The following is a 57,671-nucleotide window of genomic DNA, read 5'->3' as shown; positions in this document are numbered from 1 at the left end:
CCGATGACTTTTTTGCGGTTTGTCGGCGCATGCGCCGTGAAGGTGTAAAGCCTTTGCGAATTGAGAAGGTTGATGATTAGTACGAAGTCCTCACAACTCGATGAGAGCCAGCTCGCATTTCTGGATCGCTTTGAGCTGGGCATGATCCAGAAAGAGCGGGTCCTGAGTGGAGGAATGTTTTCGCGACCGGTGTTGCTGACTTGCGATACAGGTGAGTTTTTATTGCGAACGCATAGATTTCGCGCTAGTGAGGAGGCATTTCGGTTTCAGGCGGAATCGATTGCTGCTGCTACCACTCGTGGAGTACCGTGCTCATCAGTAGTTCAAACTTTGGATGGAAGCTGGAGCACTCCCTTACCTGGTGGAATTGGGGTTTTCGCGCTGCATAAATACGTTCCAGGAGAAGTTGTTGATTGGATTACTTGGCATCAGAGGTGTGAGAAAGATCCTGGGTTCCTTGTAAGTCTTGGAAAGCAAGTAGCTAGGCTACACAATTCTCTTGCACAGGCACGGCCCGGAGGGGACCCTGACTTACTGGACGATCTTCCCCCCATTCGATTGAATCGGGTCAATCTTCTTTACAAGAATTGGCAAAAATCGATGGACGAGATTCGAAAGTCACGAACCTCTTTAGAGAGTGAGTCGGCCTCCAGGTTCTTGTTGAATGAGAGTGCAGTTGATGAGCAGTGGAAGCGATTGGTGGCCTCACTGAAGAAACATGATATCCAATCTGTTTCAACGCAGATTGTTCATGGAGACATTTCGCCAGTGAATCTGGTTTTGGATGAGTCAAGTGTTTGTAACTTTATAGATTGGGATTGTGTTCACTTTGGACATAGGATCTATGATGCACTTGGAGATGTACTAAATCGCTGTCCCTCAGGTCACCCAGATTTTAATCGCTTCCGTGTTGACCATGTGGCCAGCTACCTTTCTGGATATTCTGAAGTGATAGAGATACCACTCACTCAGCAAGAGAAAGACTTAGTGCCGACATGCTGCCTAGCGCGCCAACTTGAAGATCTGCGGCAACGCATGCAGTTAGTCAGGAGCCTGGATTCTGCACAGGACCAGGAATACAGTGAATTAATTGGCCTGCGGATCGAGATGATGGAGCAAATCGAACTTAACTGAGAGAGTGTTTTTCTACGTAGCACTCCGGGTCCTAGATAACTCAAAGCAAGAACGTATGAAAGGAAACTAATTATGGAAATCATTAACATACGTAGCGACACTCAGACTCTTCCTTCCGCGGGCATGCTCGACGCGATTCTTCATGCACAGCTAGGAGATGATACTTATGGTGAAGATCCCACCGTGAAGGAGTTTGAAAAGCTTGCCGCTGAGATGGTAGGCATGGAAGCAGCTTTATTAGTTCTTAGTGGCAATATGGGAAACCTGACAGCGCTAATGGCTCATGGCAACCCAGGCGACGAAGTTATATTGGACCCAGATTCCCATATTTTCTACTACGAAGTGGGAGGGTTAGCTAATATTGCTGGACTAATGCCGATGCCCGTTCCCAGCCACCAAGGCATGATCGATCCTGAGGAACTTGCGGGAAAGATTCGCAAACCAAATCTGCATTATCCCGAGTGCCGTCTACTTTGTCTTGAGAATACTCACAATCGGAGTGGTGGCCGCGTTGTCCCATTGCAATTACACAATGAACTCTGCCAAGTAGCGAGGGAACATGGATTGGCAGTCCATCTTGATGGTGCTCGCATTTTCAATGCAGCAGCCGCTGCAGGAGTGCGCGCTTCAGACTTCACCGAGAACGTCGATTCAATTCAAGTCTGCTTGACTAAGGGCCTTGGATGTCCACTGGGTTCTTTCGTCGCAGGCAGCAAGGAATTCATTGGCAAAGTAGATCGAGCGCGCAAACGCTTAGGCGGAGGAATGCGACAAGCAGGAGTAATTGCCGCTGCAGGCATCTATGCTCTTCAAAACAACGTCGAGCGTCTCCGAGAAGATCATCAACGTGCTAGGCGTTTGGCTGAAATGATCAATGGGTTACCTGGTCTATCCGTCGACATGGAAACAGTCGAATCCAACATGGTTTATATCGACCACAGCGAATCAGGAATGTCGACAAGCGAATTGACTAGTCGTCTCAAAGAATCGGGAGTAATTGTCAGTACACGCCCACCTCATCATATTCGAATGTGCACCAATCTTCACCATGACGATGGCACAATCGAAGAGGTCGTCGATCGTGTTAAGAAGGTACTGTGTAAAGAGGAGGTATTGGCATGAGAAGTGACTCTCAACGCTTAACTCGTGTGACGGAGTTACTCTCCAGTCTCGTAAGTCTTGATTCGATCAATCCAATGGGTCGCCCCTATTCGCGATCCCAACCAGTAGAGCGTGAATCGATCGAGTTTATCGAGAAGCTATTTGCACCGTACAGGAACAAGGTGTCGTTACAAAGGCAAACCTGCAGTGCGTTTCATGAGAATCTGATCATTTGCTTTGGAGACACCCAAGGATGTCCAGTAGGATTGTTTGAGTCCCATATCGATACTGTACCTGCTGACGACTGGCGTGATCGGGCCCTTGTTCCGGTGGTCGAAGATGGCTGTCTCATTGGTCGAGGAGCCTGTGATGATAAAGGAAGCCTCGCCGCCATGATTCTGGCTTTACTTGAGATTCTCGAAGCAGGAGCTGAGCCTCCCATACCCATAGTCCTGCTTTGTGCAGGGGACGAGGAAAATGCCCAGACAGGAATCCGCCATTTCGTTGAGAATTCTCATCCCGACCTTGCTTATGCCATTTTTGGTGAGCCAACAAGACTATCCCCCGTGGTTCAGCATAAGGGAACCATTCGTTGGGATATTGTCGTTCATGGCACGAGTGCCCATACCTGCCGACCTGAACTTGGAACCAACGCAATTCTAGGAATGACAGAAGTGGTGTCGGCTCTCCAAACTTACCAAAATCGCTTGCAGGCGACGTACCGCAGTCGGTATATGACAGGGCCTACGATCACGGTAACTATGATAGAGGGAGGTCGAACCAGAAATGCGACGGCAGATGAATGTAAGGCAGCAATTGATTTCCGGATTTTGCCAAATATGGATCCTGCTCGTGAGTTTGAGACATTGGTGGAATACTTGGAAACTCTCGAATGGCAGATTTCACACAGTCCACTGCAACTGATGACGCCTGCCTTGAGTACGGATCCAAAACTTCCTTTTTGTCAGGACTTGCTTGAGATTTGCCATGAAAATGTCTCTAGTCGAGTGGCACTTCGCGGAGAACCTTACGGAACGGATGCAGCTTGGGTAAGTAACTTGTGTCCCGCAGTCGTGTTGGGACCAGGGGATATTAGTTTTGCTCATGCGATTGATGAAAGAGTAGCACTATCTGAAGTTGCTCAGGCTGTAGAGGTTTACAAGCAAATCATGCTGCATTCGTTTAAGTCTGGTTTTGAGGAATCTCAGGTAGTTATTCCGAACAACCTATCGGATTCGGTATCAGATACTATGAATAGTGCCAATCTGTAACTCTTTTGCATAAATGCGGTTATACTTTCTAGTGTTCACGTCCTTTGCACGAATTATTGAATACTCAAGCAGATTTTGACATGAAAAGAGCTTGCCTCGGGCCCTCGATTCTCCTGTTTCTACTCCTATTGGTTGCATCTTCAGTTGCGCCAATAAGGCAAGTTTACGCAAATTCCGCAAGTATGAGCGTAGTTGCCCCAGGACCTGTAACCGATCTTACGCGAGTAGAAACCAGAGTCTCGATTCGAAATTCAGCCAGCACTTCACAGAGCTATAGCCTGGAACTCTTTCGCGACTCTCCTTTAGGGATTGAGGCAATCACCACTACCAATGTCATTGTTCCCGCCAATGGGCAATCACTCTATTCAGAATGGGTCCCGACGGGAGGCCATGCTGGCAAAAACACCATCAAGTACCGTGTAACGCCCACGACTGGTCCTCAATTGATGGGAGAGTCTTCCTTTCAAGTTGTCGCTAGTAACACACGGGCAGTTCCGACACTTTCTTCAGTATGGATTGATCCCGGTGCAATCTTGCCTGGCATCTATTTCCAGACTCGACCAGTCACTGCGCAGGATGTTCGTGACAGTATTGATGCGGCTCACGACGTGGGAGTTGACACGCTGATTATCAGTTACTCGGAGTACATTCTCAATAACTGGGGAACTTTCTATCCAAGTCAGCACTATGGAAGCATTGCCAGTTTTGACGTCGTGGGAACAATTCTCAATCAAGCCTCGCTTAATGGGCAAAAAGTATTTGTCGGCCTGGGCCGAGGAGATGACCTCTATTTGACTTGGAACGGGTTTGACGATCCCACCCGTATCGCAGCGGCATTGGACCATGGAACACAGCTTGCCACGGAATTGTGGGACCTCTACAGCCATGAACCATCGTTCTACGGTTGGTACTTGGCCCATGAAGCCAATGACATCCAACAAGCAAGTGATGCGTATTACAACCCCATGACGGATATTTTAAGAGAGTTTGAAGCAGACAAGCCGGTGATGGTCTCTCCGTCAGGGACTCCTATTATTTCTCCCTCGATCTTGGCTGATTCGCATGTTGATATTTTCGCGTATCAGGATGCGGTAGGGGCTGGATACATACCGGGAGAGTACACTTATGACCCACAACAGCGGATTGACATGCTTGAAGCTGTGTACGATTCCTATCAAGCCGCGCACACAGGTGTCGACAAACATCTTTGGACAAATCTTGAATCTTGGCAGATGAATGGCCCCACCTATTCAAATGCCTACGCGACAGATTTTAGTCGATTGCTGCAACAAATCGAAATAGAAAAGAACTATGTTGATAGTATTTCTTCGTACGAATGGCTCGGATTTTTCGAGCATCCGGATACCACTGTTTTCCTTGGGGGACAGAAGGCGTTGAATCTCTATGAGGACTATCAGGACTACTACGAGCAGATCGTACAGGGCCTCAAGACAGTGAACTACGCCGACAATCCTGGCTTCGAGCAAGGACTTGCTGCTGGCGGCAGCCAGCCTTTGGATTGGCAGTTTGCAGGCAATGGCGTCAATCAAGTCGTTTCACTTTCGAATGATGGTGCTTCTGGCAGTGACACTTCTGTGAGTTTGGATATTGGTTCCAACAGTGGTTTACCCTGGCTCACTCAGGACTTCTCTGTTCTGGCCGGTGCAGAATATAAGTTTTCTGCTTTTGTTAAAGAACTTGTAAGTGATCCTTCCGACGGTTGGCTGGCAGCTCAGGTCTGGATGCTTTCTGATTCAGGTTCAGCCACGATCCTCGATTCCACATCTCTCTTGTTTAGTGATACTGAATGGGACCTGCAGAGTGCGTTCATAACCGCCCCGGCTGGTGCCACCATTGCGAGACTCGTGTTTGCCATCCAAGACAATTCATTTGGGGTGGGAACGGGACACTATTTGATTGACGGAGTCTCACTGGTCGGACCTGATTTTCCAGAACTCCCAGGCGACTTTAACGGTGATTTCGTCGTCGACGACGCCGACTTACTGAAATGGCAATCGGACTATGGAAATGGCAACGGATCGGATGCTGACGACGACGGCGATACCGATGCTGCGGACTTCCTGGTGTGGCAGAGAAACTTGGGAAGTTCATTGCTTCCTTTGACTAACTTGACCGTGGTCCCAGAGCCAGCGAGTTTCATGCTGCTGTTCGGACTGGCTATTGCTTTTCTAGCACCAAGTCGTTCGGGGCGGGAGAACTTGGTTTGATCTTTTGCAGCATCTGAAAAATCGATAATGGTTTTTTCGCATATGAATGGTTTGGAAAAGTTTGTTTGTCGATCACCTTGGTCGGTTCTGAGGCTCTCTTTCCTCGCTATTTCGTTCTATGTCATCCAGAACTGCTTAGCCGAACAACCTAATAAAGAGTCCAAGGAAAAGCCAACGTTCAGTTCAAGCATGACAGTTATCCCTCCTGCGCTGGTCTCGGACAAGGTGGAGATCGAGATTCGGGTCGCTGTTCGGAATCACTCCACGACTTCCACGATTGTCAATCTCGTGTTATCGCTTGAAATGGCCGACGGAGAGATACGTCCTCTAGTCGGAACTCCGTTAGAAGTAAATGCCCATGGCCAAGAACTCTTTTCCTATCGACTTTCAACCGCCGATTACGTTGGCGATAACAAAATCACTTGCCGTGTCACTGGTCCTGAGGGTCTCGTTCAATCGGACGAGTGGCCTTTGTCTGTGGTGGCTTGCGATTCTATTGCCGTGCCATTGCTTCAGGTAGGTTGGATCGATCCGGGCGTGATGACCCCCGATGCATTGTCACAACGGCGACCACCTACTGAACAGGATCTACGAGATGCTATTGATAGCTGTTACAAGATTGGGATGACCAGTCTGATAATCTCCTATCCTGAGGCAGTCTATCTCAATAATGGGATGTATTACCCCAGCCAGGTTTTTGAGGAAGATGACAGTACCGTCTCATTCGACGTAGTGGGGACGATTCTCAACCAAGCTTCGAAAAATGGACAACATGTGATCGTCGGTTTAGGCCGAGGTCCGGACTTACTGCTGACGTGGACTGGATTCGATGATCGTGAACGAAATGAGGCCGCTCTAGCCCATAGCATGAAAATCGCCACCGAATTGTGGGCTCTTTATAAGCACGAGCCATCGTTTTACGGTTGGTATCTTTCGCACGAGGCCAACGATATCGCTCAAGCGAGTAAATCATACTACAACCCGATTACTAAGTTTCTGCGAACTTTTGAGGCGGACAAGCCAGTACTCATTTCACCTTCAGGAACCCCCCTCCTGCCTCCTGGGGCTCTCGAAGACTCGGATGTTGATATTATTGCCTACCAGGATGCCGTGGGATCTGGCTACGTGCCTTACGAAAATACTTTTGATCCCCAACGTCGAATCGAGACACTTGAAGAGGTGTACTCTACCTACGCCAATGCCCACCGCGGAACTGATAAACACCTTTGGACCAACCTTGAAATCTGGCAAATGGATGGCCCAGCATACGGCAATTCGTATCCACCTAGTTTCGACCGTGTTTTTCAACAACTTGAAATAGAGAAGAAGTACGTCGATGTCATCTCGACCTACACAGTTCTCGGCTACATGGAAAGTCCCTCAGCAGAGGTCGAACTTGGTGGCCCAAAAGCAGTCAAGCTCTATGATTCGTATCGAGAGTACTATCTAAAAATGAAGAAGAAACTCGAACTGAAGTAGAAGTAGTAGCAAAGGTTGGGCAAATAGCGAGTCAATGATGGTCTATTGTGCACTTCGAGCCCTCCTACTTCTCTGTGTGTTAGTTCTGCCTTGCACTTCCCCAGCCGATTGTGCAGAGATCAAGTTCAAGTCTATCGAAATATGCCCTAGCTCAAGAATCGATGCAATTGCCTACTTCGGCAATGGTGTAGTACTGGCCGGTACCCGCGCCCCGGATCCAGGCGTTATCTATCGAAGCTCAGATTATGGGATTACTTGGGCTAGAGTTGGCAATATCACCGGTACCGACTTGATAACATGTTTAGCCAGCGGGCATGATGGCGTTGGCTTTCTTCTGACTGGCAACCAAGCACATGTCTGGCGTACAGAAGACTATGGAGAAACTTGGGAAGACTTGGGGAAGGTGTCGGGAGCTCAGAATCCTGTTTTCGCCAATGCCTACGGTCTACTTGTTACGTCAAAGGGAACTCTGATAGTAACGGATACAGCACCTCGGGGCGGACATATTTACCGATCGCTTGATAATGGCAACTCGTGGACAGATCTCGGTCCCATTTCTTCAAAGCCACTTTATCGTCTCTTGGAAGTCGGAGATGGAGTAGTTGCTAACGGGTGGGCTGGACACGTATACAAGTCAAAGGATGATGGATTGACTTGGAAGGATCTGGGACATTTGGCAAATTCCGAACTGTATGCATTTGAATATATCCCTCCCCATACCATTCTAGTTGGAACGGAGAAAGGCATAATCCTTACCAGCAATGACAATGGTGAAACCTGGAAAGACCAAGGACACTTAGCTCCATTCGCTGACGATTTTGTTTGGGCTGGAGGTGAGAATGTGCTTTACTCTACATATGCCGGATCAAGATTACTCTACCTGTCCGAGAATCTAGGGGCTTCGTGGATTTCGTTGGGTAACATTTTTCACGATTGCAAGGAAGACTGGATCGATCATGCGATCTTTATCAACGAGCCCACTCATAAGGCGATTGTCGGAGGGACAAATAACGGCAAGATTGTTTATTCGGGAATCCCAGAATGATTCTGACTATGAAGCCTGTGGTGCAGGACGAACAAGTAATGGCTTTTCTTAGAAAACTCAAGCCATCTATCAAACACACTGATTTCTCTGGGATCTCAGTTTGGCTTGGGCTTTCGTCCTGGTTCAGAGCAAATTGGAATTTCGAGCCTGATCCATTCGCTCGTAATGGGTGATTTGTTGTGGAATTGGCAGTCATTATTCCTACCAAGCAGGTGCTGCCCTCTCAATCTGCGCAATAATTAGGACGTTATCATGGCAGTGGCTGTCCTGAAATCAACCGATTATCGAGTCCCTGGTGCGGCCGCTCCCAGTGATAGTGCTCGACGTATTCCCGAACCAAATAATCCAGGTGCGGTTCGCCAAAGATCAGAAAATGGTCCAAACATTCCACCTGAATCGACTGAATAAAGCGTTCCACGTAAGCGTTGAGAACGGGAGAGCGATAGCTCAGCGTCTTGACTCGGACTCCCTGTTTGGTACACGTCTCGTCGAACACTTTTCGATAAAGGTTATCCCGGTCACGAGTTACAAGGTCGACCGAAAGATCCTCCCGTGAAGCGTAAGCTAAAATTGCTTTGGATTGCTCTTTCACCCACTCGGGAGTCGGTTTGGCCGTACTTGGTGAAATCCATACATTTCTGGTCGCCACATTTAAGTGCACCATCGCAAATAACTGCTTGATTCCCCGTCGGCAGATTGCCCGTTTGGAGAAGAAGTCACATCAATATCACATGCCATCGCATCGCGGTATCCTCCTCTGGGTAGCCAATTCTAGCCTCAATCTCGTCACAAGCTCTATGTCACACCCCGCCACAGTCTCGCCACACTCCGCCAGACTCTCACCTTGGCGGAGACTGGTATCATTTGGCGGATTGTGAGGGGAAACCTTTCCAGCTTCCTAGGATCAGGAGCTTCAAGCTCATGTATTATATTGCACAGGCATTCATTGCGGCTCTCAGCGAAGCTATACTGATTTGAGTGCAACCTTTTTGGGAATGGGGACGTTCGGTAACAATTCTCCGAGGTCTCCAGATTGTTGCGAGGCAAGAAAGCTATTTATACCGTCGCAATCTAGACACAATGCCATGCCTGCTAACTCAGCCATAGAAGTGGATTGCCCAAATTGTGGGGCTACTTTCAACATGCCGTCTCGGCTGCTGGGGAAAAATACGAAATGTACCAAATGCGGCAAAGCTTTTACTATTGAAAAGAATCTGAGTCTCGAACAATCCTCTGACCAAACACTAGCGTCGGATGGAATTCCCTCAGTTAGTGACTGCCTCACTTCTGACTGGTATTTCCAATCGATGGGAGAGACTATTGGTCCGATCTCTTTCTCCGAATTTAGCGAACGCAATTTGTCTGGGCAGGTCGCGCCAAGCACATTGGTCTGGACAAACAAGTTCCCAAATTGGCTGGCTGCAGATGCGATTCCAGGATTACTTGAGATAGCGAAGCAGTCGGGGGCCAATGATTCCCCGGGAGACTTGGGGCATAGAGACAAAGAGACCGGGCACACTCGTGCATCACATCCATCTACTTCCCGAAAAGAGTCTTTAACTCAATGTCCTGATTGCGGCGCTACCATATCCAGGCGAGCGACAACCTGCCCCAATTGTGGCGCTCCACTAAGTAGCGCAGAGTTCAAACAGGAGTATGTTCCAAACAACCCCAAGATCACGGGAACAGATCCTTTCGCTGTGCTTACATTGATTTCCGGCATCTTATCACTACTAATCCTGCCAATCCTTTTCGCACCGATGGCGCTAGTATGCGGAACTGTCTCCACGAACAGCCTCATGCGAAATCCCTCATTAGGTGGCGGAGGTATGCGAACTGGTGGAATGATTCTTGCTGGCTTGTCTTTGTTGATAATGTTTGTACGCCTAGCAAGCATATAGTTTCCCAGCTGAAACTTATCGCAATTGCCTCACTTCTCAAACTCTACCTGAACCCACCAATGTGCCTGGGTCATTTCTTGCAGGCAATGTGGCCTGAGTTTGAACGTTTTCTGCAGTATTCTCATTTTGTCCATGGATTACTCATGGATTTAGTTGAAAGCCGTCACTTGGGCAATTAGACTCGGCCTAGTGAGGACATAACACTACTCTGCCCAATATTCGAGAAGATGATTTAGTGGCTTTCTGCCGAGATCCATGGATCCAATTAATATGCAAGTCACTACCGCTTGTCCTCACTGCTCTGCCCGGTTTCAAGTCGCTCAAGCCGTTATCGGCAAACGTACACGTTGTACGAAATGTGGAGAGCGTTTTGTACTTGCCGAAGTCCCTGCTACCCCAGTTGTGATAGAAAAACCGCCAGTCAAGAGTGCAGCAGTAAATCCAGATTCCTTTGACATTGACTTTGATGGGCCTACTCAGTCGCGGAATGATGTCGCTAATGTCCCCCCAGTACCTCCCTCGCCTCCAGAATTCAAGCATGAGGATTCAAGCACCACAGCCATTGCCCCCGACACTGAGAATCGATGGTTACGAAACACCGCGACTCCTTCGAGGGATTATTGGGCGTTACGTATCATAGCGAGGACCCTTGAATTCTTAGCAATTATTTTTGTCGTTCTTGCGGCTATTGCAATTGCGATTCTGTGTTATGAGTATTCAGAAAACCGTGTCAGCTCCGGCCAGAACCTTAGCGGATTTCTTTTTTATATTTTCCGATTGTGCGTCGGTGTCGGATTAGTCAATTTAGTCCTGCTGTTCATTTCTAACATTATTCGCCTCGGTATTCAGATTGAGCGAAATACTTTCGCATCCCAAGAGTTACTTGAGCAAATGGCTGTCGAAAAATCTCCGATGCCACATAGGCAACAATCTGAACCATAGTAGTATCCACAAATTCCATAGACTTGCTCTTGGAATACTTCTGGGCTAATATGGATGGTTTGGCCTACCTACTTCACGCTCTTTCAATGTAGAGGCTGTCCAGACCATGGTCCACACTTTTCTCTGTTCTTCTTTGGTAGTAACTCTCCTCAGCATTTCATCCGGCTGCCAAGGATGCAGAGAAAGCTCAAGCTCTCCGAGCCAACCTGCCCAACAAGAAGCTGATGACTCAACTTCTCAGGGTACTCAGGGAGAAGAAGCTTCCTCAGAATCTGGCAGTACTGAGAGCGAAGAGAGCGAAGGAGGGCCAAGCGGTGGTGAGAATGAATCGGAAACTTCAGATAAAAAAGGAGATGCGGGGCAAGCTGGCGATTCTGAAACCGGAGGGGCTTCTGGCGAAGGAAATGAAAGTTCCAATGGGAATGGCGGGGGCTCAGGAAATGGCTCACCTGCTAACGCACCATCTGGAGCCGGTGATTCAGCTACAGGCACAGGCGGTGTATCCCAGCCAACAATGCCCTCGCCAAAGTTTGATTCGCCTGAGGATGCTTTGGCTTATGCAAACCGTCAACGTGAGAAGTCTTCTGAACTATCGAAGAGTGGCGACAATGCTGAAGCCTATGAGCAGGCTCTGCAAGGGTGGCAATCGCTTCAGCCTCACCTGGCCGACAAAGCGTGCGATGAATTATCGGAAGATCTCTTAAAAGACTTAGAGAAATATGGAGAAGGACTTGGAGCTAAAGGCATTCCTATCATCGGTAAACCTCTGAAAATCAAATGAGACAGCTGAATGTCTGTGGTCTCCAAAAAAATCCGCATAGGTCTACGCACACGTATAAACTGTCCCCATTGCTGGGAAGCATTTGCATCCGAGGATGTACTCTGGGTTGCTACGCACCCAGATCTCCTTAATGACCCGAGGCTTGGGCCTGATAAGCATCAGAGGTTCTTGCCGACACGATTCAATGCTGAGGGGAATGCCATTGATATTCGTGGCATGGTTTGCCAGGAACTTGCTTGCCCTCGTTGCCACCTGACTATCCCTCGCGAGCTGCTGGAACTTCCCCCAGTATTCATGTCGATTGCTGGGACTCCTTCCTGTGGGAAGAGCTATTATCTAGCTGCGATGACGTGGACGCTTAGGCAAACCCTGCCCAGGAATTTTCTCCTCAGCTTCTCCGATGCAGATCCAACCTCCAACAGCATCCTAAACAAATATGAAGAAGATCAATTTCACAATCCGAGTTCTGATCAGATCGTTAAACTGAAGAAGACTGAGGAACAAGGTGATGCTTATGACATTGTCCAATATGGAGAACAGAGAATTAGCTATCCTCGACCTTTTCTATTTACCCTTCGCACTACACAGAAGCATCCTTCTGCTGAGAATGCCAGCAAGGTATCAAGAATCCTATGTGTCTATGACAACGCCGGAGAGTCTTTCCTTCCAGGGGCAGATACGGTTGCCTCCCCTGTAACACGGCACCTCTCGCAATCTCACGCAATTTTGTTTTGCTTCGATCCGACTCAAGACCCTCGTTTTCGAGAGGCTTGTCAAGGCCGTACCGACGATTACCAGATTTCCAAGGCACCTGTGACCGCCCGACAAGAGACTGTATTGCATGAGCTTGTGCATCGAGTTCGCCACCACTCAGGCCTCAAGCAGACCGAACGCAGGCAGCAACCCCTTATCGTTATGGTCACCAAATACGATGCTTGGTGGCCACTGAATCACTATGAGCGACTTCCAACCCCATGGCGTCCAGTTGGAAACAAAGGATTGTCTTGCCTGGACATGGATTTGGTTAAGAAAGTGTCTGATGCCATTCGAGGCTTATTGAGTCAAGTGACGCCTGAGCTCGTGAGTGCGGCAGAAGAATTCAGTCACCAGACGTGGTTTATCCCCGTGAGCGCTACAGGCAGCGCTCCGGAGTACATGGGCACGGTCGAAGGAAAGGAGCAGTGGGGCGTAAAACCAAAGAATATAAATCCCATGTGGTGCGAGGTTCCCTTCTTGACGGCATTGGCTTGTACGACGGGGGGATTAGTTCCCACCTGCCAACGAGCCACCAATTCACAATAGGCTGACGAGTTGAAGTCCATGATCGAGGAACTCATTTACACTTCATCACCTCAAGGGCTTAAGCCTGGGAGCAAGGGATTCTGTACCGTAGCTAGCACGGCAGGGATGGCCGCCAATCTGGTGGGCTTGCTTGAATCACTGAGCGGTTATCGGCACCTCGCCGAGCCTGGATCAGCAGATTCTGCGCGAAACCCGGTCGTCTACAGCCACCTGAAAGTTCGCTTGGGGGGACGCAGCCTCCAGATTCTCTCACGGGTTGCGGATGCAGGATTGGATTACTCAGGGCGTACCAATAAGCTGGCACACCACGTAGTACTTAGCTCAGTGAAACTTCCTGATCTAGGACCAACAGCCATCCAGGGCTACTCCGGATTCCATGAAATATCCTGGAGCGGTGAACCCCACCTCATAGAACGTCCGAGGGACCTACCAACAACAGAATTGAATCCTGCTGTCTGTGATTATTGGCAGGAGGTCACGGGAGACGCAGGATGGGGAGGCGTCCTCGCCGAGCGGTTGCTCCGCAGCAGGGATAACGAGCAATGGATCATCTATCCTTTAGGAGTCGAGCCGCTGCGACTTCTTGAAGAGTCGCTGGCTTTGCTGCCACCTGCCATACGATGGCAGACCACCTACACCACGTTTTATACCAAGATCCCTCCCGGGATTGATTGTCGGGTTCGATTTGCTGTTGATGGAACCCCTGAAGCCGAGCAGCTTCGCAAACGTTATGAACTAAAAGTCTTGGATCTCTGCCAGAAATTGGGATCTCCTTCGGAAGGTGCCTTCACGACTGCTGCTCGCACAGGTGACGTACCAGAGGCTAGTCATCCGGATTTGCCTTCGGTTTTGATTTCAGACTCTGACGAAGTAGAGCTGGTGGATGAGGATGCCTACGAAGTCAACTTAGCAGACGTCGTGACTTCTGCTCCTCCTCCTTTACCTAGACGATTTGAACCCAAAACACAGTCCCGTTTTCATTCGCAGGGAGAATCTGCAGAACGAAAGAGCGCCTGGCTCTTGGCAGGCGCATTGGCCGTGTTACTTTTCTTAGTTGCTAGCTCCTTTGCCCTCTACTATGGGTTCAAAAAGGATTGGTTCACCAAGGTAGCCAGCCAGGTTGCGGAGCACAGTTCGATTTCCCCACCAAAGAGCGAAGAGTCTAGTGATCCAGTTGCAACGGGCGCCGCATCAGAGGAAAAGGGTGTAGATGAGAAAAAGACACCGGCAGTGAAAGAGCAGCGGCTGCCCAAATCAGGTGAGATTGCTGATGAAGCGCGTCCAACAAATATAATACAAGAAAGCAAATTGGAACTAGATACATCAGGATCTCCCGATATTCCCAACACAATAACAGAATCGCATTTAGGAGCCTCCTTAAGCAAGAATGAGCCGAATCAAGCAACACATACAATTCCCGTTGCTGCATCAGATGCAAATGTTACGCCCGAGAACGCAACCGGAAATATATCCAAGGATGTAAATCCGTTTAAGAATCATATCGAGACAATCGATTTGTTGGAGCTAGATGAAAACAAAAGGCTAACACGATTTGAGTGGAGAATCCCTCTAAATTCAGAATTACAAGAAAGAGACCTGAAAGCTAAGTGTTATTATCCTGAAATTCTGAAGTCAGAAGATAACGAAGGAAAGATTCCTGGCTCGACTTTGCAATTTGATGATCAGAATCCGCTTAAGTTATGCCCTTCGGAGGAACGTGGCTCCCATATGAAACCACGCCTGCCAGCGATCTTGGAGCTAAACCCTGAAGGAACATTCCTTTCGTTAAAACTATCAAAGCAAGGGCAAAAGGAAAAATTCAGGAGGTATTTGTCTCATTGTGTTATTGATCTTTCTGCCTCCAGTGATGGTTCTTCTGAGACGCATCATTGTCTTTTGTCACTTCGCAAGAGAAGGAAGGTCGCGCCCACTATTAAGTTGATTGATGATTCCAAGCCTTGGGAGCAGCAGCTTAATACAAGAGAGTTGCTTTGCGCAAAATGGACCATTTCGGATACCGATCCAAGTTCTCGTTACTATCTTAGCTTCGTTGATTCCAATTCCGAGAGTAAAAACTTTGCTTCAGATGAGACTTCGCCGCTTCTGGTAACTTTTGGCAGCTGGAGAAATCTCTGGTTTCAAATATCACTCGAACTAAGGCCTAATTACACAAACCAGAACTCTGTTAACGGAGATTTCAACACGACGTTGACTTGGGTTGCAACGGAAACAAAACAGGAACCCAAAAAGATATCGTTCAAAATCATAAGTGACTGGATTATTGCAGCCAATGCATTCAAGAAATTTTGTAAAAATGAAGATCTGCTCGAAGATTCTTCAGGTTGGCAGTCGGCAGTTGATATCCTTAGAAAAGGAACAACTGCTGAAAAAGAAGCCCTCTTGAAAGGAGACGAGAAAGATCGTAGAGCGGTTCAAGAGAGATTCAATAAGCTGGATATTGAACACAATTCAAAAGAGTTTCCTGACAATTTCGATCCGGAAATGTGTTTAAAGGATTTGAAGAAGGTTGAATGCGACTGTGAGCTTGGAACAGCACTAAAGACTTACGATCCCACTACTTATGAAGAGTATGGGGCAGGAGAAATCATTTTTGAATCCACAGTTAACACTCGTCCCTTTCGAAGTTCCAAGAAGTAAACCGACATGAGCACCGACCTCTGGTTTCTGGATGACATACGTGATGCGGTAAACGCACCGGAGACTGCGGACCCCGATTTGGTCCGTGAGGCGTCGATTGCCTATAACGAATCTTGTCGCGAAGCGAATAAGCGTTTGAGGCAGGTCGACAAACTGCTGCGAGATGGCTTGCGGAGCGAGGCGATCCAGTCGGCCGAGCTAGAACCCCCATTACTGAATCACGTCGCAGATCTTGATTTCCCCTTCCTGGAAGAATGGCAAGGGATGCTTGCGCAATGGAATCTGCAACTACCACCTCAGTTAGAACTCGATGCTGCCAAGCGACTCAACGTGGCCTATGCCGAGATACGTCCCCTTGAGCAGTTACTCAGGCAACATCGGCTTTTGGCCCTGGCTCGGGCACCCTTGTCGGCACGCATTGAAGTGTTGAGAAAACTCACTGCTCTCGATGAGCTTAACTTTTCGTGGCAAACTGACCTTGCTGACTACGAACGATTACGATTGCGTCAGATTAAGTCGGAGGCTGCGGAAGCGACTCTCAATGGTGATCTCGCCAGACTTTCCGAATTGCAAGCTGAGCTGAACAATGCGAAATGGTCCAGTGAGGTCTCACCCGATCTAGTGAAGGAGATTAGGGAAGGCTATCGCTCCCTCGAACATCGCGACGCACGCCAACAATTGGAAGAGTTGGTGCCTCAACTCGATCAAGCATACAGCGAGTTCGATGTCCCACGCGCAGCTGAATTGACTACTAGATGGAACGAGTATGCTCAGCTTGTGAGCCTTTCCCCACAAGACCCCTTAGCCCAACGATCAGGCGAAGCGATTGAGTGGGTCAACGAGCAGCTCAGAACGGCAGATCGACAACGTGAATTCGAGGCTAGACTTCAGTCACTGGAAACAGCGCTCGAACGAGATGATCCTAAGCAGAAACTAGAATCCCTCCTACACAAGACGCAACGATTTGACCTTCCGATTCCCGAAGGCCTTCTGACTCGCGTGCAGGATCGCATTGCAACACAGTCGGCTCATTCACACCGCCGCGGTCGGTTGATTGGTGCCTCAATCGTTGCATCACTGATAGTGATAGCGGTTGCAAGCTTTGCCTACTGGAGAGTGCAGCAACAGCGAGAGACTTTACTTGAGCACCGCACGGCCTTTTCCGAGTTGGTTGACGAAGAGAGCTGGACCCAAGCGGAGAGCTATTTTAGTGGGCTACCTCAAGACTTCCAAGAGGACGCCAAGATTCAATCGCTGCATTCACAAGTTGCAAAGGGAGTTAGTGAGGAACAAAGTCGGGCTCAAGCAATTGCTGAGCTGCTAGACTATGCAGAATCTCAAAGTGTCGAAAATCTCGACAAAGCGATTTTGGACCAGATTAGAGAACTCGCAGAGACTGAAGATGAGAAGCAACGCCTCGCCAATCTCGAGTTCAAGCTTCGCAAGTACGACCAACAACAGCAAGTGGTTCGTGACAAAGCATTCCTGGCAGCCGTCAAGAAGTGGAGCGAAAAACTAGCCGTTCTCGAACGGAATGGCAGCTCGGATGAAACGGAGACTTGGTCACTCCTAACGAAGTTGCAAGAAGACCTTGCAAGTCACTCAGGAGTTTCCTCTAGTCTCCGCAACCGTGGCGATGTGCTTGAGAATAAGCTGCGTACTATTATCCGGCAACAAAGTGAAGCCGATAAAGAACGTCGGTTGATGAATGCAGTATACAAGTCTGCCGGCCGTATCGATGTATTTGAGAAAGCACTGGCTGATGTGGTAAGAGAGCAGCCTGACTCTCTTGCTGCCTCGAATGCGAGACAGGTAATAGGGGAGAAGGAAGCCTGGCTTTCCGTAATCAAATGGGATCGTTTTTGGTCTGAGGTGAGACCCAATTGGACAACGCAAACTGCAATGGAGGCTACCGAGACACTTGACTTAGGCAATGAGCTAGAGCAACAGACTTTGGAGAATGTTCTCAGCAAAGAATTTGAGAAACGCAAGCCTTATTTAGATAAGGTGGTCGCTCGGAAGGACATCAATTTGGCAGAACTCAAATACTCACTCGTGCAAAACAAGTTCATGTACAACCTCTGGATGGTGGTCGACAAGGAAAACACTCGCTTCTACTGTCCCGAAGCTCCTCAGGAAGTCGGTTCAGGTAAAGAATTGAGATTTAAGTACCTAATAGACTCATCCAATCCTCCTAAGTCGAGAGCCCTACAGGCAAGCAGTGTTATCTGGCATGGTCGCGCACCTCAATCAGACATTGCAGAGGAATCGAAAAACAAACTAGACCAACTGCCGACTGAGAACTGGGACAAAACCTTCTATCTCCTCGCCAGCAATATCCGCGAAAAGCTAAAACAGGAGCATCCGCTGGACGCTGTTTTGGGCCTGGATTTGCTTCGTAGAGTTTTACAGACGGGCTGTGACGGAAGTTACCAGTTTCAAGAGGCATTCGAAGGAGTCATCGAGGAGATCGATAACTCGGGAATTGACTTTTCCGTAGCGTGGTACCTTCCCGACGACAATGATGCCCAGGCAGCGCGACGTGATGCTCAAGCAGTCGTCGCAGGATTCGTTGGTTTTGACGAACTTGTAAAGTCTAAGAAAGAGTTCTTTCGTTCCAATTGTCTACCCCCTAGCTATTCACTCACCTGGGTTGCTGTGCTAGGCCGCAAGCAGGGCTCGGAATGGGAATGCTATCCACTTCTCCCCGAGACCTCTGAGGGAAAGCTGTATATCGCAACTACGTCAGGCAACAAGAAAGCACAATTGAAGCAAGTTGCTAGAGTGAATTCTGGAAAGGTAACATGGAGCATTGCAAAAGAGAGTCTTGAACCGCTAGGCACGCCGTTGTTTTTACGAACCGAACTCCCCGTCACAGCTAGTCCTTAACATTTACTCTTCATAAAAGGCCACTTGAGATGGGCGATTCTTATTACGTGCGAATTCGAGGGAGGGTCAACGGCCCTTTTGATGAAAAAAAACTCGCCGAGCTCGTCCAGCGTGGCCAACTAGGCAGATCGCATGAAGTTTCTTTGGATGGATACACTTGGTCTGATGCCGGTAGTATTGCCCATTTGTTCGTGAAGCCGAAGCAGACTGAATCTCCACAAAAAACTATTCCCAAAGCTCAAGAAACTGGAAATCGAGCGGCAGTGCTCCCTCAGCCACAACCTCCACCTGCTGAGTGGTATTATGCCGTCGACGGCAATCGGAAAGGTCCCGTCACATGGGCAGCCCTGCAATCAAAAGCATCCGCCGGGGAGGTAGCCAGTACGACGCTTGTATGGAAACAAGGCATGACAGACTGGTTGGCTGCTGCTGACATCACAGATCTAATCAACAACTCAGGAAAAAGTATTTCTTCTAGCGGAATTGGCTCTCCAAACAGCACGTCAGCGATGAGTTGGGGTGAGCTATTTCCTGTGTTTGGTGTATTAAACGATGGAAGTTGGACCTTGGCCTGGGTGCAGTGCCTGGCCGTTGCATTATTGTTTCCGTTGGTGGCATTGGAGTACCACGGAATCGAGACTCTTGAGCTTACTTGGGCTGCCCTGACCTTCTCGCTCTATTTCTCTTTGCTCTGGACTGCGTTCTTTCATTGGTGCATCGATCCCAGTCGCATCAGTCCCTGGAGAATGGCTGGAGTTTGGCTCTTTACTGCCACGCTTGGCATGCTCGGTGCTGTGATTGGCAGCATGATAGTGATGCCCTTTTTGGGAGATTTCTTGACGAATCCAAGTGAGGCATCATTTCTGAAGCGATTCGTGGGCTGGACATTCGGGGTGGGACTTACAGAAGAATCAGGCAAGCTACTCGCTCTGCTCGTGGTCGCCTCACACCTGAAAGTTGATAAACTTCCCAGGACCTACTGCTTCTTAGGCGTTGTTAGTGGGTTAGCTTTTGGCACGATCGAAGCGGTCGCGTACACCCATGGTTACGTAGCCCAGCATGAGAATTCGACAGACCCAAGTTCTCAAACATATGGAGTGCTGCTGTTCTTGTTCATGCTGCGTTGGCTGAGCTTGCCGTTGCTGCATGCGGTCTGGGCCGGACTTGCGGGGTATTTCTTGGGCCTTAGTTATTACGCTCGCCACAACTCTTGGGGCTGGGTACTTCGAGGTGTTTTGATTGCCGCTGTTTTACATGGCCTCTACGATCTTGGCGCTGGTGACGAGAGTTACTCCTGGGTGGCCATTGCTGCTGCGGCAACCTCTCTCGCGCTGTTAGTGGGCTACCTTCGATCCGAGGATACTATGATTGACCGAGTTAGCTCCTACGAGCCGAAGCCTGCCAATGTTCATTGACCAGATTTAGTAATCAAACATCCCTAGTACATCTTCCATCGCTAAGGCAACTAACATCCCATGAACAATAATCTCCCCGCAAAGCTGTCTTGGCTTCGGTCTGACCCAGAGTGCCGATTGGGTTTGAAAGGTGCTCGGTTTACGAGGACATCATCCTTATTTACAGGAATGATAGCCCTGTTGCTTACTATCTTGTTTTACATGGGAATTAGGTTTCTGCCGTCTAATTTAAGCCCCGTGGTTGATATTTTCTGCAATCGGGGACCGATACAGTACTTCTCCGTTTTCGCCACTAGTTGGGGAGTCGCCATACTTATCGTCAAGGGGCTGAAGCTTAAGCTACAACAAAAATGCCTCGATCATGTCATCGTTCCCCAAGAGAGCGACTTCGTACTTTCCACGACGACGGTCGAAGATGTCTTCGAGAATATCTACAAAATAGTGGACGATCCAAAGCATTTTGTCTTGTTCAATCGAATCGCAGTGGCACTTTCCAATTTGCGCAATCTTGGCCGTGTCACGGATGTTGATGAGATTCTTCGCAGTCAAGCAGAGCACGACGAATCCATAATGGAGTCCAGCTACTCGTTAATTCGAGGGCTTATTTGGGCAGTTCCGGTGCTGGGTTTTATTGGAACCGTCTTGGGACTTTCTGATGCCATCAGTGGGTTTGGGGGAGTCATGGCTGCAACGGAAGACATGGGCGAAATTACAACTGCACTAAAGGGGGTAACTTCTGGTTTGGCGACCGCCTTTGACACGACCTTGGTTGCCCTTGTGGCAGCTCTCTGTCTGCAATTGGCGACCACCTTTTTACATAAGAACGAAGAAGAGTTTTTGGATAGCTGTACTGAGTACTGTCAACGCAACATCGTAAACCGCTTGCGCATCATGCCGTTCCATTCAGATGAAACGTAAACGCTACCAACCGCCGTTTTCCTTGTTCTCTTTTCAGGACATTATTACTTCTGTTACAGGAGTAATAATGTTGATGACTTTGTTGTTGGCTCTTGAGCTTACAACTCGAACACTTGCCAAACCTTCGGCAACAAATGCGAAGGAAGCGGCTCAGCTGAAAGAAGACATCAATAACGCCGAAACTCGGTTGTCGAGTTTGACGAGTTACCTTAACTCGCACAGCGGTTTGGATAGCGATTTGGGAAATTTCACGAATCGATCGGCTACTTCTGAATTGGCAGCACTCTCGGAAGAAAGCACTCTGTTGCGAAATAAGATTTCTCAATTGCATTCGCAAGAAACAGAGTTGCGGGACTTGTTAAAGACGGCGAAAGCTGATTGGACAAATCGAAACCCTGAAGTCGAATCTCTGAAAACAAAACAGAAGGAACTGGCGGCAGTTGAGGCGGAGCTGACCGAATTGAAGAATTCACAACGTGTCTTTTATAACCAATCGGATGTTGGTGGTCGTCAAGTCTACTTAGTGGAACTGTTTGGATCGGATATTCTAGCAGCCCAGGCAGGAAAGAAATCTCCGCCAGAGAGATTTCCCAGCCCAGGAGCAGAGTCCGCTTTTCTTAGTTGGGCTGGTAGGCAATCATCTTCTCGAGTCCGATTTGTGATCATCGTCCATCCTGGGACAACCGATTCTTTCAGAACTCTTTCCCAGAAGTTAAAGGACAAGGGGTTCAAGATTGGTTACGATTTGTTGCCTGCTGATAAAATTGCCATTGATGCTGAACAGGGCGCGGGGTGAATCATGGCACAACGACGATACTTTCACAACGACAGCAGTCTCGAACTGCTGTTGGATACGATCACCAATGCGTTTGGTGGCATTCTATTCTTAGCCCTCCTAGTTGTCGTACTATTGCAAAACACCAGTAAGGTTCACGAAGATGTACCTAACATCAGCCAAGCCACTCTGTCTGAGCTCCGTAGTACTCTTCAAGATATTGAAGCAAAAGTATCCTCACTGAACCTGGAAGTCGAAGCGCGCGAAGCAATAGCCTCTAATCTTGCTGATCCCACCTTAGAATCTACGCTATCGAAGCTCGCTGCACTAAGGCAATCAAAAAGCGAGTTGATCAGGGATAAATCCTCAATTCTCGAAACTATCTCACGCTTACAAGGTCAACTAAACTCACTTGATGAGAAAGGCGAACTATTGGAAGCGGAGATCGAGGAATTGGGATCTGCATTGGAGATCACCCAAAAAAGTCTTGAAGAAGAACGAGCGAGACGAAAGATAAATTCTCCTTTCCCTGAAGAAAAAGCCAGTTCTAAAGCGCACATTCCAGCAACTGTTCGATATGGCAGATGGTACCTATCTCGTGACCCAGATGGTGAATTCAATCTCGATGATTTTGTTGTGCTAGATAATTCAGGAAAATACTTGACGATCACTCCAAAGCCATATCGTGGGATTCCCATAGTCCAAGGAGGCAAACTTTCAAAAAGACTTCTCGAATACTTGAGCAAGCAGAATCCTGCGAGTAAACATATTGAGATTTCTATTTGGGATGATTCCTATCTCGAATTTCAACACCTCCGCGATTACTTGGTAGAGCGCGGCTTTGAATATCGTCTAATCGCGGTTTCTCAGGGAGACGAAGTAGTCGAGGGGTATGTGCCGAATCCGCAGGTTCAGTAACTAGTACATTGGTAATTTAGCTGCACAAAGCGTCGCTTGTTCATAAAGGTAATCCAGATGAAAAGAACAGCATTGTACATATCAAGTCTTTTTTGCTTCTTAATACTGCCATGCTCGGCTGAACAAGATGACATCAACCGCCCCGCTCTGGGAATGACAGTTGTAGATATTCCACAAGACCCTGACTTAATCAGATTATTCACTAAAGCTTTAAAAAGTCCAACACAAATGCACTGGCCAGGAAGACAAGGAGCAGTGGTCGTAAACGTACTCGATGGCAGTAATGCAGCTGCAGAAAAGATCAGGATAGGTGATCTAATAGTTCAGATTGGGAAGGTCAAAATAAAGTCAGCCACTGACGTCAACTCGTCGCTTAAGAAAGTAAAGGTGGGAGATGAGATTCGACTTGTGTTTCGCTACCCAGAGTTTTCGGGTGGTAGAATCAAATGGGTTCTAAAGGGAGTCGAGATCACAGTTCAAAGTTATCTCGAATTGATTAAGAAGCAACTCGTAACTAGTAATGACAAATTATCTGGGCTTAGGTACACATCGCACAAAGATGCTGATCAAGGTCTTACTACAAACAGAGTCTCTTTGAAGCTTGCATCAAAGGAGGGAATACAAATCCCAGTAATAAAAGTCATGTATCGAGGGGATACCTGGTTGTTTGTAGATTCACTCACATTTCTTGTAGATGGCAAAAAGATAGAAGTCGATCCGGAATACAGCGAATTTACTCGCGAAAATACACACGAGTTTTGTTGGGAATGGGTCAATTTGGTAGGAAACCCAGATTCACCCACCGATTCGATATGGGAAATCTGCAAATTGCTTCAAGACTGTGAATCGGCATCTATTTTCTATCACGGCAAGAAGTTTAGGGAAGAGCACGAATTAAGTCACACAGAATTATCTGAGATTAAAGTACTTTTAGAGTATCTTCAATATCAGCGTGGTAATTAAGATGGCAACTGCTCATTGTTAGTTTCAGGCAGTTTTGCGTTGGTGCGAGTATCCAATTAAAGTGAACTTTTCAACATAAAGAAAGCTGGTCATGCCGATCAAAGTGAATTGCCTGAATTGCGACAAAACGATCAAGGCTTCCGACAAGTACGCTGGCCAAAAAGCAAAATGCCCTGGTTGTGGTAACGTGTTGAGAATTCCTGAGTTGACTGCTATGCCTCCTATTCCAATAGCGGCAACGGTCGAGCCGTCTGCGCCACCTCTACCTGATCCACCAAAGCAACAAGTCGTCCAGGAAGTGTTCAGTGATTCTGGTCGAGGCAATACGGCAAAGGAACAGGACTTATTGGTGGTCAGGCCATCTACTTTTCGCACAAGACCGATCAAATACGTCCTTGTATGTTTCTTGATCTTTATAGGAATTGTCCTGGCTTCGGTAGCGGAAGATCCGAGTACGGGTCAGTCTTTGCCTTGGGTGTGGGGAATTCCGGCTGCTGGGTTGTTGCTTCTCGCAAAATGGCACTTCGAGAAACTCACTACTTCGCTTAAGATCACAAACAGGCGTTCTATTCTAAGGCACGGTATTTTATCAAAACGAACGCGGGAAGTGAGGCACTCTGACGTGCGACTACTACAGATCGATCAGTCCATGATTCAGCGTCTGTTGAGTGTCGGAAGTCTCTCGATAGCCAGCGCAGGGCACGGTGAAGTGGAGATCATGGTCAAAGGCATCAAGAACCCAGAACACGTAAAAGAAACAGTGGATGGCTACCGTCCTTGATCCGAAACTTGCTCACATGCAAGTACTATGGATAGTTATGATATATGTATTAGTCCCCCAAGTGAATTCAAGTAGGTCTTCTTCTCCGACTACGTATCTAAGAATGCGAAGATGGATGCCTCTAGCGACTAACACGAGTCCCATAAGGAAGATAAGGTCGGAATGCTACTACGGAGGTAAGTGGTAGACAATGGAAGTCTAGGGAGAGCTGTCAGCGCGCGCTTTGGAATTGGCCAATGATGGCCGCGTTAAAACCGACAGGTGAAATAATACGCTATAGCGATGGTAACCGAAGGAATGCAGGTGGAAATAAGGTTTTGCAAAATCTTGTGTTTTGCGTCCTGAGAGACTGCGCAAGGCGTTAGCTTGCATTACGGCTGATACTATGCGTTTGATTCTTGCGATACGCCCTGATCGTGTTGAGAATGGTGAGCATGAGTCCCCTTCAACGAATAATTACCAGTCTGATAGCCACTCTGGCGTTCTGCCCCCCGGTTGCACACGCCTGGAACGCTCTCGGCCACAAAGTCATTGCCGAAATAGCTTGGCAAACTCTCTCGCCAGAGAAGCAATCTGAGATTGCCGACACTCTCAAACGCCATCCCCGTTACGCTGAAGACTTCAGAGACCTGGAAACCGATCAAGAGATATTCCTACATGCAGCAACGTGGCCGGATATTGCCCGAGGGATTCGAGGGCCAGATCGCGACAAGTTCGATAAGCCAATCTGGCACTATGTGAACTTTCCAATCGGGGAAGGGAAAACAAACCTTGCGACTAATCCCAAGGATTCCAAGTCGATTTCTTGGAATGTGATGCAGGCCACCAACTTCTGTGAAAGCGTCATCAACAGCGAAGCTCCCCCACAAGAAAAGGCCCTCGCCTACTCTTGGCTCTTGCACCTGGTTGGCGATGCTCACCAGCCGATGCACTCGACGGCCTTATTCTCGGAGCGATTCTCCAAAGGTGATCGAGGAGGCAACTCGATCAAGCTTGCGAAAGGCCAAAACCTTCATTCCGTTTGGGATAACTTCATCGGTCGATCTCACACACTAAACAACGTGAGACTGAAGGTATTCCAACTAAAGTCTCAGCCTGAATTCTGGGAAGTCGATACGACCGGGAATATTTTCGATTGGATTCAAGAGAGCCACAAGCTTGCAGTGGAGTATGCCTACGACGATGCAATCCTGAATGCGATCGAAGGGACTGAAGATATACCGCCGATTGTACTTCCAGAATCTTACTACAAGCAGGCAGGTGAACACGCCAGGGCTAGGGTAGTTGCTGCCGGGTTGCGTTTAGGTGCCATGCTCGGGGGCAAGCAAGAACACATTGCTAAGAATCAGACAACTGAGCCAGCGTATGATTCTGAGGTGGAGGACCGGAGTCCGCTTGCTGCTGAACCGACCAGCAGGGTAAACGCCAAGGCTGACATCTCGTCTTCTCCTACAACCGGCTATTGGCTCAATACAAGTTCAAACGTCCGGCACAATCCAAGTTGTACGAACTTCAAGAATACTAAACGCGGCAGGCATTGCAGACCAGATGAGGGCAAGCCTTGCGGGATCTGTGGAGGCTGACAGCAATCGCATGAAACCGCATTTATCCCCTCGGCAAGCCGAAGTAGTGAGACTGAGAAGCCTTGGTTGTGATGTCACCGAGACTGCCGCCATTCTCGGCATTTCAAAACACACCGTACTCCAACACAGAGCAGCCGCTATGGAAGCCTTTGGCACCCACAAAGCCGCCTTGCTAACAAGAGTGGCAATCAAGCACGGCTTCACGTCGATCAACGACAAGCTAACTCTCAGAGAGAAGCGGAAGTGCGGGCGTAAGGACGATGGGTGGAACTGAGTATCGTTTATGTGTCACCACTTCCGACTACTGAACGAGGCCCGGCAACTCGCCAAGCAGTTCAAGGCTACCATTGCCGACGACCAACTCCCCCTGCCCTTTGGCGACTTCTACCCGCTCAGCCAAATTCCCGTGATTCGCTTAGATGATTCAGGCAACCGTGAGATTGTGCCAATGGAGTGGGGGCTGCTGCCGTTCTGGTGGAAACCCTCAGGCCGGAAGACTTCCCGCAAAGCCTTTCAGCGAAAATGCTTCAATGCCCGAGGGGAGACTATCCACTCGAAGCCAACTTTTCGGGCTGCTTTCAAGAGTCGCCGATGTCTGATTCCTGCCACTGAGTTCATGGAAAGGGGCCACTACTTCTACCTGCCAGACAACGAGCCGTTTGTCTTTGCTGGATTGTGGGAGCACTGGCAGGGGGACGGTGAGGTTATCGAGAGTTGCACAATAGTTACTACAAATCCGAACGCTGAAATCAGAGAGGTGGGGCATCACAGAATGCCGGTCGTTCTCATAGAGGAGGTCGATCAAGCATCTTGGCTCGATTCGGAGGTAGTTGAACGAGAGCCATTGAACGGCCTGTTGCTACCGTCAGCCGATGGGACGTTTCTGTTTGGTGAGAAATCGTGACGAGAATCCCACTAATGCACTTAACGTACTGCCGCTCTGTATAGTCGTGGTATGCGGGAACGTGCAAACGAGTAACGGTTGGAGTTCCTAAGAAGTGCTTTATTCTTTGCGAAAAAAGTATTTATTGCAATGCATTTCATCGACGCTGCAATAGGGTTGACGAACGTTTTTGTGAAATACGATAATCCAATGGTAAAAAAACGCGGAGCACCTTAGATCCCCCCCGAAGTGCGCATGAGCGTCCTAACTTCCCATTAGGCCAACTAGAGTGGAAAGGGCCGAAGTAACATTGTCGCTGAAGGTAAGGCCTGTACTTGAGCAAGGGACGTACTTCCAAGGGCTGTCAAACGCCGCGTTCAAAGTAAATGAAGACTGGGAGTAGTCGAACTCACACGAAAGATCGACTCAAATCAAATTATAGGACTCTTGCATCAACAGAGATGCTAGTCGCTCTCCAGAAGATATTTATGCAGAAGCAGACATTCAACATCTACTGCGATGAAAGTTGCCATTTAGAAAGCGATGGTGCTTGCGCTATGGTGTTAGGTGCTATCTGGTGCCCACTAAGAGAGGCATCCATGATCGCAAGCGAGATTAGGGAAATCAAAGTAAAACATGATTTGCCTCCTTGGTTTGAAATCAAGTGGACTAAAGTCACACCTTCAAAAGTGGATTTCTATTTGTCGTTGATCGACTATTTTTTTCAGCAAGGAAATCTACATTTCCGTGCATTAGTTGCAGACAAAACCAACCTTCGACATGGCGACTTCGGCCAAGACCACGATCAGTGGTACTATAAAATGTACTTTGACATGCTCAAGGTTTTGTTTAGCCCCTCTTCGCGATACCACATATACATTGACATAAAGGATTCAAGGGGCGGCCCTAAAGTCCGGAAGTTGAAAGAAGTCCTTGGAAACGCAAATTATGATTTCTGCAGAGACATAATTGAAAGAGTCCAAATCGTCAGGTCTCATGAGATCGAACAACTTCAACTTGCAGATCTTTTGGTAGGTTGTGTTGGATATGCAAACCGAAAATTGGAAACTAGTGAGGCGAAATTAGCGATTCTTGAGCAAGTACGTCGGAAATCCGGGTACGATCTAATGCGGCCTACGCTTCTTCGAGAGCAGAAAGTCAACATATTTCATTGGTGCGGCAAAGAGGTATAGCACTTGTTACTCAATTGGCTACCCGACCTTGTTCACCAGGGAGATATGAAATGGCAGCAATACGAGGACATTCTCTTTAATCACTTCTGTAACGATTTCATTTCAAATACAGCCGTTTACAAAGGGAAAAAAGTCAGGTTGAACAATGGGCAACCAATCAATGGTCGCCACTCTGGCTTTTGGCACATCATATCAAACGGATCTGGACCAGAAGACCTTAGGAATATCCGTCCAGAGCGATGTCAGCGAATACTGTGGCCACGTGCAATGATAAACCATTGCGGATCTAATGATGTGCTTTCTTGGGAAGAAACGCATAGAGGAAAACTGCGAGCTTTAATTACCCTTCCAGATTTTTCCTATCTTACTGTACTTGACTTACGTAGTGGCGGCGCATTTCTCGTCACAGCCTATGATCTAGAGCGATCTCACCAAAGGGTTAAGCTAGAAAAGCAAATGAAGAATTCAGCTAAGTAATAGCAGAGAATGACCGAGGCCGCCCCAAAGGGACGGCCCAGTTACTCCTTCCACAACTAGGTGGATGAGCTATTGGAAGTATCGTATGTCGGCAGGCCAAAGTCAAGTGAAATCCGATCAAATAGTAGCCATCGAGTTTACTAGCAGACAAATAACGCAGAAAAGACATACTTTTAATAACAGAATAATCGTTATTGGCAAAGAGCTTTTCACTTGGCTGGAAAATCCTCTGAATGGGAGTAGCTGAACCAGTACGCTATACCGATGGTACCTGAAGCCCGGGCACCGGGATTAAAATCTGGCCTCAACCCTCTGGCAAATTCAATCGTTAGATCGTCGTTGGACGTGAACACCTCAAGTCTCCAGCGGTAGTCCAATGTGATTCCAAACCCGACATGATTCGCAGTCGATAGCCATCATCGATGTGCCGACACCGCAAAGGAGGGTGGGGACAAGATCGAAGGCGAGTGATGCAATCGCCTACTTTGCTTCCCAGATAATCCGGTATGTACCGTTTTAACTTTTAGGGTCTGGCTGAAGTACCGCATTTTCCCGAGAAAGAACGCAACCGGTTGCAAGGGATTGCAATGCACCCGAAAAGTGTGTAAAGTACTGTTATTCCCGAAGGAAATGGCACTAATGCGTTTCGATCAGTCTGGGCTTACACCGTGGATGTCGGGGGTTCGAGTCCCTCATCGCCCACTAATGCAAAAGTACTAGCCGGTACCGGGAGGTAATCAGCAGGAAAAGCAGGATTGGCAGTCTCGCCTTCCCGCTCATTCCCGCCCTCTACCGCCGGTTTCTGCTTGCACTTTTGCTTGCACTTCCTGGTTGCCTTCTCAAAATCAGCATCGGTCACTCTCCAATAGTGTTCTTGGGCTATTTTTTCGGAATGTCCTGTCCATTCTGCCGCGACGTGGGCAGGAAACTCGGAAGCCAATTCCGTCGCTCGGCTCGCCCGCAAGTTCTGAAACAATTTCGGCCATGGCTTGAGACCCGCCCTCTTGATGATCTTCTCTAGTCGAGTACGGTGATTCGCGTTGCGATGATTGGCGATCACATACTGCTTGTTCTCGTTGGCCGGATCGAAAAAAGCCTTGTCGAGATATTCCCTAATCTCAGGAAAGAGGGGAATGACTCGCGATTCCTTCCCTTCATGGTGAGCCGTCTTGGAACTCGTCACTGTGATTCGTTCGTTGTCCCAGTCAATATCCGCCCAGGTAAGCGCCAAAATCTCTGAGGGGCAACGTAACGCACCGTAGCGGGCCAGGGAGAAGAGTAACCGCCATTCATCATCGGGGCAAGCCTTGAGCACCTTATTGGCTTCCTCGCGGGTCACAAAATAATCTCGGCTCTTGTTGCCCTTCACGGCAACACCCTCTTGCAATTCGGCGAATGGATTCTCTGTTAACAGTCGCTTGCGAATGGCAGCCTTGAAAAACTGGCGGGCAATCCCGCAACGGCGCCGCACCGTGTTTGGGGCCAAATTCTGTGAACTCGTCAACCAGGCCCGCCACTCATCCGCGTCACCCGGAGAGATATCAGCGAGGGGCTTGTCCTTCTTGAAATACTCGATCAGGCAACGCTTGGTATGGCCGTAGACCGTCTTCGTGGACGCCTTCACCTTCACACCCTGAGTTTTTATGAAGGCATCCAGAAACGCTCCCAGGGTAGTCGACTCGGGTTTTTCTCTGTACTGAAGCACACCCTTTGCAGCCAGTTTGTCATACAGAGAAGGGTTTTGCTGCTGAAGTCGACCGATCCAGGCGGAGACCTCTGGATCATGGGATTTAAGGCACAGCCGATCCGAAATGATGGCATCCACCATGGCCCGAATCGTCTCTGCTCCCTTGGCGGGTATTTTTCCCAGGCGGATGGAATCACGTTTGCCCGTCGGGGTAATGAATTGCAATGAACGGCATCCGTTGTATTCCTTGGTTTTCTTATTCCGGTCTCGGATGATGCTGGCCATGGTTAGCCCTTTCGTTTTCTCTCGACTAATTCCAGGTTCAAAAAATCGGCAAGCTTATCGACTGTAGCCAATGAAAGGCCGCGTTCGCCACTGAGGAACCGAGACAAAGCGGCCTCATCGACGCCCGTTGCTTGATGAATCGCATAACAACTGCAATCCGCCCTGAGCACTGCTGCTTTCAACTGCTCTGATATAAGTCTTGCCATTACAGTAGTATCGGGATGTGCTTGTTATTTGTCAAGTATTATTATTTGCTAGGTGGGTTCGAGTTGGTTCTTTGAGCAATCACTGTTGCTTCGCGATAAGCCTTATCATCGAAGTATCGTGCTATGACACTGCTTTGCCGAGGGTCACCGAGCAGTCGTTCGATACGTGCCAGACGATCGGCTTCCCGGTCAGTTCCCGGGGGGGTGTGAGACTTGAGAGCCTTCGCTGCATCGTCAGTCTCAGCCCCCCGAAGGCTCTCATTGCTATTTGCGTGAAACCGCTGATTTAATCGAAGGATATCATTAACACTCTCTCGTGATACTCTTCGCTTCCGAAGGCTCTCATCGGTGATAGCCTTCGTTGATATTCTTCGTGACTTAGAACTCATGGCAGACTCCGTTATTGCTAGGTAGACTCAGCATCCAGCCATCGTTGAAACCGACTTTCTCAGATTGAACTTCCAGCTTCTGACGCGCTCGCCAGTAGGTCGCCTTGCTAATTCCAGCATCCTCACAGGCTTGCAATACTTCGTTTTCTCCACGGGGGCCATTGCCCAGAATGTCGTTGATGATGCTTTCCGCCTGCTGCTGCTTGGAACCGCCAGACGGCTTGCCATCCTGCTTGAGTAGGTCACATGCTTTCACGTCGCAGGAGTCACCCCAGACAACGCGGGATGTGCCTTCGAGTGATTCGATAGAGAACCGTAGGCTAGGTGGCTCTGGTCCAAGATTCGACTTCACTGGCGCCAATATGCGGCTATCGCTGTCGGCTGGATCTTGTCCAACCATGAGCACGCTTCTCGCCGCGCCCGTGATCCCGATGGAACCGCCGCCACGATAGATAGCATGTGATCCCGTTTTCTTATTGAGATGCCTCACCAAGAGAACAGCAACGCCCGTCCGCTCTGCCATTGCCGCCAATTGTCCAAGGCATCGCCTCACGTCCGAGTCGTTGTTCATGGATAGTTTGCCGTCCAGGTAAGCTACCCAGGGATCAATTACCCAGAGAATGATTTTCTTCTCGACGATCAGCACTTCGATTGTCGCCAGGTCTCCCGGTAGTGAAACGGGTCGTTTCTCTGCGCCGTCGAATCCATCCATCTCACGCAGCAGGTGGACACGATCAATCCTTGCACCTGCTGCATCAAGTCGCGGACGAATAACCCTAGCGGGGTCATCTTCGCAATTGGTGAGCAACACGCATCCAGGCGGATAGGTCAGATCAGGTGCCGATAGGGGTGGCATCGCATCGCCACGGGTACAACGTGCCGTGATGTCGATAGTCGCTTGTGACTTCCCTAGACCGGGGTCACCATCCAGAACTGTGATAGCGCCGGCGGGGATGTAGTCAGTCCAGAACCATTCAGGCTCGATTGGTGCAATGTCGGCCATGCTGGTCATCTCGGGTTGCCAGAGCGATTGCGGATTATTCTCCGCATCTTCGAGCGCCTCGATCAGCTTTTGCTTGATCTCGATTCCAACCGGGGAATTCTGATTCGTCTGAGTCCCTTGAAACGAACAGTTCTTGTATAGCTCGGCTTGATCCATGAGCCGTTCAATTTTCGGCACAACTCGATCAAGATACTTGTCTCGCTGGAACTCAGAGTCCAAGTCAAACTTGTCCCGATGGACAAACACGCCGTATGTCAGCAAGACAGTACGATGCCCTTTGTAGTCAGCATCGCCGCCAACTTTGATTTTCAGGAGGTCGGTCATAGTGCCTGCCTCCTGCCACTGACGCGTTGATAGAATCGGTCGATCAACTTTGCCGCATGGGATGCCTTAGTATTGGCCAGAACTTCTACCGCAGCATTACGGCAGCGATATAAAGATTCTCCGGTGATCCTGCTGGTAGTGCGTGCCAAGTAATCGGCATTGCATCGCAACCACGGGTCAGCTTGAAAGGGATCGTCGGGAATCTGCCGCCGTTGGTGGGATAGTTCGTGCTCTAATTCAGGAAGCAGCCCAGCTTTTTCGATTGTTCGCAACTTGGCGGTGATGGAAACGAGGTCGATCATGCTGCGCCCTCCATGTCAAAGTCGATGTCTTGCAGGACATCTTTGACGGTCTCCCATACGCCTGCCAGAAACCTTGCGTCTTTCCGCTCGGCTTCGATCTCTGCGTTGTCGGCACCATTAGGATCAGTCTGCCGATAAAGCTTGTCGTTCTCAGGCGACGGCTTGATCTTGGAAAGTGGAAATGGGACAAGACCCGATTCTCTTTTTTGCCCATTAGTTGGTGGTTTCTTCCGTGATTGTGTATAATATTCGCGCACGTCCTTGTGCTCCTTTTACTTGGCCCGTTGCTGCCGTCACAGCCGGCCCATTTCCTTTGGCCCACAACGGGAAGGTGAATTGGTTATTTACTTTGCTGCTGACGCTCTTCTATCCATCTATCAAGAGCGATTCGGCTATACAAGATCCTGCGTCCGACAGAGACGAATGGCAGGTCGCCGCGTTTCCGTAGGTTGTAGAGATGCTTGGCAGAAACATTGCCCAAATAGCGGCAGACTTGATGTTCGTTCAAAAGTGCTGACGGTATGGATTGTTGTTCAATTGAACTTGATTCGATGCTAATACTCATTGTGTCCTCCTTGCGAATCCTGCTGCTCTGCAATCAGTAACGATGTAGCCTTTTCGACATCTTTTACACGGTAGCGCACGGATCTACCGAGCCGAATTTGGGGGAGCACACCGCGTTTTGTTAGTGTGAAAACATAACGCTCTGATAGATTCATTGCCTCAGCCACTTGTCGGCGGGTGAGAAGAATCGTTGGGCTTTTTGAAGACATTGCGTTTCTCCGAAACGGGGGTTCACCCGCTGTGGAAGAGCGCAAAAAAATACAGCGCTAATCAACAACGGAAAGTTTGTAAATGAATGCACACTTCGCGCATCCACCCTTTCAACTGTTGATAGGCACTGTTTATTTGACGGATGAATCGGTCGCCAAATCAGCCTCTATCCCTACCTGAGCTTTCCGCTCCTTGTCAACGGCTCAGTTGCCTGACGCTAAGGTAGCCATCCAGTCAGATCACCAGGAGACAAGCAGCGGCTCAAGGTTACATCGCTGATTTGTTCGTTCCCGTCCGACTTGGAATATACCCTCATCCTAGCGGAATGTGCTCGCACTGTCAAGTATGCACCGAGGTCTTTGACCAAAAGTTTAGCCTTGGGTACAATCTATACGCGCCCGCGCCCTGATGAGTAGGGGATCTACCGTCTGGAGCAATCGCGCGACACCTACGCCATGCCCCTTGCTGCTCCTCAGACAGAACACCCCAGCAGTTCTTCGAGTTCGCCCAACTCTTTATCCTCCTGATCGAGGGATTCTTGCTCCGACTCAAGCTTAGTGCTGAGCTGTAAGGCCTTGGGCAGAATCTGCTCAAAGAATCGATCCTCATTCCGCTTGGCCCATCTGAGCAAGGCCCAGGCCCCAGCACTTGGCGCACTTGCAGATACCACAGTCGCCCTGCCAATCGAGTTGTAGACCCAGAACGCATCCCCGACAAACGTAGCTGGTGAGCTATTGGGCAGATCTTCCTCAGTAGGGTCCAGAACCCCTAGATCGCTGCCCTCGTTCGCTTGATTAACAGGAGGATACTTTCTTGCCATCTCCGCCCAGGCGAGTTCTCCAGCCTCCCTGCGAGTCTTGCCAGCTGCCCGGAGTTCCTTGATCGTTTGATCCTTGAAGAGGGATGCCTCATCCCAGCGGCCTTCCCGACGCAGCCGTTCCATGATTAAAGCTTTAGATTCCTGCATGGTCCATAATGCTCCGTTAGTATGAATTGAAGTAGTTGCAAGTTCGTGATCTTCTGTGAGATACTGAATCCAAGAAATCAAACTTCATTATATGCAAAGGAAAGCAACTAGATTCTGGTATAAATCCAGTTTCTCAACTTGCAAGATGCAGTGAGTTTCAAATGATACATGGCAAAAATGACATCAGAATTGCAGCAATTGCCTTTGCGGCTGGCATAGCCGTAACGATCCTTTTTTATCAACTATTTGTTGGGGAATGGAAGCCTTCGGGCGATGGTCGCACAATTGTGAACACATCCAGTGGCGAACTCCGATGGACACGTTCTGGGAGAACAGTCAAAGAAAGCGACTCTCAGGCAGTTGCTTTTGATTGAGGACGACTCCGAAATCTGGACAGCCTGATAAGGTGTAGAAGCCTTGTCGATTTATCTATCAGGAGAGCCAGTTATGTCGCGGAAGCGATGTGTATTCAATGCCTCATTCAAGGCCAGGATAGCCTTGCTGCGGACTGAGGGGACCTTACGACCGCTCAGTTACCGGCGAAGTTTGCGGTCTACTCTAGCCATTCCCAGAACAAAATGAGGGGGAATTAGGAAACGCATGAAAGGTCTCTTCAGTTTGAGACAAAGTACCCACCGCTGATTATACCAGAGATTCGGAATCGGTAGAGGGGGTGAAAATACTGCCAGAAAACCCACTAATCCTTGAACTTTCTCAATTCTGAGGGAATTGTTTAGAAATAAGGAAAGTAACTAGCTACAATACGGCAGCAATGAAGAGCAGTCCTTTCGCATTCTAGAGGCTAGATTATGTTTCGTGCTGCAATAATCTCTTTTCTTGTGCCATTTACCTCCTGTATCCTCTCCACAAGAGGAGAAGTTGCTTTCGACTGGGTCACAGTTGGCAATCCAGGCAATCAATCAGACTCGACTGGATTCGGCGATGTGACCTACACGTACCGCATCAGCAAATACGAAGTAACGAACACTCAATACACTAATTTTCTTAACTCAGTTGATTCAAATGGCGAGAACTTGTTAGCTCTATACAATCCAAACATGACTACCGAAGGGGCTGGCGGAATTCTTTTCGACTCTAATCAACCACCTGGAATGAAGTATGTCGTCAAACCGAACTATGGAGAGTATCCGGTAGTTTTTGTTTCTTTTCTAGATTCGATGCGGTTCGTGAACTGGCTAGAAAACAATCAAGGCAGTGGCGACACTGAAACGGGCGTTTATACTATCTCGGACGGCCTGAGCGAAGTCCGCAGTCAATCGGCTTCTTACTTTATCCCCAGTGAAAACGAATGGTACAAAGCGGCCTACCACAAGAATGATGGCAACACGGGCAACTACTGGGATTATCCGACTTCCACTGATACCGAGCCTTATTCAGACGATCCAACTAGCCTGAACAGTCCTGACAACTCAAATGTGGCAAATTTTATTAAGGATGACGGCATTGCGAACGGATACAACGACTTCTTCGCAATCCCCGGACCCAATAATTCCACTGCCAATCACCTGTCTGAAGTAGGTGCATATTCGCTGGCCTTCAGTCCCTACGGTACTTTTGACCAAGGGGGCAATGTAAGAGAGTGGACTGATACGATTTATGACTCTAATCAGAGAGTTGTTCGGGGTGGTGGATGGGATGAGGCCTCTTTTACTTTGTTGGCATCGACAAGGGGAAGCGGGGAACCATCCTCTGAAAACAGCGGGGCTAATGGCTTTCGTATTGCAAGTGCTATTCCCGAACCCAGCACAATCATATTGGTTCTAATTTGCAACTCTTTAAATATGTTGCGTGTCCGACAGCGACGGGATTGGTACCACTGCAACAATCACTCGAAGTAGTGGGAGCAAGACACAAAATTAGATTACCTTTGCGAGAGATCCCTCCTCCTTGCCAGGTTCCTAGCTTTCCCTGCATTTTTAAGCGCACCGATGTACATCTTGCCGGTCGCACTTTCGGGACGATATAACCGACCCGCGCCAATCAAGATCCGCCGAAGTCTTCGCAATCAGGAGGAACGAAGATGACCGATTCCCACTCTCGGCAAACTCAAATGGATAACAGCAGAGTAGGTAATCGAACTCCCAAGTACCTTCCGGGGCAGCGATCACTGTTCTGCGTAGAACCAGTGCCTGAGGTTGTTTCTGCGGAATCCACACCGGAACTCTTTTACACGGGTAAAGACTTGCCCGGAGCGAAGGAAAGAGAGCAAGTAATCCTCTGGGACGTAGCCTGACCATAGATTGTGTTTTACGACATGAGGCCGACATGGACGCGTCTACCCCGTAAACGCTTCCTCCCCACAACTCGGGCAAGCCAGTCGCCGCTGCTGTTCCTCGTACCTCTCCCTCATTTCCTCTTCAACGGACTGGTCATGAGTCTCGTGCTCTATACGGTTTTGCTCGTCTGATAACATGGTTTTGGCTCCAGGGTGAGCAATCTAAGATACATATACAGATGAATACTAACAATCCCCTGGAAGCCCTCTGGCGTTAAATTGTGTCGGAGAGGCAAAGAGTTGGCACAAGTGTTTTGCTGGCGTTCTGGCTAGCTCTATTTGGCCAATTCTTGCTAGATGCCAGATTCGTGGTCAGAATGCTTGGTGTAACCTTTGAATATGCAATGCAAGAAGCACTGAAAATGGCTAATTGGTGGAGAATTCAACGAGACTGGAGCATGCTCGGGTGGAGTGTTGTCATGTTTGCTGGAACCATCCTCCAATCATTCAATTATCTTCAGAACTGGCAAGAAACGCGATCATTGGACAAGACCGCTACAAAGACAAGAGGTGAGATCACTTATGTCGGGGGGGGCGGGGAAGACCCTTATTTAACTGAGTACTCTTTTAGGGCACGAAACGGGAAAGAATATGTAGGGCGCTCAAATATGGATATCCTAGAGGACGAACTGCTTGAAATTGAATACCTTCAGTCCGATCCTAAAATAAATCGTGTGACTGGAGATCGAAGAAGGGACGGAACCGGAATAATGCTTGTCTTTCTTCTTGGATTTTTGGGATTACTTTTCTTTTCGCTTGGCTACACTGAAGAAACAAAAAAGTGGTTTAGCAACGAGTCACAGCGCATTAAACTAGACATCACACCATTTGAGCGTTTTCCAATCGTGATTCTTTGCGCAGCTTCTGCGTGCATGCTTTTCGTTGCTCGCGATGAAACACATCCTTACGTGTTCTACCAGGTTCTCCGCGTCCTCGTTTCTGCGACTGCCATCATGCTCTCCATTTACGCTTATCGATGGGGATATACATGGATGCCTTGGGGCTTTGGAATCCTAGCAGGCCTATTCAACCCACTTGTGCCGTTTCATTTTAGCCGACATGCATGGTCTGAATTCGATTTAGTCGCAGGCACAATTATGCTTTCAGCAGCTTTTTGGTTTAAATCCCCACCGACTAAAGAACTGGAAGAAAATCTAAACACAATTCTTTGAAAGTACCCTGGCCAGAAATGCAGGGACTAGTACCACTACTTCCGAACCGCGAAGTCGTGGGGGCAAACTGCAAAGCTCTAGTAGTGCTCTTCGATTTCACCACCCCACTTCCCCAGCTTCCACGGCCTCAACGGCTTTCTTGAGTGCGGCCGATTCGCTCCTCCCGAAGAACCCCTTCCCGCAATTGGCCCGGGACACATAGCAAGCCCATTGGTCGACGTCCTTTCGTCCGGTCTCGCTCAACTCCACTTCAAAGCCTTTTTCTTCCATAGATTGGATCATTGTACTGGTTTCCATCGCTCTGCCTCCAAGGTGTCGGGATTGTCCGCAATTACCATACGTGTACGGATGACCACCTGCAAGCCCTAGGATGCCCGCTGGTGACATCTTGTGCTGAAGTAGCAAGAAAGTGTGCCACAAGCGGATTGCTTGCGTAGAAGGGGCAGCCAGAGAGACTTCTGTTTGCGTCCGTTCCTAGCGGAGGTTTGGCACGCCGCCGCTAATTACACACTCCCAAAAATCGGTCGCACAGAATGCCGTCTAAAGCGATTCGATGCCCTAACAAGTAATTTGTATCAGCGTCGCAGCACGGGCACCAATATCCCTAGCAGCAGGATTAGAGTATTCGGTTCTGGAACAGCAGTCGATGCCGTATACGGTGGCACATTCGTGCCGTATTGAGAATGCCATGTCAGGAGATCGTCACCGTCAGTGGATACTCCGTAGTTAGTTTGCCAAACAAGAAAGTCGTGGCCGTCTACGTCGCCGTCATCGTCGAAGTCAGCATCACTAGGAACCGCAGAAAACAATAAGGTTGCCGAATACCAATCGGACTCCGATGCGTCTTCCACTAGAGCGGAAACGGATACATATCCCTGGAGCCTGTAGTTGCCCGGACCAATAGTACCTGAGTCGCCAACGTAATATCTCTCATTAGCAACGTCTGGAAGCAGAGTCAAACCCACAAATGGGACTTGGGGATTCGAACTCGAACCACTGAGCGAAAATGAATAGGAATTATCAAGTGTCAGATCAATCTCAATGCGAGAAGAACTGCTCGTATATAGCTGTTTCGTTGGGGAGTCGGCAGCAGCTGTCCCCGATAATAGAAACGCTGAGTTCAGCTCATCGTAACTCAAGCTTCCCAAAGAACTGGCATTGTGGTCTCCACCGGGATCAATGTCGCTATGCGCCATTGCATAGGCGGAGTAGTCTCCGAAAACCTCCTCAAAATTCCCTATAGCCATTTCATTCCAATCTTGGTAGCCGAGTCCGGAAAGCGCAGAAGCGTAGCCTGTCGTTTCAACCCTGGTGATAATGATGGCCGCCTGCGTTTCAAATTCGCAGCTAGCCAGGAATGTCAGAAAAAGGACGACCCGAATTAAAGTTTCTTTCACGTTTTCTCCTCTTGGAAAACAGATGCCCATTTTCCGCCGATTTGACAGCGAGCCATTTGGAATGCCCCTCATTGTAACAGGCTGCACATCATGGTGTACTACAAATTCTCTAAGGGACATTACCTTGCTAATCTCCGACAATCCATTAGTTTGCCATGGCAAATCACTGCAACCACTAGGCAAACTAGAACTTACGACTCCGCCAGGCAAAAAGTGACACTATCTAGCGACGGAGTGCACAGCCGAAGTCGATAGCTGAACTTCGCTAAGTTCCGGGGTTTTATCGACCGCCGCTACTTAGTGGTTGGCAATAGAGCCCCCCAAGTCCTCTCATGGTGGCCACTAATTTACTGTCCGCTGGGGTGGAAAACCCTCTGAATGGGAGCAGGTGAGCCAGTACGCTATACCGATGGTACCTGAAGGGGTGGAGGCGAATTAAAGTCTGGAGCAAAAGCGTCAGTAAATCTCGATCATGGTCAAAATGATTTATTTCGACTCCTCCGTCTGCGAGAGCAAGCAACTATCATAAATATCAATTCTCTGTATCAGGATTGAGATGCTCTCGTACAAAACTTGACACAGCCAGGCGCCGCTACCCTCTGATCCGTTCTGGGAAGTGAGCATTCCTTGGGATACTGGCATGGCCCATGACATGATCCATGGCAACTTGGGCAGGTGATTATTCAGCCGGCCTCACAGTCATTCTCGATCATGGCCAGGATGCTTGCCTTGGTCTCCTCGTCTAGAGTCGACCAAGCTTCGATCAGAATGGCCAATCCTGGATCAGTATTTGGCGAATTTACTTGCACCTGAGCATACACTCTCTCGGAAAGAGGTGTTTTCTCCGGGTTTTGAGGGTGAGATGCGAGTCCCTCATCGCCCACTAAGAATCTCTTGCAAGATTATCAAGCTTCTCGCACTTTTTTGCTTGGGCTAGCAAAGCCCCAAGCCTTTCTTGCACTGGTTTGCGCTCTGTTTCAACAGATTGTGGGTAATCTTTGGCTTCGGATAGTGATCTGCACGATTCCATTAAACGTCAGCCCGAGTGAGTGTCGAAACTCCGCGAGGACGGAGGAGCACTTACAAGCTGTCTGGGCAGATAATTATCCTGCTCTCGTTGTCAAAAAAACGAGTATTGGCAGGTTCTCGGCATTCCCACGATTGATAAAGTAGAAGCATTTCGATTGACAAGTCGGCCCTCTGAAGACTTGTCGGAACTTTCATTTTTTTCTTACTTACTACTTGCAATGCGCTAAAGAAGGAGTAAAATCCGCGCGCAGGTGGATCTCAAGAGTACTCTGAATTCGAAAGACCACCTGCCCCGGCCACAAGCCGGTTTATGGTTTCTGATAGATTCTTCGAGCGATCGGTCTTCTCACTATAAAAGGACCTGTGCCATGTCGGAGTACGATGATATCAGGACAAAGATTGAGGAACTTGGTGGTGCTCCCGGTCCCGCTGGCGTCGGCAGTATCAATCTCAATGGTGGGACGGAAATCAAGATAAAATATGATGTACCGGGCCCCGGTACCAAAGTTGTCTCGATCGTTCCTTATCTCGCTGGTTCGGATCAAAGTCCCAGTGCCAGCCCTCCTCCAATTGGAAATCAAAGGCTCCTTGCATGGCAGTATAAGCCTGACACTGGTCCGCCTCCCCATGCGCCACCTGGTTGGAGGTGCTTTAAAGTTAAATTGATTGTGGACATACTCCCAGGTCCGTGGCCTCGCCCGGACCCTGCCGACTTGCCAACATTAGACCCTGACAGGCAAAACTGTGTGCAAACCTGGTGACATTTAAGGCAGCGCAAGTGTCATGATTGATAGCCAGCAGTTACTTCGTTACGTGCACGAATCGAATGACTGCTGCTTACTCTCAAGAATAGAAGCTCGCCAATTCGGAAGTGTAAAACATGATACCCTTACATTTTTTGACTAGGTCTAAAATGCCTGTGCTACGGTCTAATCCCAGTGAAAGCATCCTAATTGAAAGAGACACGTTGACTGCGGCAAAGGCCAGATTGTCGGATTCTCAACGACGATCTCAGCAGGACAAAGCCCCTCGTAGCGAGATTTATTATCCAATCAAACGGTCTGCCGAAGAGACGATCGACGACCCTGAATGCAACGGGCCGCTCGATGCCATCGTCACGCGAAATCACTACGGCAGCATGGTTCTGAACGCATACCACGCTCTTTTCATTGACGTCGATATGCCTGGGTCGAGCAATCCTTCACGGTACGGCAACTCGTCGCGCTACGGCGTTCCACATGAATGGCAAGGAGTATTCAATGATCTTTGCACAGTATTGGCAAGTGAACGGCGTACAGGTTTTCGGGTTTATCGAACTGCCGCAGGATTCCGTGTTTTGGTTACCACTCAAGAGTTCGAACCTGGGTCAGCATGTGCCAATGATTTGATGAGATCTGTTGGCGCTGATAGCCAATTTGTTCGTTTTTGTGACACGCAAAAAACCTTTCGAGCCCGTCTAACACCCAAACCTTGGCGGTGCGGTGCGACGGAGCCCCCAAACCAATTCCCTCGTCGCTCAGCAGCAGAGCGCCGTTCCTTTTCAGAATGGCTTGAAAAATACGAAGTCGCTTGCAGGAACCTGGCGACTTGCCAATTCTTGAAGCACGTTGGCCCCGACGAGACCCACAACCGGATCAGTCCAATTATCGAGTTGCACGATCGGGCGACGAAGTCGCATGAAGAACTTCAACTAGCGTAAGCTACCGGCAGTTCCGATATTCTCCAGTAAATGCAACTCTTTCAGAGCATTCAACCATTCTGCCTGTGAGAATTGCCGAGGTTCGAATGAGTCGTCCACTTCGAAACCACTATGCGCGAGCGCCCAAGCGCGGATCAACTCTGGTTTGTCCGGTACTGGTGGGGGAATGTCATAAAGTCGCGCGCTACCGTCAACGCAGCGAAACAGAATCGCCGAACTGTCTGGCCGGATATCGCAGTCTACGACGCCGATTTCGAACAACATTGGTTGCGTTACCAGCTTGCAAGTAAAAACGTCCCATAGGTATGCGCTGCCATCGTCGCAAATCGTAACGGCAAGACGACTGTCTGGTGTTATCGCTACTTTCAAGACACGATCCGCATGTTGTAAGGGAGACCCTAGGGCCGAGTTGGTACGAACGTCCCACAAGCGTGCCGTCATGTCATCACTACCACTAAGTATTAGGCCGCCGTCGTCACTTATACTCACTGCATTTACAACACCGTTATGCTGCTTGTACACGATTTTCTCATCGCCCGTGCGGGTGTTCCACACTCTAACGCACTGATCACGTCCACCTGTCACGATACGACGACCGTCGCGACTGAACGCGGCATCCGCAACCAAAGATTCATGTTTTAGCATGTGTTGCGGAGCTGCTTGTGGGAAAACTCTCCAAATTCGCGCCGTGGAAATTAACGGCCCGTAGCGATGCCCCATGACAATCGAATGTTTATCAGAAGAGCTCGCCAACAGCAAACTGTTGGTGTCGAAGTCTAGTGGTTTTACTCGAGCTTCGCCCTGCGGAAAGCCTCGCAATTCAACAGTACGATTTTTCTCATTCACGCAATAAACGAGCAACATCGTTCCGTCGGCCGAGAATTCGACCTTTCGCACTTCTCCACTAGACACCCACGGATCCCCCAGAAGTACACCAGATTCAGTGTTCCAACGCAGCACTTTATCTGTACTGCCCGTTACCAAGGTTTTACCGTCCTGACTGATTGCCATTGTTTGTATGGGTGCGTCGTGTACCATTGGCGTTCCCAGTGGCTGAGCCGTATGAGCATCCCAAATGCGAGCCGTCGCATCGTCGCCAATAGTCGCCACGAATTGGCCATTTGAGCTGAAACTCATTCCAACAATGTTGCCCTTGTGTCGCAGAATCCTGCCATCGCTATCAAAGATGTCCCAAAGTCGCACGGTTTGATCAGCGCCGCTAGTTATCAATGTCTGGCCGTCGGGACTGAAATCGACGCTCATCACCCAGCCGCCGTGCCTCAGAGGTGGCCCTATCCGCTTCAGGGTCTTTGTATCCCACAATTGGGCCGTGTTATCGTGGCTGCCCGTCAGGATGCTTCGACCATCAGGACTGAATGCTACTGAATAAACTTCATTGGTATGTCCGGAAAGTTCGCCTATTGGCATACCGGTTTTGCTATCCCACAACTGAGCGAATCCGTTTGAACAACCAGTCAGAATCTTGCTGCCGTCAGGGCTGAATCGTGCTGCATATACTGGTCGCTTTTTGACTCGGAAGGGAGCCCCCAAGCGGTCTTGCGACTCAAGTCTCCATAACTGTACTGTCCCGTCATAGCATCCTGTCAGGATCGCATGGCCATTCGGATGAAACGCAACAGTGGACACGCGTCCGTTGTGATGCAGCGGATTGCCGATGGGCTCGCCATCTGGAGCCTGCCACAATCGAACCATTCCGTCGGTGCCACCGGTGGCAACTATTCCTTCAAGGCCAAATGCGACTCCTAGCACGAGATTTTTGCTTGGCTTCTGAGCGTGTAGTAGTGTTTTACCAACCGCAATTCTCGATTGGGTATCCCAAAGCGCGGCGGTACCATCTTCGCTGCCTGTAATCGCAAGACTGCCATCCGGACTATATGCGACAGCTCGAACTGCTCCGTCATGCTGAATTGGTTCACCGAGAGGTGAAAGGGTGCTTGCGTCCCAAAAGGACGCACGGCATTGTGGATCGTGTCCACCAATGAGCATCGTTTCACCATCGGGACTGAACGTAGCCGCTAGCACGGCGCGGTTTTGTACAACGGGCTGCCCCCCATGTTCGACCCAACCTGCTAGTAAAGTTCGAATAGAACTCTGCAGACGTGTGTCAGAGTCTGCTCGACGAGCGAAATCGTATGATCGGGAAAGCAACGCAATTCCTTGGTCAATTCTTCCCGCGTCATGTTCTTGATTGGCGCGCTGGAAAAGATTGTGAGCGACTTGGTTCTGTAACGCTCGGTAACTCCTTGCTTGCATTGCAGCGACAATTCCTGCTCCGACTGCCAGGCCTAACAATAGCAGCAGCAATGCCGCTGATAGCGACGCGACATCTGGATGTCGCTTGCACCAGCGCCACACATGCTCCATTCGGCTGACAGGTCTTGCCTTGATCGGCTCCCCGGACAAATAGCATTTCAAATCGCTACTCAGATCGCGTGCTGTTTGATAGCGTCTTGCGGAATCCTTTTCCAAGCATTTGAGTGTAATCGTCTCCAGATCCCGTTCGACATTTGCATTGAGCTTTCTCGGGCTAGGCGGCGCGTCTTGAATTACCTGCTTGATGAGCATTCGTGCGTTACCACGGAAGGGAAGCTCGCCGGTGAGAAGCTGGAAGAGGATGACTCCTAACGAATATATGTCGCTACGTCGATCAGCAGTGTGAGCTTCACCTTGAGCTTGTTCAGGTGACATGTAAGCCGGAGTTCCCAACACTTGTCCGTCCATTGTAATTGTTATTTCGCCAGATTCGCGTCGGGCGATGCCAAAATCCATTAAATGGGGCTGCCCATCAAAATCTATGATGATATTGGCAGGTTTTAGATCTCTATGTATCACACCGTGATCGTGAGCGTGTTGCAGTGCATTGGTAATTTGCACGCATAGCTCAGCAGCTTCGCGGTTTGTAAACTGCTGACCAGTAAGCCAGTCGCCGAGAGTCACACCGCGGACAAAGTCGCTAACAATATAGACGCTCTCTCCATCGCGACCGACTTCGTGGACACTCACGATATTGGGGTGACGTAACTGAGCCGCGGCGCGGGCTTCGCGGAAAAACTTTTCCTGTTCGTCGGCTGTCATGCAGCCGGCGCGGGGAATTTTGATGGCGACCGTTCGATCGAGATCTTTGTCGCGAGCCTTCCAAACGCTTCCAAAGCTGCCGACACCGACACGCTCTATCAATTCAAAATGGCCTAGCTTAACTAGCGATGGAGCCATCCTACTGGATTTGCTTTGGTCCACCAAACTAAAATGGCTTCCACAAATGCTGCAAACTAAATCGGTGAGTGTCGTGTCCACCGCAACTTCAGTAGGCGCGTGGCAGTTGGGGCAGCGGACTTCGAGGCGGCCACTGCCAGTAGAGGAACCGCCAAACGAAACAGTCTCAGCCAGGACGGGCATAGACGGAGCCGTTTTATCGCGAAGCGCCGCATTGCAAGACAAGTTGCGCAGCTCTTCCCCAAGTTTAGGCATTAACTCGGTGTGAGCAGCAATGATTTCGTCATCGACGATATCCTCCCCAGTGGCGCGCCGCTGAAGGCAATCGTTGATCACATCGCGAACTCGCGCCGCGAGATCTCCGTTGGGATTGTTCGGCTCAGACATAATATCCCCGAGCTGCACTGAAACGGACGCCTTGGAAGACTACTCAATTCTAGCTCATTCAAAACATGTGGTGCAAGCAGTTGACCGGTGTTTCAAGCGTTTGGGGATCAAAACATCACGAGTGGCCAAACTGGGAGCAGAGCCACTATTTGTGAAGAGGGACAAGGGAGCACCGTATTCTGACCGTTAACGCCAATCCAACGCATGGTATATGGAGAGATACGGACACCTTCTAGAAGTGCTTGTTGGTGGTTGGAGAAAAGTACTGCATAGCCACCATTCTACTGTCGCTGCTCCAAATAAATGGTACAACTTCCGCCCCAGCAATTGCCTGGTCGTGCCCCTGTTGTAAAAAGTCGCGGCACTTTATGCTGAGGTAACAAGCCGACTTTCGAAACCTACCTCAAATTACTAGTTTGCTGAAAAGAACGAGACAAGCGATGAGATTTGTTTTGATCCTAATACTGATAATTTTCTGTGAAGGCCTGCGGGCTCAACCGGCTACATTGGCCCCTCCTGACAGTTCAGACCGCCTCACACGGTTAGCTCGACAGATTGAACCCGAACTCCAGGGCCGCACAGATCGACTCTCACAGTACGTTGAATACTTTCGTGCCCAGTTAGCCAATGACAAGACGCTGTTCGCCTTCGAGGTCGCCGCCACACAAGGTGATGATGGCCCGGTCGTCCTTAAGGGATTTGTCGAGTTTCCTGAAACGCGTGAGGGACTTGAGTCTTTTCTCAGAGTGCTCGGATTTGATGAAATCGAGAACGAATTGGAAACACTACCCTCGGCCGAACTTGGCGAACAGCGGTTCGGCTTCGTCAAGACAGCGCACACGCTGAGTTACGATCGCCCAAAAATCCCGCACGATGTGGTCACCGATTGCATGCTGGGAGAGCCGCTTTACCTCCTCCGGCAAGAGGGTGATTATTTATTGGTCCACTCGCAGGATGGCTATGTCGGCTATGTCGCGGCGGCCGATGTGCATCGCGTTGGGCCGGAGGCCTTTGACCGCTATCCTACCGAGTCGAGTGTCCGGATCGTAGCAGACCATCAGCTGGATTCGGGATTGATGCTTCCCTTGGGGGCTGTGCTGAAAAGAATTCCCGACAATCAGGATCGAGTGATGATTGCATTGCCTACGGGAGAAGTGGTCGAGGTTCCGTCTGCCAAATGCGAAGCAACCGAGCTCCCCAGCGACAACATCGAGCAGGCCATCGCCCGAGCGAGCCAGTTGCTGGGAACGCCATACCACTGGGGTGGCAAGACCGTTGAGGGGATCGATTGCTCCGGCTTAGTGCAGGTCGCTTTCGCGTCGATCGGTCTGAATCTCCCCCGCGATTCGTATCAGCAGTTTTATCTGGGGCAACTCGTGGCAACCCGGTGGCACCGCTCGCAACTAAGACGCGGGGATACGCTCTATTTTGTCGGCCCGCACGGCAAAATTCGTCACACGGCTCTCTATTTGGGAGACGACCAATTTCTGGAGGCGGAAATGCCTCGGGTCACAATCAGCAGTTTCAACAGAGAACACGAGAATTACTCCCCCAAGCGGGATGCTTCGTTCGTGTTTGGCAAGCGTCTCTGGTAGGTCGGGCTAGGACACCAGCCAACAGAGCAAAGCCGTCGCGTAGGCAGCAAAGTTGCCGATGGCGTATCCGATCAGAGCCATAAGAATACTTGCCGGCACCAGGCTCTCCTGGTGGTGAGTGGCAACGATCGATGCCGATGCAGCCCCCCCGATGTTTGCTGCACTGGCGATCGCAGCAGTATGGACATCGACCTTCAGCAGCTTGGCACCCAGCAGGCAGAAGGCCCCGTGAATGAATATCCAGATCGTGGCCCCCACGAGAAATGGCAAAGCTTGTCCTGCTGCACTGGCCAAATTCGTCTGGGCACCCATCCGCGCGACAAATAGATAGACCAGGGCCATCGCAAGTTCGTGGCTGCCGGGGAGCTTGCTCAGCCGGGTGAACGAGAGGCCAATTCCTAGAGCGGTGATGAGCATAATCTTCCACGCTGATGCACTTAGGTAGGGGTCGATAGTCGGCAAAATGTGGGAGATCAATTCTGCCATCCAGCTAGAGAATAATGCGACCGTCAGCAGCCCGAGAATATCTGGCGTCGTAGGGGCCGTCGCGTCAGTAGCCTCGGCTTGAGCGGCAGCGGTCATCGTGGCGACCCGGTTTGCATCAACTCCAGTAAATACGGCAAATCGATCGGCAAAGAGTTTTGATCCGAGCAGAATTGGAAGCCAGAACAGATAGATCACCGAGTCGCCGATCACAGCAAGTCCGACGTCGGTGCCACTGGCATCAATCATTTGACTGACCGCAGCCATATTGCCAGTGCCGCCGATCCAGCTTCCTGCTAGTGTTCCAAACGCCTTCCAGGCGTCGGGTTCCAGCCAAGGTTTGACGGCCAAGAATCCGATCGGCGCGCCAACTATCACTCCCAGGGTGCCAAAGAGCATTACGCCCACCCCCCTACCCAGCACACGGAGCGCTCCCCTCACATTCACCTTGAGCATCAAAAGCACTAGCATCATAGGCAGTACTAGTGAGCCAATACTTTCGTAAACAGGGGACTTCTCAGGCAAAATTCCTTGGGCGGCCAAGAGAACGGGAGTCAGATAAATGAAGATTAGCGGAGGCAGGTAGCTAAAAAGCCTACTCTTCGTTGCCTTTTCCAACCAGAAAAAGAACGCACAAACTCCCACCAGAGTGGTTAATACGCCCTCCGTGCTAGTAATCTCCATCAAGCTGCCACCGATGCTTTCAGTCTCTTAGAAAAATCATCAAACGCGTGAGTGAAACCTAATCAAATGAGGTCGATTGGGACCATGAAGTTGTAATGACTTGTCCCATACTACCAGAGCACTATAGAGATTCCATGATGAAATGAAAGTGATTAGTAGTGTCAGCCAACAAAAAGTAATCGCTTTTAAAGAAGTCAATATATTGTGTAGTCGTCGTTGACCTTCCTTAAGAATCGAGTTATGAAAGTCCTGACTCATCTCGGACTCCACCGTTTTGACAAGAGCAATCGGTTTCTGTTCAAACGACGTTTATCAGAGCTCAAAGTTGGAGCTGTGAGTTGAAGTGCCCTACCCCGATGCACTGGAGGTCGACCCGTAGCTGGTGGGAGCGAATCCCAGAGCAGAGCGTTATCAGTATTGTCCATTCCTATCAACCGCTCAGCTAAGAAGCGCAACAATAGGACATCGGCTGCACAATAACGGATCAAGTGCTCGCGGGCTGCATGATCCTGCTTTGCTCTCCATTCTTGCCATAGCAGAATAGCATGCTCACCCGAAACATTATCAAGGTCGACAGGACGTGCGATTCCTTGTTTTCTAGCAATTTCTTTGATTCCGCCTACGAGACCACGTCGGTAGGCGATCCAGCGAAGATCAAGATGCGGACAAGGGAGCGATGGGATATGGAAAGCATCTAAGACGCGTGGCACATCAAACGTGCTCCCGTTAAATGAGACGAGGAGCTTGACTCGATCAAGCAACTCCAAGAAACCATCGAGGTTTTCATGCTCAACAAAAGTATTGAACTCTCCGCCATACCAAGTGACGATCACCGTGATCGGATCGGCAGAACTGAGTCCGAGAGTTTCAATATCGAAGAATGTGGTATCGGGAAAATAGTGAGCCAAAATTCGCCATTTATCCACAGGTGCTAATCGATCGATGAAATATTGGATATCGTCAAGCTCCAATGCGGCCTGACATCTCCGACATTCTTCCATCATAGTGTTGCGATAGGTTGCTGGAATCCGCTGGGGGAACTGCAAAACATCCTGCCATGTCTTGATACCTTCATCGTGCAGGTGCGCAAGGCGGACAGGACCGATACCAGAACAGTGCTGAAGTGCCTCGTTGATCAATGAATTCGCGTCCTCTTTTGCTTGAGGATGGAATTAGCCTTGCCTAGGCGGTTTCGCAATCGCTCCAAGTCCGCATCTGGTTCGGATACCGTGACGCCACTCAGCACGGGAACTTCATGAAACTTGACCTCCGGCAAGATAATCTCACCTGAAAGAAGCATTGCCAGCAAGCTTCGAGTACATGCGACAGATGCATTCGACTCGATAAGTAATTGCTCCATTTCAATCGATTCGATGCCTGGAGGTAGAGAGGTCACACAAGATGGACAGCCTGCCTCGCAACTGCAATCGTCGATGATCGTCTGGCAGAGCTCCAGTGCTTGGGTGAAGACCTCAAGAATCTTTTCGGCATAGCCTACCCCCCCTTCGATCGTATCGTAGAGATACAAGGCACTTTCCCATTCTCCCGGTCTCAGTTCCGTTAACGAGACATCGGTCTCAATGTTCTGAATATCACCAAGGCAGAGACTGGGGGCCGTTCGTTTCAGAATATAACTCAAACCATAGAGAGCAGCGCCTATGTGCCTCTTATCAATGCCCCCAATCGCTCTACACCAATCATCAGGCGCATGGAGGCTAAAGCCGGTCGTATCGTAGATAAATGGATCCAGCGTGATGGGACCATACCCAATATTCTCCAGGCTCCGCTCGCGGATTTTCTTGTAAAGCTTGGGCTGCCGATTGACATTTATCGATCCGAATTCCAGCTCAGTCCCATTAAGTTGCCGCCGGTCGTAAGACTCCGTTAAGGTGACGCGACTATCCCAAACCGCCTCGGTGTAATAGTCAACCTCCACAGGCTCCACGCGGCAGAGCTTTTGTTCAAGATCCAACTCCATCGACATATAACGCTTGCCAAGATGCTGATAGATGGCATCTTTGTACAATGTCCCTCGGGCACCGATGGGATCAAGTTCTCCAATCACTTCCGTGCCACAGTAGATATCCACGTTGAAGTCAGTCATGCCGCGCAGATTGACGCCTTTGGAAGGGTAATCACGCAAGGCATACCGGTAGTTGCCGTGGTATTCGACGAGAGTGTTGTCTTCCCTAAGTATTTCAAGTGCGGCAGGATATGCTGGCTCAGAAAATTGCGGTTCATCTTCCCTGAGCGGATGCTCATGTGCCGCACAAGGCAAATGCTGTAAGAGAATGTAAGGGTTGTCAGCACTCAGCCAGGCACGCTCGATCGGAGCCTGGGTGACAAACTCAGAGTGGTTTACCAGATACTGGTCAATTGGCGTATCCCGTGCGACATAGGCAATGACCGCTCGGTTACCTCGCCTACCAACGCGACCTGCCTGTTGCCAAAAGCTGGCCATCGAGCCAGGATGACCGCTGAGTATGCAAAGCTCCAAATCACCAATATCGATTCCGAGTTCCAATGCATTAGTGCTGATAATCGTATTCACCTTGCCGCTGGCCAAGTCTCTCTCCAATTGGCGTCGTTCGTTTGGCAATAGTCCGCCGCGATAGGGTTTGACCTTTTCACGCAGTTCGGGGTGTCCGTCAGTCACTGCTCGGCACAGTCGTTCAACTTGCTGGCGTGCCCGACAAAAACAGATGGTGCGGACTCCAAGTCGTGCCGCTTCTCGGATCAATGGAATACTGACCGAGCTTGTCCCCTTCCGATAAAGGCTATGGCCATGGCTTTGGACAACCGAAGGATTAATCATATATAGCTCGCGACGTGGCCGAGGGGCACCTTCGCTGCTTACGACCTGAAACGGTCGCTGGAGCAATGCCTCGACGTGCTCGCCAGGGTTCCCGATTGTTGCAGATGAGCAAACAAACGTGGGCCGACTTCCGTGCATTTCACATACTCTGAGCAAGCGCCTCATGACATTTGCCACATGCGAACCGAAAGCACCGCGATAGTTGTGGACCTCGTCGATGACAATGTAGCGAAGTCGTGAGAGAAAAGTGCGCCAGCGTCGATTGTGATTCGGAAGAATTCCCGAGTGAAGCATGTCGGGATTGGTGATCATAAAATCTGCTTGCGACTGAATGCGATTCCGCTCCTCGCGCGGGGTATCTCCATCGTAGGTGCCAAGTCGTGTGTTTGCTCCGCTTGCCGAAAGGAGTTTACCGAGGGTCCCTTCCTGATCGCGAGACAACGCCTTCGTAGGATAGAGCAGCATCGTTCCAAAGGGTGCCTCGCATTGCGTATAGTCATTGAGGATTGGCAGTAGGAAAGAAAGCGTCTTCCCGCTGGCAGTGCGTGAAACGAGAACCGTGTCCTTTCCCGAGCCAATCGAATCAAAGGCTTCGATCTGGTGAGAATAGAGCTGCTTGATCCCGGATTGTCGAAGAGCTGCAGCGAGCCTCGGTTCTAGTTGCGAGGGAAACTGGCTGTATTGACCGGAGATTGAATCAAGCGAAGTATGGGCAGCTATGTTCTGGGAAAACTGCCGATGCAAATACTCCGTAAGCGGGTCCGTAGGCATGCCTGACTCCATTCATGTCTTTGATGCTGAACATGTGTCTACAATGCAAAAGATAACCGATTCGGGCAGCTGGGAAAATATCCCTTTGAAAATTCCTCGTTTCCCCGGCCCTGGGCCGTTTTATCACGAGAAGGGCAGAGCGACTCAATATACATTCCCCGATTGCCACGACACCTGCCAAGTTCTGCGAGGCAGCGAGGTGCGTGTCTCAAAGATATAACGCTGCTACACAGTGATCAGTGGGCCCCGTTCATTGCATGATGTCACTTCTGACGATCAGGACGATTGTACTACGCCGATTGGCACCGCCGCGCATGCTCTGACTGATATCTACTTTGAAAAATTGACATTCCACTCGTTCGTACTTAGTGTGGAAAACTGGTAGCGAATACCATGTCGGTAGCCGACGCGGCGCTACTTTCTCCCCTCTATGCAAGTGGCTTTGCTTCAGCGCTTGTCAACTCTCGCCCAGCGTAACCGATGCAATTTGGTTTTTGCTACATTCCTGATTACTACGAAAGCCTGCATGGCTCATACTCCGCATGGTATCGGCGCCTCCTTCATGAATGGGGAACGGCCGATGCGCTGGGGTACGATGCCCTATGGATCGCTGAACATCGTTTGGCGGGCTACGGCTTCTGCTCCACGCCTGTGGTCGCGCAGGCGATTGCCGACCGCACTGAAAGGATTCGCATCGGAACGGCCGTCTCACTGATTACACAACGACACCCCGTACTCGCCGCAGAGGATTGGGCGACGGTTGATCTGTTGAGTAATGGTCGACTCAACTTTGGCATCGGTCGTGGCATACTTGCCTATGACTTTGCGGCTGTGGGCGTCCCGTCGAGCGAATCCCGCGAACGATTCCAAGAAGCTTGGGAAGTGATCCGCCGACTCTGGTCGGAAAAACAAGTTACCCACAATGGCAAATATTGGTCGTTCGAAGACCACACGCTAGGTCCGCGGCCGCTGCAACAGCCGACTCCGCCGGTCTACGTCGCTTGCATCGCCACTCCGGAGTCGTACCAATGGGCCGGTGAAAATGGTTGCCATTTGATGGTTGCACCGTTTCTTCTTAAGTCGACCGCGCAACAGGCTGAATACCTCGACCTCTACCGCGAATCACTCACCAAGGCGGGACACGACGTCCGCGATTTTCAAATCCTTGGCAACTACCATCTCGCTCTTTTCGAAGATGAACAGCAATCCGAACAAGTGGATGGCCACATTTTTCAGTATCTCAACTTCCTCAACTCCGTTCAAACCAACCAGAAGCAGCATCTCGACTCCAAACATTATGCGGCTTACGAGTCGGGTGAAACGCTCTGGAAAGATGCCCAAGAACTCCGCGACAATCGAGCAGTCGTCGGTACTCCCCAGCAATGCATCGACCGAATTGGTGAGCTTTCATCAGCCTGTGGACTCACAGGTTGGATGTTCCACATCAACTATGGCGGCGTACCCCACGAGCGGGTCATCGATCAGATGACATTGTTCGCCGAAGAAGTGATGCCGACTTTCAAGACAATTCCTCAAGCGAAGAGGCCTGAAATCCATGTCCGACGTCAATCGATTCCTCTCTCATCAGCCGCACCAGAGTTCACTACAGCCGCCCGAGCTCGCCGAATCACTGAGCTGGCCACCAGCTACACACGCTCGTGCGTTCTGTTTGCCGCCAATAAATTGGATTTATTCACCTTGATCGGCAAGGAAACAAAAACATCGATCGATGTTGGGCGACAACTTGGCACCAATTCCCGCAGTATCGAACGACTGCTTGACGCATGCACCAGCCTGGAATTATTGAGCAAAGAGAATGGCGAGTATCGTCTCACCGCCGAAAGCCGTGAAATGCTCGACCGCAATTCTCCCAACTGCATCGCCGATTGGATCGCCCACTGGGCGGACATGATGATGAAGGGCAATTGGCAGCATCTGGCCGAACATGTTCAGTCGGGGAAACCCCTAGATTTGGACTGGAGCGATTTCGCATTCGATAGCAGACGCCCCTCGATACAAAACTGGATTGATGGGATGCACCAGATGGCAATGGCAGGGCATGCCGATATTTTGAGTACCGTCGAACCTCTTCATGGGGCAGCCACACTACTCGATGTCGGCGGCGGTCCGGGAACTTATAGCATTGTCATGTGTCGCCACTATCCCGAGTTGCAAGCTACGATACTCGACTCGACGGAAGTAAGCGATGTTGCCTGCGAAATTGTCCGGCGCGAAGGCCTCGACGAACGGGTCCACTTCCGCATCGGCGACTTCTGCACAGCGGATTTACAAGAAACCTACGACGTGATCATGCTTTCCAACGTGTTGCACATGGTCGACAAGCCGGGTGCTATGGCCATGCTGAAGAACGCACATAGGCACCTGTCCCCGCAAGGGGTGCTGCTGGTGCAAGAATGGATGGTCTCAGACGAAGGAACGGACTCCACTCTCTCCACGCTTTTCAACATCCATATGTTGATTAATCCCAACGGCGACCTATATCGCTGGGACCAGCTACAGCAAATGATCGAACGCGCTGGTTTCGCGGTTACAAAAACCCTGGAGACTGGCGGCGTTTACGATGTCCTCGTCGCCAAGAAATCTCAGCCATGAATACAAAAGCACAAGTGCTAGTCGTCGGCGCTGGCGCAGCAGGGATGTCTGCTGCGATTGCCGCTTCTCGTGCTGGAGCAGAAGTAAAACTCGTTGAGAGGATGCCTGGTCCCGGTGGCACGGTGGCAAATGCCCTCATCCATACGCTCGGCGGGATTTATGACGCCAATAAGCAATTACTCAACGGCGGTCTTCCGGCGGAGCTTGCAGACCGGCTGTTCAGAGCGAGTGCTCTCACGCGTGTTCGCCGCATAGGTAAATTGCAATGCCTTAACCTCTGCCCGCAAGTTTATCGTCAAGTCGTTGAGGAGTGGCTCGCCGAAGAAACTCGCATTGAACACATCTACAATGCAAGCATTACTCAGGTGAAGGTCCAAGGCGAGTATGTCGCTGTGTGCAAAGTGAAATGGGGGGACACCGTTGTCACTTTCAGTCCGACAGCGGTTATCGACACCACCGGCACCGCTGAAGTTGTGCGGCTGATTGGGTCCCAATACGTGCACGATGACGACCAACGGGCCGCGGGAGGACTTATGTTTCGGCTGCGTAATGTGAAACCGAACACGCTGGCATTCCCCAAGAGCATCACACTGGTAGAAAAACTTCGCGAAGCAGCGCGACAGGGCAGGTTGCCAGCGTCCTGCGAGCACGCCTGGCTTGACCAGGGAGCATTCGACGACGAGATCTTTGTCAAACTGTTTGTCCCTTTGCCAAAAGATTGGCGAAATTCTGACCAACTCTCCCTACTGACACGGCAATCACTCAAGGTTCAATCACAAGTTCTTGAACTGTTGCGCAGCTGGCCCGAGTTCGCCGAATCGCAACTCACCGAAACCGGTGCCCTAGGCATCCGTGATGGGGGTCGGATTCGTGGCAATTACTATCTCACTGAGGAAGATGTCCGCGCTTGCCGTCGCTTCGACGATGCGGCGTGCCGTTGCTGTTGGCCGATCGAATACTGGCACCCCACGCAAGGCCTGCAGCTTGAATATCTCCCCCCTGGCAGTTCCTATGAAATTCCCCTCCGGTCGCTCAAAGTGAGCGGCCTCGAAAACGTCTGGTCGGCGGGCAAATGCCTCTCTGCCGACCACAAAGCCCAGTCTTCTGCTCGGGTCGTCGGCCAATGCTGGGCCATGGGTGAAGCCGTGGGCAAGGCTGCATCAACCCAAATCGTCTCCAACGCGTTGACACACGATTTCGCTCCTAACGATCCAAGCTCCTAGCAGATTTCTCATCTCCCGCATGTTACTATGGAAGATATAGACCCCTTGCATTGACTTACTAACTATGACGAATCTCTACCAAGTCCTGAAAGCTACTGCCGAGCGGCAGCCCGCAAACATTGCGGTCTCCGACTGCGAGAATTGTAGCACCGTGACTTATGCGCAATTACTGGGTCGAGTGGACGGTTTGGCCAAACGTTTCCGGGCAGCCGGTATCGTCCCAGGCGATTGCGTGGGTCTGCATGTGGCCAGTGGCCTCAACTACATCATCCGCACGTACGCCCTCTGGAAACTTGGCGCGTGTGTCGTGCCGATTCCGTTGGAACTTGCTCCGCGCGAGAAACGTCAAGTCTGCCAGCGGATCGCGATCGACACGATTGTCTCGAGCGATCGATCTGTTGGTTTTCTCAGTGGCATCGACGCCCATGAAATTGCCCGAGTTGGGTCATGCCGCATCATCCGCATGACTCCCCTTCGACAGCACCCCACCGACTTTACCTCGGTCAATGCAGCGTTTATCCGTTTCAGTTCTGGCACGACGGGTGCTGCCAAAGGCGTGGTGCTTTCTCACGAAACGATTTTCGACCGCGTCCATGCTGCTAATGCTGGATTAGAATTGACGCCCGACGACCGGGTTGTGTGGCTGCTTTCAATGTCCTATCACTTTGCCGTGTCAATTGTCGCGTATCTCACCTTTGGAGCGACTATCATATTGCATAAGCGCGCCATCGACTTGGGTCGTGCGCTGGTGGAAGACGCAGCAGGACAACGTGGGACCGTCATCTACGGCAGTCCCTCGCACTACGAGTTGATGGCTCGTGACCGTAGCGGACGGGAACTGCCAGACTTGCGACTTGCCATATCGACGGCAACCGCTCTTTCTGCAGACACAGCCCGAGCTTTCCACGAGCGATTCGATGTGCCGCTCACACAGGCCTACGGGATCATCGAGATCGGCTTGCCTTGCATTAACCTCTGCCACGCGGGTGAGAAACTGGATTCTGTAGGGCAGCCACAACCAAGTTTTGGAGTGCGTCTAGTGAACCGCGACGATGCAGGGGGCATGAGCAGCATCGGTTTTCGCGGCAAGGGATTCTTGGACGCCTACTACGATCCTTGGCAACCTCGAAGTGAAATCATGCAGGACGGCTGGTTCTACACGGGCGACCTGGGTGAGATGGACGAAGAAGGCTCGCTGTACATTCGTGGCCGCGCAAGTGAGATGATCAATGTCGGCGGAATGAAATTTTTCCCCCGTGAAGTAGAAGAAGTTCTCAACACGCACCCGGCAATCGAGGAAGCTGTTGTTTTCGCTGCACGAAAAGGGAACGCACGCGAGTTTGCTTGCGCACAAGTCGTTCCTCGTGCCGAGGCGCGAGTGATCCCTACCCCCGTTGAGCTACGGCAATTCTGTGCCAAGCGGCTCGCCCATTTCAAAGTCCCTCAAGAGGTTGAATTCGTTGCCTCACTTGAACGAACGGCTAGCGGCAAGATCATTCGCTCGGCCGTTGTCCGAGAAATCCAGGCCAGCTGACGCAATTGGCGAAATCTATTTAGACTCGGAAAGCTGGCAAGCACTATGAGCCTCAATCTCGGGAATTGGCAACTCGATACCGTTAACGGAGGGATGTTTCGACTCGATGGCGGCGTGATGTTCGGTGTCGTGCCGCAGCAGATTTGGAAACATGTTGCCCTACCT

48 protein-coding genes (2 of these 48 cut by a window edge) are annotated in these 57,671 nt (G+C 50.0%); 33 read left to right on the top strand and 15 right to left on the bottom strand.

Going from position 1 to position 57,671, the window contains the following annotated elements:
* From Pr1d_RS11675 to Pr1d_RS11645, 7 genes are all read left to right on the top strand, one after another.
* Positions 1 to 80 carry the end of a DUF3830 family protein gene (locus Pr1d_RS11675; RefSeq protein WP_148073695.1) on the top strand. It extends 379 nt beyond the left edge of the window, so the window shows 80 of its 459 coding nt (coding positions 380–459); its start codon lies off the left edge, out of view; its stop codon occupies positions 78 to 80.
* Complete coding sequence (locus tag Pr1d_RS11670; RefSeq protein ID WP_148073694.1) at positions 73 to 1,134, top strand: phosphotransferase enzyme family protein; 1,062 nt, start codon at positions 73 to 75, stop codon at positions 1,132 to 1,134. Before Pr1d_RS11675 ends, Pr1d_RS11670 begins: the two co-directional genes overlap by 8 nt.
* Before the next feature lie 72 nt (positions 1,135 to 1,206).
* Positions 1,207 to 2,256 carry a GntG family PLP-dependent aldolase gene (locus Pr1d_RS11665; RefSeq protein WP_148073693.1) on the top strand — a complete coding sequence of 350 codons (1,050 nt, stop codon included), beginning with the start codon at positions 1,207 to 1,209 and terminating at the stop codon, positions 2,254 to 2,256.
* Entirely contained in the window at positions 2,253 to 3,506 is a 1,254-nt protein-coding gene (locus Pr1d_RS11660) for a M20 family metallopeptidase (protein ID WP_148073692.1), read from the top strand. Before Pr1d_RS11665 ends, Pr1d_RS11660 begins: the two co-directional genes overlap by 4 nt.
* Before the next feature lie 182 nt (positions 3,507 to 3,688).
* Entirely contained in the window at positions 3,689 to 5,734 is a 2,046-nt protein-coding gene (locus Pr1d_RS11655) for a DUF4434 domain-containing protein (RefSeq protein ID WP_168205193.1), read from the top strand.
* A gap of 189 nt (positions 5,735 to 5,923) precedes the next feature.
* Positions 5,924 to 7,213, top strand: coding sequence for a DUF4434 domain-containing protein (locus tag Pr1d_RS11650; RefSeq protein ID WP_168205192.1), 1,290 nt, complete (start codon positions 5,924 to 5,926; stop codon positions 7,211 to 7,213).
* A gap of 34 nt (positions 7,214 to 7,247) precedes the next feature.
* Entirely contained in the window at positions 7,248 to 8,258 is a 1,011-nt protein-coding gene (locus Pr1d_RS11645; RefSeq protein WP_148073689.1) for a WD40/YVTN/BNR-like repeat-containing protein, read from the top strand.
* 250 nt (positions 8,259 to 8,508) lie between these two features.
* Here the strand turns inward: Pr1d_RS11645 and Pr1d_RS11640 are convergent, their stop codons facing one another.
* Complete coding sequence (locus Pr1d_RS11640) at positions 8,509 to 8,922, bottom strand: integrase core domain-containing protein (protein WP_148073688.1); 414 nt, start codon at positions 8,920 to 8,922, stop codon at positions 8,509 to 8,511.
* Between the two features lie 331 nt (positions 8,923 to 9,253).
* Between Pr1d_RS11640 and Pr1d_RS26670 the strand changes: the two genes are divergently transcribed.
* From Pr1d_RS26670 to Pr1d_RS11560, 16 genes are all read left to right on the top strand, one after another.
* Positions 9,254 to 10,159 (top strand): GYF domain-containing protein, encoded by a 906-nt coding sequence (locus tag Pr1d_RS26670; RefSeq protein ID WP_390622088.1) that lies wholly within the window; start codon positions 9,254 to 9,256, stop codon positions 10,157 to 10,159.
* A gap of 270 nt (positions 10,160 to 10,429) precedes the next feature.
* Complete coding sequence (locus tag Pr1d_RS11630; protein WP_168205190.1) at positions 10,430 to 11,101, top strand: MJ0042-type zinc finger domain-containing protein; 672 nt, start codon at positions 10,430 to 10,432, stop codon at positions 11,099 to 11,101.
* Between the two features lie 106 nt (positions 11,102 to 11,207).
* Entirely contained in the window at positions 11,208 to 11,882 is a 675-nt protein-coding gene (locus tag Pr1d_RS11625) for a hypothetical protein (RefSeq protein WP_148073685.1), read from the top strand.
* A 168-nt stretch (positions 11,883 to 12,050) separates the two neighbouring features.
* A complete protein-coding gene (locus Pr1d_RS11620; protein ID WP_148073684.1) occupies positions 12,051 to 13,184 on the top strand; it encodes a hypothetical protein in 1,134 nt (377 codons plus the stop codon).
* 18 nt (positions 13,185 to 13,202) lie between these two features.
* Entirely contained in the window at positions 13,203 to 15,842 is a 2,640-nt protein-coding gene (locus Pr1d_RS11615) for a GAP1-N2 domain-containing protein (protein WP_148073683.1), read from the top strand.
* 6 nt (positions 15,843 to 15,848) lie between these two features.
* A complete protein-coding gene (locus Pr1d_RS11610; protein ID WP_148073682.1) occupies positions 15,849 to 18,731 on the top strand; it encodes an AAA family ATPase in 2,883 nt (960 codons plus the stop codon).
* A gap of 29 nt (positions 18,732 to 18,760) precedes the next feature.
* The gene (locus Pr1d_RS11605; protein ID WP_148073681.1) at positions 18,761 to 20,146 is read left to right on the top strand and encodes a GYF domain-containing protein; all 1,386 of its coding nucleotides are present in this window, start codon (positions 18,761 to 18,763) and stop codon (positions 20,144 to 20,146) included.
* 180 nt (positions 20,147 to 20,326) lie between these two features.
* A complete protein-coding gene (locus Pr1d_RS11600; protein ID WP_238476690.1) occupies positions 20,327 to 21,064 on the top strand; it encodes a MotA/TolQ/ExbB proton channel family protein in 738 nt (245 codons plus the stop codon).
* Entirely contained in the window at positions 21,054 to 21,860 is an 807-nt protein-coding gene (locus Pr1d_RS11595; RefSeq protein WP_168205187.1) for a coiled-coil domain-containing protein, read from the top strand. Before Pr1d_RS11600 ends, Pr1d_RS11595 begins: the two co-directional genes overlap by 11 nt.
* Positions 21,861 to 21,911: 51 nt before the next feature.
* Positions 21,912 to 22,757 (top strand): hypothetical protein, encoded by an 846-nt coding sequence (locus tag Pr1d_RS11590; protein WP_148073679.1) that lies wholly within the window; start codon positions 21,912 to 21,914, stop codon positions 22,755 to 22,757.
* Positions 22,758 to 22,814: 57 nt separating this feature from the next.
* Positions 22,815 to 23,720 (top strand): PDZ domain-containing protein, encoded by a 906-nt coding sequence (locus tag Pr1d_RS11585; RefSeq protein ID WP_148073678.1) that lies wholly within the window; start codon positions 22,815 to 22,817, stop codon positions 23,718 to 23,720.
* A gap of 91 nt (positions 23,721 to 23,811) precedes the next feature.
* The gene (locus tag Pr1d_RS11580) at positions 23,812 to 24,501 is read left to right on the top strand and encodes a PH domain-containing protein (RefSeq protein ID WP_148073677.1); all 690 of its coding nucleotides are present in this window, start codon (positions 23,812 to 23,814) and stop codon (positions 24,499 to 24,501) included.
* A gap of 434 nt (positions 24,502 to 24,935) precedes the next feature.
* Entirely contained in the window at positions 24,936 to 26,084 is a 1,149-nt protein-coding gene (locus Pr1d_RS11575; protein WP_168205186.1) for a S1/P1 nuclease, read from the top strand.
* A gap of 10 nt (positions 26,085 to 26,094) precedes the next feature.
* The gene (locus Pr1d_RS11570) at positions 26,095 to 26,358 is read left to right on the top strand and encodes a response regulator transcription factor (protein WP_168205185.1); all 264 of its coding nucleotides are present in this window, start codon (positions 26,095 to 26,097) and stop codon (positions 26,356 to 26,358) included.
* Between the two features lie 9 nt (positions 26,359 to 26,367).
* Positions 26,368 to 26,988 (top strand): SOS response-associated peptidase, encoded by a 621-nt coding sequence (locus tag Pr1d_RS11565; RefSeq protein ID WP_148073674.1) that lies wholly within the window; start codon positions 26,368 to 26,370, stop codon positions 26,986 to 26,988.
* Positions 26,989 to 27,455: 467 nt separating this feature from the next.
* Complete coding sequence (locus tag Pr1d_RS11560; protein ID WP_148073673.1) at positions 27,456 to 28,160, top strand: DUF3800 domain-containing protein; 705 nt, start codon at positions 27,456 to 27,458, stop codon at positions 28,158 to 28,160.
* Positions 28,161 to 29,298: 1,138 nt separating this feature from the next.
* Here Pr1d_RS11560 and Pr1d_RS11555 read toward each other — a convergent pair.
* The 8 genes from Pr1d_RS11555 to Pr1d_RS11515 all read right to left on the bottom strand — a co-directional run bounded on the left by Pr1d_RS11555 (position 29,299) and on the right by Pr1d_RS11515 (position 34,574).
* Positions 29,299 to 30,609 (bottom strand): tyrosine-type recombinase/integrase, encoded by a 1,311-nt coding sequence (locus tag Pr1d_RS11555; RefSeq protein ID WP_148073672.1) that lies wholly within the window; start codon positions 30,607 to 30,609, stop codon positions 29,299 to 29,301.
* Positions 30,610 to 30,611: 2 nt separating this feature from the next.
* On the bottom strand, positions 30,612 to 30,815 hold the full coding sequence (locus Pr1d_RS26665; RefSeq protein WP_148073671.1) for a helix-turn-helix domain-containing protein: 204 nt from the start codon (positions 30,813 to 30,815) through the stop codon (positions 30,612 to 30,614).
* Positions 30,816 to 31,193: 378 nt separating this feature from the next.
* A complete protein-coding gene (locus Pr1d_RS11540; RefSeq protein ID WP_148073669.1) occupies positions 31,194 to 32,531 on the bottom strand; it encodes an AAA family ATPase in 1,338 nt (445 codons plus the stop codon).
* Positions 32,528 to 32,833 carry a hypothetical protein gene (locus tag Pr1d_RS11535; protein ID WP_148073668.1) on the bottom strand — a complete coding sequence of 102 codons (306 nt, stop codon included), beginning with the start codon at positions 32,831 to 32,833 and terminating at the stop codon, positions 32,528 to 32,530. The genes Pr1d_RS11540 and Pr1d_RS11535 overlap by 4 nt, the downstream gene beginning before the upstream one ends.
* Positions 32,830 to 33,090: a hypothetical protein gene (locus tag Pr1d_RS11530; RefSeq protein WP_148073667.1), complete on the bottom strand. Its 261-nt coding sequence runs from the start codon at positions 33,088 to 33,090 to the stop codon at positions 32,830 to 32,832. The genes Pr1d_RS11535 and Pr1d_RS11530 overlap by 4 nt, the downstream gene beginning before the upstream one ends.
* A gap of 83 nt (positions 33,091 to 33,173) precedes the next feature.
* Complete coding sequence (locus Pr1d_RS11525; RefSeq protein WP_148073666.1) at positions 33,174 to 33,398, bottom strand: helix-turn-helix domain-containing protein; 225 nt, start codon at positions 33,396 to 33,398, stop codon at positions 33,174 to 33,176.
* Entirely contained in the window at positions 33,388 to 33,606 is a 219-nt protein-coding gene (locus tag Pr1d_RS11520) for a helix-turn-helix transcriptional regulator (RefSeq protein ID WP_148073665.1), read from the bottom strand. Before Pr1d_RS11520 ends, Pr1d_RS11525 begins: the two co-directional genes overlap by 11 nt.
* A gap of 473 nt (positions 33,607 to 34,079) precedes the next feature.
* A complete protein-coding gene (locus Pr1d_RS11515; RefSeq protein ID WP_148073664.1) occupies positions 34,080 to 34,574 on the bottom strand; it encodes a hypothetical protein in 495 nt (164 codons plus the stop codon).
* 809 nt (positions 34,575 to 35,383) lie between these two features.
* Between Pr1d_RS11515 and Pr1d_RS11510 the strand changes: the two genes are divergently transcribed.
* From Pr1d_RS11510 to Pr1d_RS11500, 3 genes are all read left to right on the top strand, one after another.
* A complete protein-coding gene (locus Pr1d_RS11510) occupies positions 35,384 to 36,433 on the top strand; it encodes a formylglycine-generating enzyme family protein (protein ID WP_148073663.1) in 1,050 nt (349 codons plus the stop codon).
* Between the two features lie 182 nt (positions 36,434 to 36,615).
* Entirely contained in the window at positions 36,616 to 36,828 is a 213-nt protein-coding gene (locus Pr1d_RS11505; protein ID WP_148073662.1) for a hypothetical protein, read from the top strand.
* 359 nt (positions 36,829 to 37,187) lie between these two features.
* Positions 37,188 to 38,042 carry a DUF6804 family protein gene (locus Pr1d_RS11500; RefSeq protein WP_148073661.1) on the top strand — a complete coding sequence of 285 codons (855 nt, stop codon included), beginning with the start codon at positions 37,188 to 37,190 and terminating at the stop codon, positions 38,040 to 38,042.
* 96 nt (positions 38,043 to 38,138) lie between these two features.
* Here Pr1d_RS11500 and Pr1d_RS11495 read toward each other — a convergent pair whose 3' ends face one another.
* Both Pr1d_RS11495 and Pr1d_RS11490 read right to left on the bottom strand, forming a co-directional pair.
* Complete coding sequence (locus Pr1d_RS11495; RefSeq protein WP_148073660.1) at positions 38,139 to 38,324, bottom strand: hypothetical protein; 186 nt, start codon at positions 38,322 to 38,324, stop codon at positions 38,139 to 38,141.
* Positions 38,325 to 38,617: 293 nt separating this feature from the next.
* Entirely contained in the window at positions 38,618 to 39,439 is an 822-nt protein-coding gene (locus tag Pr1d_RS11490; RefSeq protein WP_148073659.1) for a hypothetical protein, read from the bottom strand.
* 1,397 nt (positions 39,440 to 40,836) lie between these two features.
* On the opposite strand from Pr1d_RS11490, the gene Pr1d_RS11485 reads away from it, so the two are divergent.
* On the top strand, positions 40,837 to 41,229 hold the full coding sequence (locus tag Pr1d_RS11485; protein WP_148073658.1) for a hypothetical protein: 393 nt from the start codon (positions 40,837 to 40,839) through the stop codon (positions 41,227 to 41,229).
* Between the two features lie 227 nt (positions 41,230 to 41,456).
* Positions 41,457 to 42,167 (top strand): hypothetical protein, encoded by a 711-nt coding sequence (locus Pr1d_RS11480; RefSeq protein ID WP_148073657.1) that lies wholly within the window; start codon positions 41,457 to 41,459, stop codon positions 42,165 to 42,167.
* Here Pr1d_RS11480 and Pr1d_RS11475 read toward each other — a convergent pair.
* The gene (locus Pr1d_RS11475) at positions 42,159 to 45,788 is read right to left on the bottom strand and encodes a protein kinase domain-containing protein (RefSeq protein WP_148073656.1); all 3,630 of its coding nucleotides are present in this window, start codon (positions 45,786 to 45,788) and stop codon (positions 42,159 to 42,161) included. The genes Pr1d_RS11480 and Pr1d_RS11475 overlap by 9 nt on opposite strands.
* A gap of 440 nt (positions 45,789 to 46,228) precedes the next feature.
* Here Pr1d_RS11475 and Pr1d_RS11470 point away from each other — a divergent pair, with 440 nt between their 5' ends.
* A complete protein-coding gene (locus Pr1d_RS11470) occupies positions 46,229 to 47,383 on the top strand; it encodes a C40 family peptidase (protein ID WP_148073655.1) in 1,155 nt (384 codons plus the stop codon).
* A gap of 6 nt (positions 47,384 to 47,389) precedes the next feature.
* On the opposite strand, the gene Pr1d_RS11465 is transcribed toward Pr1d_RS11470, so the two are convergent.
* The 3 genes from Pr1d_RS11465 to Pr1d_RS11455 all read right to left on the bottom strand — a co-directional run bounded on the left by Pr1d_RS11465 (position 47,390) and on the right by Pr1d_RS11455 (position 52,136).
* Positions 47,390 to 48,550: a DUF819 family protein gene (locus tag Pr1d_RS11465; protein WP_148073654.1), complete on the bottom strand. Its 1,161-nt coding sequence runs from the start codon at positions 48,548 to 48,550 to the stop codon at positions 47,390 to 47,392.
* A 254-nt stretch (positions 48,551 to 48,804) separates the two neighbouring features.
* Positions 48,805 to 49,689, bottom strand: coding sequence for a ribonuclease H-like domain-containing protein (locus Pr1d_RS11460; RefSeq protein WP_148073653.1), 885 nt, complete (start codon positions 49,687 to 49,689; stop codon positions 48,805 to 48,807).
* On the bottom strand, positions 49,686 to 52,136 hold the full coding sequence (locus Pr1d_RS11455; protein WP_168205184.1) for a DEAD/DEAH box helicase: 2,451 nt from the start codon (positions 52,134 to 52,136) through the stop codon (positions 49,686 to 49,688). The genes Pr1d_RS11460 and Pr1d_RS11455 overlap by 4 nt, the downstream gene beginning before the upstream one ends.
* Before the next feature lie 480 nt (positions 52,137 to 52,616).
* Between Pr1d_RS11455 and Pr1d_RS11450 the strand changes: the two genes are divergently transcribed.
* From Pr1d_RS11450 to Pr1d_RS11435, 4 genes are all read left to right on the top strand, one after another.
* Positions 52,617 to 54,749: an LLM class flavin-dependent oxidoreductase gene (locus tag Pr1d_RS11450; RefSeq protein ID WP_148073651.1), complete on the top strand. Its 2,133-nt coding sequence runs from the start codon at positions 52,617 to 52,619 to the stop codon at positions 54,747 to 54,749.
* Positions 54,746 to 55,972 (top strand): FAD-dependent oxidoreductase, encoded by a 1,227-nt coding sequence (locus Pr1d_RS11445; protein ID WP_148073650.1) that lies wholly within the window; start codon positions 54,746 to 54,748, stop codon positions 55,970 to 55,972. The genes Pr1d_RS11450 and Pr1d_RS11445 overlap by 4 nt, the downstream gene beginning before the upstream one ends.
* Positions 55,973 to 56,036: 64 nt before the next feature.
* A complete protein-coding gene (locus Pr1d_RS11440; RefSeq protein WP_148073649.1) occupies positions 56,037 to 57,506 on the top strand; it encodes a class I adenylate-forming enzyme family protein in 1,470 nt (489 codons plus the stop codon).
* Between the two features lie 45 nt (positions 57,507 to 57,551).
* Positions 57,552 to 57,671: the 5' end (the start) of an MBL fold metallo-hydrolase gene (locus tag Pr1d_RS11435; protein WP_148073648.1), read on the top strand. 735 nt of this gene lie beyond the right edge of the window; the window shows 120 of its 855 coding nt (coding positions 1–120); it begins with the start codon at positions 57,552 to 57,554; its stop codon lies off the right edge, out of view.

The sequence above is a fragment of the Bythopirellula goksoeyrii genome, assembly GCF_008065115.1.
Classification (GTDB): domain Bacteria; phylum Planctomycetota; class Planctomycetia; order Pirellulales; family Lacipirellulaceae; genus Bythopirellula; species Bythopirellula goksoeyrii.
Note: the sequence above shows the minus strand (reverse complement) of the source record. Positions and strands in the feature narration are given on the sequence as shown.

Excerpts from the sequence above, each read along its gene's own strand:
- Pr1d_RS11670 (WP_148073694.1), top strand. The coding sequence starts at position 73 with ATGATTAGTACGAAGTCCTCACAACTCGATGAGAGCCAGCTCGCATTT.
- Pr1d_RS11665 (WP_148073693.1), top strand. The coding sequence starts at position 1,207 with ATGGAAATCATTAACATACGTAGCGACACTCAGACTCTTCCTTCCGCG.
- Pr1d_RS11660 (WP_148073692.1), top strand. The coding sequence starts at position 2,253 with ATGAGAAGTGACTCTCAACGCTTAACTCGTGTGACGGAGTTACTCTCC.
- Pr1d_RS11655 (WP_168205193.1), top strand. The coding sequence starts at position 3,689 with ATGAGCGTAGTTGCCCCAGGACCTGTAACCGATCTTACGCGAGTAGAA.
- Pr1d_RS11650 (WP_168205192.1), top strand. The coding sequence starts at position 5,924 with ATGACAGTTATCCCTCCTGCGCTGGTCTCGGACAAGGTGGAGATCGAG.
- Pr1d_RS11645 (WP_148073689.1), top strand. The coding sequence starts at position 7,248 with ATGATGGTCTATTGTGCACTTCGAGCCCTCCTACTTCTCTGTGTGTTA.
- Pr1d_RS11640 (WP_148073688.1), bottom strand. The coding sequence starts at position 8,922 with ATGGTGCACTTAAATGTGGCGACCAGAAATGTATGGATTTCACCAAGT.
- Pr1d_RS26670 (WP_390622088.1), top strand. The coding sequence starts at position 9,254 with ATGGGGACGTTCGGTAACAATTCTCCGAGGTCTCCAGATTGTTGCGAG.
- Pr1d_RS11630 (WP_168205190.1), top strand. The coding sequence starts at position 10,430 with ATGCAAGTCACTACCGCTTGTCCTCACTGCTCTGCCCGGTTTCAAGTC.
- Pr1d_RS11625 (WP_148073685.1), top strand. The coding sequence starts at position 11,208 with ATGGTCCACACTTTTCTCTGTTCTTCTTTGGTAGTAACTCTCCTCAGC.
- Pr1d_RS11615 (WP_148073683.1), top strand. The coding sequence starts at position 13,203 with ATGATCGAGGAACTCATTTACACTTCATCACCTCAAGGGCTTAAGCCT.
- Pr1d_RS11610 (WP_148073682.1), top strand. The coding sequence starts at position 15,849 with ATGAGCACCGACCTCTGGTTTCTGGATGACATACGTGATGCGGTAAAC.
- Pr1d_RS11605 (WP_148073681.1), top strand. The coding sequence starts at position 18,761 with ATGGGCGATTCTTATTACGTGCGAATTCGAGGGAGGGTCAACGGCCCT.
- Pr1d_RS11595 (WP_168205187.1), top strand. The coding sequence starts at position 21,054 with ATGAAACGTAAACGCTACCAACCGCCGTTTTCCTTGTTCTCTTTTCAG.
- Pr1d_RS11585 (WP_148073678.1), top strand. The coding sequence starts at position 22,815 with ATGAAAAGAACAGCATTGTACATATCAAGTCTTTTTTGCTTCTTAATA.
- Pr1d_RS11580 (WP_148073677.1), top strand. The coding sequence starts at position 23,812 with ATGCCGATCAAAGTGAATTGCCTGAATTGCGACAAAACGATCAAGGCT.
- Pr1d_RS11575 (WP_168205186.1), top strand. The coding sequence starts at position 24,936 with ATGAGTCCCCTTCAACGAATAATTACCAGTCTGATAGCCACTCTGGCG.
- Pr1d_RS11570 (WP_168205185.1), top strand. The coding sequence starts at position 26,095 with ATGAAACCGCATTTATCCCCTCGGCAAGCCGAAGTAGTGAGACTGAGA.
- Pr1d_RS11565 (WP_148073674.1), top strand. The coding sequence starts at position 26,368 with ATGTGTCACCACTTCCGACTACTGAACGAGGCCCGGCAACTCGCCAAG.
- Pr1d_RS11560 (WP_148073673.1), top strand. The coding sequence starts at position 27,456 with ATGCAGAAGCAGACATTCAACATCTACTGCGATGAAAGTTGCCATTTA.
- Pr1d_RS11555 (WP_148073672.1), bottom strand. The coding sequence starts at position 30,609 with ATGGCCAGCATCATCCGAGACCGGAATAAGAAAACCAAGGAATACAAC.
- Pr1d_RS26665 (WP_148073671.1), bottom strand. The coding sequence starts at position 30,815 with ATGGCAAGACTTATATCAGAGCAGTTGAAAGCAGCAGTGCTCAGGGCG.
- Pr1d_RS11540 (WP_148073669.1), bottom strand. The coding sequence starts at position 32,531 with ATGACCGACCTCCTGAAAATCAAAGTTGGCGGCGATGCTGACTACAAA.
- Pr1d_RS11535 (WP_148073668.1), bottom strand. The coding sequence starts at position 32,833 with ATGATCGACCTCGTTTCCATCACCGCCAAGTTGCGAACAATCGAAAAA.
- Pr1d_RS11525 (WP_148073666.1), bottom strand. The coding sequence starts at position 33,398 with ATGAGTATTAGCATCGAATCAAGTTCAATTGAACAACAATCCATACCG.
- Pr1d_RS11520 (WP_148073665.1), bottom strand. The coding sequence starts at position 33,606 with ATGTCTTCAAAAAGCCCAACGATTCTTCTCACCCGCCGACAAGTGGCT.
- Pr1d_RS11515 (WP_148073664.1), bottom strand. The coding sequence starts at position 34,574 with ATGCAGGAATCTAAAGCTTTAATCATGGAACGGCTGCGTCGGGAAGGC.
- Pr1d_RS11510 (WP_148073663.1), top strand. The coding sequence starts at position 35,384 with ATGTTTCGTGCTGCAATAATCTCTTTTCTTGTGCCATTTACCTCCTGT.
- Pr1d_RS11505 (WP_148073662.1), top strand. The coding sequence starts at position 36,616 with ATGACCGATTCCCACTCTCGGCAAACTCAAATGGATAACAGCAGAGTA.
- Pr1d_RS11500 (WP_148073661.1), top strand. The coding sequence starts at position 37,188 with ATGCTTGGTGTAACCTTTGAATATGCAATGCAAGAAGCACTGAAAATG.
- Pr1d_RS11495 (WP_148073660.1), bottom strand. The coding sequence starts at position 38,324 with ATGATCCAATCTATGGAAGAAAAAGGCTTTGAAGTGGAGTTGAGCGAG.
- Pr1d_RS11485 (WP_148073658.1), top strand. The coding sequence starts at position 40,837 with ATGTCGGAGTACGATGATATCAGGACAAAGATTGAGGAACTTGGTGGT.
- Pr1d_RS11475 (WP_148073656.1), bottom strand. The coding sequence starts at position 45,788 with ATGTCTGAGCCGAACAATCCCAACGGAGATCTCGCGGCGCGAGTTCGC.
- Pr1d_RS11470 (WP_148073655.1), top strand. The coding sequence starts at position 46,229 with ATGAGATTTGTTTTGATCCTAATACTGATAATTTTCTGTGAAGGCCTG.
- Pr1d_RS11465 (WP_148073654.1), bottom strand. The coding sequence starts at position 48,550 with ATGGAGATTACTAGCACGGAGGGCGTATTAACCACTCTGGTGGGAGTT.
- Pr1d_RS11455 (WP_168205184.1), bottom strand. The coding sequence starts at position 52,136 with ATGCCTACGGACCCGCTTACGGAGTATTTGCATCGGCAGTTTTCCCAG.
- Pr1d_RS11450 (WP_148073651.1), top strand. The coding sequence starts at position 52,617 with ATGCAATTTGGTTTTTGCTACATTCCTGATTACTACGAAAGCCTGCAT.
- Pr1d_RS11445 (WP_148073650.1), top strand. The coding sequence starts at position 54,746 with ATGAATACAAAAGCACAAGTGCTAGTCGTCGGCGCTGGCGCAGCAGGG.
- Pr1d_RS11440 (WP_148073649.1), top strand. The coding sequence starts at position 56,037 with ATGACGAATCTCTACCAAGTCCTGAAAGCTACTGCCGAGCGGCAGCCC.